Source organism: Sphingomonas sp. JUb134 (assembly GCF_004341505.2).
Lineage (GTDB): Bacteria > Pseudomonadota > Alphaproteobacteria > Sphingomonadales > Sphingomonadaceae > Sphingomonas.
Map to the genome: position 1 here is coordinate 2225871 of NZ_SLYP02000001.1, position 57106 is coordinate 2282976.

General features: G+C 66.8%; 51 protein-coding genes, 1 tRNA gene and 1 pseudogene (2 of these 53 only partly in view). 30 read left to right on the plus strand and 23 right to left on the minus strand.

Going from position 1 to position 57106, the window contains the following annotated elements:
* From istB to EDF69_RS10255, 4 genes are all read left to right on the plus strand, one after another.
* Positions 1-373: the final stretch of an IS21-like element helper ATPase IstB gene (istB, locus tag EDF69_RS10240; protein WP_204991410.1), read on the plus strand. 461 nt of this gene lie to the left of the window's left edge; only the last 373 of its 834 coding nucleotides appear in the window; its start codon lies off the left edge, out of view; it ends in the stop codon at positions 371-373.
* Positions 374-860: 487 nt separating this feature from the next.
* A complete protein-coding gene (locus tag EDF69_RS10245) occupies positions 861-1877 on the plus strand; it encodes an LLM class flavin-dependent oxidoreductase (RefSeq protein WP_132883879.1) in 1017 nt (338 codons plus the stop codon).
* 330 nt (positions 1878-2207) lie between these two features.
* Complete coding sequence (locus EDF69_RS10250) at positions 2208-4937, plus strand: TonB-dependent receptor (RefSeq protein ID WP_165890040.1); 2730 nt, start codon at positions 2208-2210, stop codon at positions 4935-4937.
* Positions 4938-4986: 49 nt separating this feature from the next.
* Entirely contained in the window at positions 4987-6549 is a 1563-nt protein-coding gene (locus EDF69_RS10255; RefSeq protein WP_132883877.1) for a sulfatase family protein, read from the plus strand.
* Positions 6550-6725: 176 nt separating this feature from the next.
* On the opposite strand, the gene EDF69_RS10260 is transcribed toward EDF69_RS10255, so the two are convergent.
* Positions 6726-6815: transfer RNA gene (locus EDF69_RS10260), tRNA-Ser, on the minus strand.
* A 114-nt stretch (positions 6816-6929) separates the two neighbouring features.
* On the opposite strand from EDF69_RS10260, the gene EDF69_RS10265 reads away from it, so the two are divergent.
* The 10 genes from EDF69_RS10265 to mazG are packed head-to-tail and all read left to right on the plus strand — an operon-like array spanning position 6930 to position 15775.
* Positions 6930-7952, plus strand: coding sequence for a lytic murein transglycosylase (locus EDF69_RS10265; protein ID WP_125959659.1), 1023 nt, complete (start codon positions 6930-6932; stop codon positions 7950-7952).
* A complete protein-coding gene (locus EDF69_RS10270; RefSeq protein WP_132883876.1) occupies positions 7936-8811 on the plus strand; it encodes an SPOR domain-containing protein in 876 nt (291 codons plus the stop codon). The genes EDF69_RS10265 and EDF69_RS10270 overlap by 17 nt, the downstream gene beginning before the upstream one ends.
* A gap of 21 nt (positions 8812-8832) precedes the next feature.
* Positions 8833-10002 (plus strand): D-alanyl-D-alanine carboxypeptidase family protein, encoded by a 1170-nt coding sequence (locus EDF69_RS10275; protein ID WP_132883875.1) that lies wholly within the window; start codon positions 8833-8835, stop codon positions 10000-10002.
* Entirely contained in the window at positions 9999-10622 is a 624-nt protein-coding gene (gene tmk, locus EDF69_RS10280) for a dTMP kinase (protein WP_132883874.1), read from the plus strand. Before EDF69_RS10275 ends, tmk begins: the two co-directional genes overlap by 4 nt.
* Entirely contained in the window at positions 10619-11629 is a 1011-nt protein-coding gene (locus tag EDF69_RS10285; protein ID WP_132883873.1) for an AAA family ATPase, read from the plus strand. Before tmk ends, EDF69_RS10285 begins: the two co-directional genes overlap by 4 nt.
* Before the next feature lie 9 nt (positions 11630-11638).
* On the plus strand, positions 11639-13195 hold the full coding sequence (metG, locus tag EDF69_RS10290) for a methionine--tRNA ligase (RefSeq protein ID WP_132883872.1): 1557 nt from the start codon (positions 11639-11641) through the stop codon (positions 13193-13195).
* Positions 13192-13971: a TatD family hydrolase gene (locus EDF69_RS10295; protein ID WP_132883871.1), complete on the plus strand. Its 780-nt coding sequence runs from the start codon at positions 13192-13194 to the stop codon at positions 13969-13971. The genes metG and EDF69_RS10295 overlap by 4 nt, the downstream gene beginning before the upstream one ends.
* Positions 13968-14732, plus strand: coding sequence for an MBL fold metallo-hydrolase (locus EDF69_RS10300; RefSeq protein ID WP_132883870.1), 765 nt, complete (start codon positions 13968-13970; stop codon positions 14730-14732). Before EDF69_RS10295 ends, EDF69_RS10300 begins: the two co-directional genes overlap by 4 nt.
* Entirely contained in the window at positions 14729-14977 is a 249-nt protein-coding gene (locus tag EDF69_RS10305; RefSeq protein ID WP_132883869.1) for a hypothetical protein, read from the plus strand. The genes EDF69_RS10300 and EDF69_RS10305 overlap by 4 nt, the downstream gene beginning before the upstream one ends.
* Before the next feature lie 51 nt (positions 14978-15028).
* Positions 15029-15775, plus strand: coding sequence for a nucleoside triphosphate pyrophosphohydrolase (mazG, locus tag EDF69_RS10310; protein ID WP_132883868.1), 747 nt, complete (start codon positions 15029-15031; stop codon positions 15773-15775).
* 17 nt (positions 15776-15792) lie between these two features.
* On the opposite strand, the gene hflX is transcribed toward mazG, so the two are convergent.
* The 7 genes and pseudogenes from hflX to dusB form a co-directional block, all read right to left on the minus strand.
* Positions 15793-17079, minus strand: a complete 1287-nt coding sequence (gene hflX, locus EDF69_RS10315; protein ID WP_132883867.1) for a GTPase HflX — start codon at positions 17077-17079, stop codon at positions 15793-15795.
* A pseudogene (gene hfq / locus EDF69_RS10320) lies at positions 17076-17627 on the minus strand (RNA chaperone Hfq); the annotation flags it as partial. The pseudogene hfq and the gene hflX, both read right to left, overlap by 4 nt.
* A 37-nt stretch (positions 17628-17664) precedes the next feature.
* Positions 17665-19047 carry a nitrogen assimilation response regulator NtrX gene (ntrX, locus tag EDF69_RS10325; protein ID WP_132883866.1) on the minus strand — a complete coding sequence of 461 codons (1383 nt, stop codon included), beginning with the start codon at positions 19045-19047 and terminating at the stop codon, positions 17665-17667.
* A complete protein-coding gene (locus EDF69_RS10330) occupies positions 19044-21275 on the minus strand; it encodes an ATP-binding protein (protein WP_239555425.1) in 2232 nt (743 codons plus the stop codon). Before EDF69_RS10330 ends, ntrX begins: the two co-directional genes overlap by 4 nt.
* Positions 21276-21364: 89 nt before the next feature.
* Positions 21365-22807, minus strand: coding sequence for a nitrogen regulation protein NR(I) (ntrC, locus tag EDF69_RS10335; protein WP_132883864.1), 1443 nt, complete (start codon positions 22805-22807; stop codon positions 21365-21367).
* Complete coding sequence (locus EDF69_RS10340; RefSeq protein ID WP_132883863.1) at positions 22804-23895, minus strand: two-component system sensor histidine kinase NtrB; 1092 nt, start codon at positions 23893-23895, stop codon at positions 22804-22806. Before EDF69_RS10340 ends, ntrC begins: the two co-directional genes overlap by 4 nt.
* Positions 23896-23906: 11 nt before the next feature.
* Positions 23907-24905 (minus strand): tRNA dihydrouridine synthase DusB, encoded by a 999-nt coding sequence (dusB, locus tag EDF69_RS10345; protein ID WP_132883862.1) that lies wholly within the window; start codon positions 24903-24905, stop codon positions 23907-23909.
* Positions 24906-24997: 92 nt separating this feature from the next.
* Here dusB and EDF69_RS10350 point away from each other — a divergent pair, with 92 nt between their 5' ends.
* Genes EDF69_RS10350 through EDF69_RS10360 form a run of 3 tightly spaced genes read left to right on the plus strand, consistent with a single transcriptional unit; the run spans position 24998 to position 27214 of the window.
* Complete coding sequence (locus tag EDF69_RS10350; protein ID WP_132883861.1) at positions 24998-26158, plus strand: bifunctional 2-C-methyl-D-erythritol 4-phosphate cytidylyltransferase/2-C-methyl-D-erythritol 2,4-cyclodiphosphate synthase; 1161 nt, start codon at positions 24998-25000, stop codon at positions 26156-26158.
* Positions 26155-26673, plus strand: coding sequence for a hypothetical protein (locus EDF69_RS10355; protein WP_132883860.1), 519 nt, complete (start codon positions 26155-26157; stop codon positions 26671-26673). The genes EDF69_RS10350 and EDF69_RS10355 overlap by 4 nt, the downstream gene beginning before the upstream one ends.
* Positions 26674-26677: 4 nt before the next feature.
* Complete coding sequence (locus EDF69_RS10360) at positions 26678-27214, plus strand: CinA family protein (RefSeq protein WP_132883859.1); 537 nt, start codon at positions 26678-26680, stop codon at positions 27212-27214.
* Here the strand turns inward: EDF69_RS10360 and EDF69_RS10365 are convergent.
* On the minus strand, positions 27139-27636 hold the full coding sequence (locus tag EDF69_RS10365) for a type II toxin-antitoxin system RatA family toxin (protein WP_132883858.1): 498 nt from the start codon (positions 27634-27636) through the stop codon (positions 27139-27141). The two genes, EDF69_RS10360 and EDF69_RS10365, sit on opposite strands and share 76 nt — an antisense overlap.
* A gap of 5 nt (positions 27637-27641) precedes the next feature.
* Positions 27642-28568, minus strand: a complete 927-nt coding sequence (gene lipA, locus EDF69_RS10370) for a lipoyl synthase (RefSeq protein ID WP_132883857.1) — start codon at positions 28566-28568, stop codon at positions 27642-27644.
* A gap of 140 nt (positions 28569-28708) precedes the next feature.
* On the opposite strand from lipA, the gene EDF69_RS10375 reads away from it, so the two are divergent.
* Positions 28709-29338: a carbonic anhydrase gene (locus EDF69_RS10375; protein ID WP_125959639.1), complete on the plus strand. Its 630-nt coding sequence runs from the start codon at positions 28709-28711 to the stop codon at positions 29336-29338.
* A 3-nt stretch (positions 29339-29341) separates the two neighbouring features.
* Here EDF69_RS10375 and EDF69_RS10380 read toward each other — a convergent pair whose 3' ends face one another.
* Together EDF69_RS10380 and aspS are read right to left on the minus strand one after the other, a co-directional pair.
* A complete protein-coding gene (locus tag EDF69_RS10380) occupies positions 29342-30115 on the minus strand; it encodes a polyphosphate kinase 2 family protein (protein ID WP_132883856.1) in 774 nt (257 codons plus the stop codon).
* 73 nt (positions 30116-30188) lie between these two features.
* Entirely contained in the window at positions 30189-32018 is a 1830-nt protein-coding gene (gene aspS / locus EDF69_RS10385) for an aspartate--tRNA ligase (RefSeq protein ID WP_132883855.1), read from the minus strand.
* 166 nt (positions 32019-32184) lie between these two features.
* On the opposite strand from aspS, the gene rnd reads away from it, so the two are divergent.
* Positions 32185-33360 carry a ribonuclease D gene (gene rnd, locus EDF69_RS10390; protein WP_132883854.1) on the plus strand — a complete coding sequence of 392 codons (1176 nt, stop codon included), beginning with the start codon at positions 32185-32187 and terminating at the stop codon, positions 33358-33360.
* Entirely contained in the window at positions 33357-33662 is a 306-nt protein-coding gene (locus EDF69_RS10395) for an I78 family peptidase inhibitor (protein WP_132883853.1), read from the plus strand. The genes rnd and EDF69_RS10395 overlap by 4 nt, the downstream gene beginning before the upstream one ends.
* On the opposite strand, the gene EDF69_RS10400 is transcribed toward EDF69_RS10395, so the two are convergent.
* From EDF69_RS10400 to EDF69_RS10415, 4 genes are read right to left on the minus strand one after another with little or no spacing between them, the layout of a single operon-like run.
* The gene (locus tag EDF69_RS10400) at positions 33640-35169 is read right to left on the minus strand and encodes a Ppx/GppA phosphatase family protein (protein WP_132883852.1); all 1530 of its coding nucleotides are present in this window, start codon (positions 35167-35169) and stop codon (positions 33640-33642) included. The genes EDF69_RS10395 and EDF69_RS10400 overlap by 23 nt on opposite strands.
* Before the next feature lie 3 nt (positions 35170-35172).
* On the minus strand, positions 35173-37296 hold the full coding sequence (locus EDF69_RS10405; protein WP_339538239.1) for an RNA degradosome polyphosphate kinase: 2124 nt from the start codon (positions 37294-37296) through the stop codon (positions 35173-35175).
* Positions 37297-37298: 2 nt separating this feature from the next.
* Positions 37299-37937, minus strand: coding sequence for a chromosomal replication initiator DnaA (locus tag EDF69_RS10410; RefSeq protein WP_339538241.1), 639 nt, complete (start codon positions 37935-37937; stop codon positions 37299-37301).
* Positions 37937-39157, minus strand: coding sequence for a heavy-metal-associated domain-containing protein (locus tag EDF69_RS10415; protein ID WP_339538243.1), 1221 nt, complete (start codon positions 39155-39157; stop codon positions 37937-37939). Before EDF69_RS10415 ends, EDF69_RS10410 begins: the two co-directional genes overlap by 1 nt.
* Positions 39158-39263: 106 nt before the next feature.
* On the opposite strand from EDF69_RS10415, the gene purM reads away from it, so the two are divergent.
* From purM to EDF69_RS10430, 3 genes are read left to right on the plus strand one after another with little or no spacing between them, the layout of a single operon-like run.
* Positions 39264-40370, plus strand: coding sequence for a phosphoribosylformylglycinamidine cyclo-ligase (gene purM, locus EDF69_RS10420; RefSeq protein ID WP_132883883.1), 1107 nt, complete (start codon positions 39264-39266; stop codon positions 40368-40370).
* The gene (purN, locus tag EDF69_RS10425) at positions 40363-41208 is read left to right on the plus strand and encodes a phosphoribosylglycinamide formyltransferase (protein ID WP_132883849.1); all 846 of its coding nucleotides are present in this window, start codon (positions 40363-40365) and stop codon (positions 41206-41208) included. The genes purM and purN overlap by 8 nt, the downstream gene beginning before the upstream one ends.
* A 10-nt stretch (positions 41209-41218) precedes the next feature.
* On the plus strand, positions 41219-41848 hold the full coding sequence (locus tag EDF69_RS10430) for a hypothetical protein (RefSeq protein ID WP_132883848.1): 630 nt from the start codon (positions 41219-41221) through the stop codon (positions 41846-41848).
* 68 nt (positions 41849-41916) lie between these two features.
* Here EDF69_RS10430 and ndk read toward each other — a convergent pair whose 3' ends face one another.
* The 3 genes from ndk to EDF69_RS10445 all read right to left on the minus strand — a co-directional run bounded on the left by ndk (position 41917) and on the right by EDF69_RS10445 (position 44370).
* On the minus strand, positions 41917-42339 hold the full coding sequence (gene ndk / locus EDF69_RS10435; RefSeq protein ID WP_125959627.1) for a nucleoside-diphosphate kinase: 423 nt from the start codon (positions 42337-42339) through the stop codon (positions 41917-41919).
* A 96-nt stretch (positions 42340-42435) separates the two neighbouring features.
* Positions 42436-42876: a DNA polymerase III subunit chi gene (locus EDF69_RS10440; RefSeq protein ID WP_132883847.1), complete on the minus strand. Its 441-nt coding sequence runs from the start codon at positions 42874-42876 to the stop codon at positions 42436-42438.
* Positions 42877-42894: 18 nt separating this feature from the next.
* Positions 42895-44370 (minus strand): leucyl aminopeptidase, encoded by a 1476-nt coding sequence (locus EDF69_RS10445; RefSeq protein ID WP_132883846.1) that lies wholly within the window; start codon positions 44368-44370, stop codon positions 42895-42897.
* A 175-nt stretch (positions 44371-44545) separates the two neighbouring features.
* Between EDF69_RS10445 and EDF69_RS10450 the strand changes: the two genes are divergently transcribed.
* From EDF69_RS10450 to rsmA, 4 genes are read left to right on the plus strand one after another with little or no spacing between them, the layout of a single operon-like run.
* Entirely contained in the window at positions 44546-46789 is a 2244-nt protein-coding gene (locus EDF69_RS10450) for an LPS-assembly protein LptD (RefSeq protein WP_132883845.1), read from the plus strand.
* A 59-nt stretch (positions 46790-46848) separates the two neighbouring features.
* Entirely contained in the window at positions 46849-48237 is a 1389-nt protein-coding gene (locus EDF69_RS10455; RefSeq protein WP_132883844.1) for a peptidylprolyl isomerase, read from the plus strand.
* A gap of 11 nt (positions 48238-48248) precedes the next feature.
* Entirely contained in the window at positions 48249-49271 is a 1023-nt protein-coding gene (gene pdxA / locus EDF69_RS10460; protein ID WP_132883843.1) for a 4-hydroxythreonine-4-phosphate dehydrogenase PdxA, read from the plus strand.
* Between the two features lie 5 nt (positions 49272-49276).
* Complete coding sequence (gene rsmA / locus EDF69_RS10465; RefSeq protein WP_132883842.1) at positions 49277-50104, plus strand: 16S rRNA (adenine(1518)-N(6)/adenine(1519)-N(6))-dimethyltransferase RsmA; 828 nt, start codon at positions 49277-49279, stop codon at positions 50102-50104.
* Between the two features lie 6 nt (positions 50105-50110).
* Here rsmA and EDF69_RS10470 read toward each other — a convergent pair whose 3' ends face one another.
* The 4 genes from EDF69_RS10470 to EDF69_RS10485 all read right to left on the minus strand — a co-directional run bounded on the left by EDF69_RS10470 (position 50111) and on the right by EDF69_RS10485 (position 54172).
* On the minus strand, positions 50111-50632 hold the full coding sequence (locus EDF69_RS10470) for a tetratricopeptide repeat protein (protein ID WP_125959620.1): 522 nt from the start codon (positions 50630-50632) through the stop codon (positions 50111-50113).
* Between the two features lie 34 nt (positions 50633-50666).
* On the minus strand, positions 50667-51848 hold the full coding sequence (locus EDF69_RS10475; protein ID WP_132883841.1) for an SAM-dependent methyltransferase: 1182 nt from the start codon (positions 51846-51848) through the stop codon (positions 50667-50669).
* 21 nt (positions 51849-51869) lie between these two features.
* The gene (guaB, locus tag EDF69_RS10480) at positions 51870-53327 is read right to left on the minus strand and encodes an IMP dehydrogenase (protein ID WP_132883840.1); all 1458 of its coding nucleotides are present in this window, start codon (positions 53325-53327) and stop codon (positions 51870-51872) included.
* Positions 53328-53392: 65 nt separating this feature from the next.
* Complete coding sequence (locus EDF69_RS10485; protein WP_132883839.1) at positions 53393-54172, minus strand: ATP-grasp domain-containing protein; 780 nt, start codon at positions 54170-54172, stop codon at positions 53393-53395.
* A 122-nt stretch (positions 54173-54294) separates the two neighbouring features.
* Between EDF69_RS10485 and EDF69_RS10490 the strand changes: the two genes are divergently transcribed.
* The 3 genes from EDF69_RS10490 to EDF69_RS10500 all read left to right on the plus strand — a co-directional run.
* Positions 54295-56112 carry a DUF885 domain-containing protein gene (locus EDF69_RS10490; protein ID WP_132883838.1) on the plus strand — a complete coding sequence of 606 codons (1818 nt, stop codon included), beginning with the start codon at positions 54295-54297 and terminating at the stop codon, positions 56110-56112.
* Between the two features lie 97 nt (positions 56113-56209).
* Positions 56210-56917, plus strand: a complete 708-nt coding sequence (locus EDF69_RS10495) for a response regulator transcription factor (RefSeq protein ID WP_125959615.1) — start codon at positions 56210-56212, stop codon at positions 56915-56917.
* Positions 56886-57106 carry the 5' portion of a sensor histidine kinase gene (locus EDF69_RS10500; RefSeq protein WP_132883837.1) on the plus strand. Its footprint extends 1351 nt past the window's final position, so 221 of the gene's 1572 nt are visible here — the first part of the coding sequence; its start codon is at positions 56886-56888; its stop codon lies beyond the right edge, outside the window. The genes EDF69_RS10495 and EDF69_RS10500 overlap by 32 nt, the downstream gene beginning before the upstream one ends.

Here is a 57106-nt window from a genome sequence, read left to right on the forward strand (position 1 = left end):
AGACGAGCGACGGCTGCTCAAGCTCCAACGCGAGATGGCGGCCGTGAAGCTGCTCGTCGTCGATGAACTCGGCTACGTCCCGTTGTCCCCGACCGGCGCCGAACTGCTCTTCGAGGTGCTGTCGCAGCGCTACGAGCGCGGCTCGACCATCATCACCTCCAACCTGCCGTTCGAGGACTGGACGCAGGTGCTCGCCTCCGAGCGGCTGACCGGCGCACTGCTCGACCGGCTCACCCACCATGCCACCATCCTGACCATGAACGGCGACAGCTATCGCCTCAAGCAGTCCACCGGACGCAAACGTCGCGGGGCGGAGCAAAACCAGGCCAGTGCCCTGTCCGACCCGGACACCGGTGAGATATTATCTTCCTGACCATCAGGCCGAGGACGGCAACGATATGAAAAGGGCCCCGATCGGGGCCCTTTTCATATCGTCAGCGCGCGCCTCAAGTGGCCTGCTTTTACTCCGCCCCGCTGGCCTGGTTTTGCTCCGCCGTTGACACGCCGAGTGCGAGTTTGATGACGAGCCCGGCACGAAGGCGTGCGGACACGATCAGAGACGCTACGCACAACAAGACAGAGACGAGCCAGGCAACGACATGCATGTGAAAACTCCGTGGGCCGCCTCTTCTTAGCCGCTCCCGCTTCCGGTTGAAAACGGCAGCAGCGATATGAACGAGCATCCGTTCGCGGGCAGTGGCTGAGAGGCTGCGTACGTGCGGCGCTGGGTCTTGGGCCGTGAGATGGCGGAAAAGATGCGTTTCCCTGTGCCGCCGCGAAGCCAAGCCAGACGCATCCTATGTAGGAAGTGGCGAGGCTGATTGCCGCGGCCGGCGGCATCCATCTAACGGGAGTGCATCATGAAAAAGATCGGGTTCCTTTCGTTCGGCCATTGGTCGGCATCTGCGCAGTCCGCAACCCGATCCGCCTCAGACGTGCTTCTGCAGTCGATCGATCTTGCTGTTGCCGCGGAAGAACTCGGCGCAGATGGTGCGTACTTCCGCGTTCACCATTTCGCGCAGCAGTTGGCATCGCCTTTCCCACTGCTGGCGGCCGTGGGCGCTAGAACCAGCCGGATCGAGATTGGCACGGGCGTCATCGATATGCGGTATGAAAACCCGTTCTACATGGCGGAGGATGCGGGATCCGCCGACCTGATCAGCCGCGGCCGGCTGCAACTCGGCATCAGTCGGGGCTCGCCCGAACAGGTGATCGAGGGATGGCGCCACTTTGGCTATGCGCCCAGGGAGGGGGAGAACGACGCCGACATGGGCCGGAGGCATGCGGAGGTTCTGCTCGATTTGCTGCGAGGTGAGGGGTTCGCGAAGCCGAGCCCCAACCCGATGTTTCCCAATCCACCGGGCTTGTTGCGGGTGGAACCGCATGCGCCGGGCCTGCGTCGGCGCATTTGGTGGGGATCGGCGTCGAACGCCACCGCGATCTGGGCTGCGCAGCGCGGCATGCACCTGCAAAGCTCAACCCTGAAGGCGGACGAGAGTGGTGAGCCACTTCACGTACAGCAGGCCAAGCAGATCCGGATCTACCGTCAGGCATGGAAGGAAGCAGGGCACGATTGGGAGCCGCGTGTTTCCGTCTCGCGCTCGATCTTCCCGCTCATGAACGACCGCGACCGTGCCTATTTCGGGCGGGGCAGTAGCAGCGACCAGATCGGAGTGATCGACAATATGCGCGCGGTGTTCGGCCGTTCCTACGCCGCCGAACCCGAACAGTTGATCGCCCAACTGCGGGCGGACGAGGGCATCGCCGAAGCCGATACGCTGCTGCTCACGATTCCGAACCAGCTTGGCGTGGACTATAACGCCCATGTGCTTGATGCCATCCTCACGCACGTCGCACCCGCGCTCGGCTGGCGCTGAGGCGCCACCGCCGATCCTCGCGGGTGCGCTGCCACCGTTGATCGGAAACCGAGCCTCTGCGCGATCTTACCTGTCCTTCCTGAGGACAGCGATTGCTGATGCACCGGTTCAGCTCGCCGACGAGGGACGTCCCACCCGCCCGCTGCGCCTGAATGCCTAGCGCAGGGACCTTGGCCGCCCTGACAACCGCAGGTGTTCTCGACGCAAGCAAAGCTATCTCGTTATTCCCACTCGATTGATAGGAGAATAGAAGAAGACGAACTGCAGGGAGCGATGATGACTGCTGAATGGACGCGGGTTTCCGGTGCTGTCGCATCGTTGCTTCTGGGAATGCCTGTTGCAGCCGTCGCGCAGACGGCGACCGTCGACACGTCACTGACGCCAGATGCAGAGCAGCCGCTCGCCGATACCGAGGGCGGGGATGGGCAGGATATCGTGGTGACCGGTATCCGCAGCGGCATCGAGCAGGCCGTGCGGATTAAGCGTGACGCCGACAGCATCGTCGACGTGATCAGTGCCGAGGACATCGGCCGCTTCCCCGACGTCAACGTGGCGGAGTCGGTGCAGCGGATCAGCGGCGTGCAGATCAACCGAACCCGCGGCGAGGGGCGCAGCGTCAACATTCGCGGGCTTCCCGACACCTTTACGCTGGTGACGCTCAATGGCCGTGCCGTGCCCAACGCGCTCAACGACCTGTTTGCGGGCGTCTCGCGCTCGTTCGACTTCTCCGCACTGGCGCCGGAGTTCGTGCGCACGCTGGAGGTGTACAAGTCGCCCACCGCGGACCTTGAGGACGGGGGCCTGGCGGGAACCGTCAACATCCGGACGCCACGCGCGCTGGATCTGGGGAAACGCGTGCTGGCGCTGTCCGCGCAAGGTGAGCATGAGAGCAACTCCGGGAAGCTCTCGCCGCGTCTATCGGGCTTGTTCGCCGACACCTTCCTCGATGGAAGGCTGGGCCTGACTCTCGGCGCCTCTTACACCCAGCGCCGCCCCCAGACGCAGCAGATCGAGACTGGCTGGAACACCGTCACCGAGGCGCAGGGCGTGCCGCTCGGCGGCGGGAGCGACGACCTCAATGGCAACGGCGTCATCGAGCCGAACCGCCTCGTGCGCATCCCCGGGTTGATCATCCACGACATGTTCACCGAGAACAACCGCCGGTTGAGCGGCATCGCCTCCGTTCAGTTCCGACCCAGCGACGCGGTGGAGCTCTATGTCGACGGTTTCTACACACGCGTCGACGTTGAGGCGGTGCGGCAGGAGAATTGGCAGAACTTCGCCGGCGCGAGCGGGGTCCTCGCCTCGCGCACGGAAATGCTCGACGGCGTCGAGACCGCAACCGACTTCACGGTTAGCAACATCGACCTGCGTAACGGCGGCCGTTTCCAGGATCGCCGGGGCTACATCCGTTCGCTCGTGGGCGGCGGCAGGTTCGAGGCGGGCGGCTGGACCGTGGTGCTGGAGGGTTCGGACCAGCGTTCGCGCCAAACCCGCGACACGCTCAACATCGCCGACAGCATCAACGGAACGGCGCGAGTGGTGGCGAGGCCGGGCGATGCTATCCCGAGCATCACCTATCTCGATGGCTTCGACACCAGGAAGCTCGACCCCGACAATTTTCGACTGCTCAGCCTCAACGGCGAGCTCGATCGCCTGACCACGGACCGGCTGCGCGACATCAAGCTCGACATGCGCCGGGATCTTGGTGAGCGGGGGCTGACCGCGCTGCGCGCCGGGGTCAAATACACCGATCGTGCCGTGTATTCGGACAACAAGACGCTGACGATCTCCGCTGCGGGCGTCTCGCAGCTCTATGGTGGATTGCCGCCCGGGCCGATCGCCGGATCGTTCAGTGCCGCCCCGTTCATGATTCCCATCCGATCTGGTGCCGGAGCATTCCTTGGCAGCTACGACGGCGGCGGCGCCTTCCCGACCCAGTGGTTAGGCTCTGACGCGCGCTCCTTCGTGGCGGGGTTGAGCGACGCCGAACTGATCGCGGCGGGGACCTACACCAACGATGCGACCGGCATCCTGGACGTGCACGAGAAGATCCTGGCCTTTTATGGCCGCGGTGATCTCTCCTTCGGCAGGCTCAACGGCAACCTCGGCCTGCGCGTCGTCCGCACCGACCAGACCACGGCTGGTGTAGCCCCCGACCTCAACGGCATCACCGTCGAGGTCGAGACCGGCAACACGACGCGTGTCCCAGCCGCCGAGCCGCTTCGGGTCGAGCGCAGCTATTGGGACTGGCTGCCGAGCCTCAACCTCAAGTTCGAAGCGACCGACCAGCTTCAGCTCCGCTTTGCGGCGTCGCGGACGATCTCCCGGCCCAATCTCGGCGACATCTCCCCAACAACCACCGCAAACGGCAATGCGCTGACGGTGACGCGCAACAACCCGTATCTGGATCCGTTCCGGTCAAACAACCTCGATGCAACGATCGAGTACTACTTCGGACAGGACGCCCTCGTCGGGGCCTCGCTCTTCTACAAGAACCTGGAAAGCCTGATCCGGCGTGAGACCAGCATCGTCTCGTTGCCAGTCTCGTACATTCGCACGACGGGCACGACCACGATCCAGACCGACTTCACGGTAAGCGAGTTGGTCAACGGTTCGGGCGTCGATCTCAAAGGCATCGAACTCTATTTCCAGCAGGCGTTCACCTGGCTCCCCGCTCCGTTGGACGGCTTGGGCACCATCTTAAACTACACCTATATCGACAACAGCGATCCCACGCAGCTCACCGCTGCATCGAAGCACAACTACAATCTGATCGGCTATTACGAGAAAGGGCTGATCGGCGCGCGCGTGTCCTATTCATGGCGCAGCAGCTATCTGGCGTCGGCCGCCACCGCCCCTGCAATGGGGCGCGTGAATCGGGCTTTCGGTACGCTCGATGCCAGCATCAGCCTCCAGGTCACGCCGCAAGCCTCTGTGGTGCTCGAGGCGGTGAACCTGCTCGATCGCGACGAGATCGTCGAATACACAACGGGCTTGCCGGCCAATTATCTCGACGCCGGACGCCGTGTGTTCGGGGGCGTGCGCCTCAACTTCTAACGACCAGCCTCGGCCGGCCAGAGCGCCGGCCCATCTGACGGAGACATGCATGGCTGACACAGTCGATCGGCGCGGCGTCCTGCTGGCCGGCAGCGGCGGCGCCTTCGGGCTCTATTCCTGGGCAGCGGGAGCTCAGGCCGCGAAGGGCACCGCCCCGCAAGACCTTCGGCTGGCGCGCCGCCCCGGCACCAAGCCCAAGAACATCCTGTTCGTGCTCACCGATGACCATCGGTTCGATGCCATGGGATTCATGAAGGCGCAGGCTTTCGGCGACACGCCGACGCTCGACCGGCTGGCGCGCGAGGGTGCGCATTTTCGCAACGCGTTCGTCACCACCGCGCTGTGCTCGCCTTCGCGGGCGTCGATCCTCACGGGCCTTTATGCGCACCAGCACAAGGTGGTGGACAACAACCACCCCATCCCACCCGGGCTGATCTTCTATCCGCAATATCTGCAGCGCGCCGGCTATGACACCGCCTTCATCGGCAAATGGCACATGGGGGACGAGGGCGATGCGCCGCAGCCCGGTTTCGACCATTGGGTGAGCTTCAAGGGCCAGGGCACCTATCTGCCCAGCGCCGACGGTCTCAACGTCGACGGCCGTAAGGTGCCGCAGAAAGGGTATATCACCGACGAGCTGACCGACTATGCGCTCGACTGGATCGGCAAGCGCGACCGCAACAAGCCCTGGATGATGCACCTCGCGCACAAGGCGGTGCATTCCGAGTTCATCCCTGCCGAGCGACACAAGGGGCGCTATGACAAGGAGACGTTCCGCTACCCCGAGAACATGAAGCCCGGCATGCCCGGGCGCCCGATCTGGGTCGAGAACCAGCGCAACAGCTGGCACGGGGTCGACTATGCCTATCACGGCACGCTCGACATCGCGGAGTATTACAAGCGCTACATGGAGACGCTGCTCGCGGTCGACGAGGGCATCGCCCGGATCATGGACCTTCTTGAGCAACGCGGCGAACTCGACGACACGCTGATCGTCTACATGGGCGACAATGGCTTCATGTTCGGCGAGCATGGCCTCATCGACAAGCGGGCAGCCTATGAGGAGTCGATGCGGGTGCCGTTGCTGATGCGCTGCCCCTCGCTGTTCGCGCCCGGCAGCACCATCGAGCAGGTGGTGGCGAACATCGACATCGCACCGACGCTGCTGGCAGCGGCAGGATTGCAGGCGCCCTCCTATATGGCGGGATCCGACATGCAGCCGCTGGCGCGCGACCCTGCCGCTCCTTGGCGTGCTGAGCTGCTCTACGAATACTACTGGGAGCGCAACTTCCCCCAGACGCCGACCGTCCACGCCCTGCGTGAGGACCGGTACAAGTACATGCACTTCCACGGCATCTGGGATCTGGACGAACTCTACGATTTGGCCTCCGACCCGCACGAGAACAACAATCTCTTAGCGCAGCCGGGTCACGAGGATCTGGCGGAGCGGCTCAGCGGCAAGCTGTTCGACATCCTGGAGAAGACGCAAGGGATGCAGATACCCTTGAGTGCCGACGCCGGCTTCCGTGCCGACCTGCGAAGTTCGCCTGGAAGTAAGCAAGGAGTCTTCCCAGCGACGTTCTATCGGCCGCCAGTTAGACGCTCAACATAATCCCGCTGGTGTAAGGGCCGCTACCTCAAGGCCGGCGGCTCCTGAGGAAGAATGTCGCTGTTATTGCGCAGGCTTCCGTGAGGCGGGCCACAGAGGCAAGCAAACTGCGCATCGGCCCAGGCCTACGAGATTGATCGAGCGCACGAGCGTGCAGCGGCAAGGTGACGGTGAGGTGATGGCGGAGAGGGTGGGATTCGAACCCACGGTGAGCGTGAACCCACGGCGGTTTTCAAGACCGCTGCCTTAAACCACTCGGCCACCTCTCCGCACACAGCGCGCTTACGGCGGCTGGTCGGGTTTGTGCAAGCCTCTCGACGCTTAGGGGTTTCGCGCGGGCTCTCCGCTGTGGCACAGAGCCGCTTCACGTGCGGGAGCCGAGTATGCGTAGATGGGGCAAGGGGCTGCTCGCCCTTGCGGCGATGATGTCGATCAGCGGTTCGGCGGCAGCCCAGGACGAGGCGGGGTTCCAGGCCTATCTCCAGGGAGTGGCAGCAAAGGCACGGTCCCAGGGTGTGAGCGAGCGCGCGATCAGCGCCGTGCTGAACGGGCTCACCTACAATCCGCGGGTGGTGGAACTGGACCGCGGTCAACCCGGCGGGACCAGCAACAGCGTTCCCGCCTTTGCTCCGTACAAGGCCCGTCATGTCGACGCCGCCCGCATCAACCGCGGGCGCGAGGCGTATCGCGCACAGCGCCCGAAGCTGATGCGGATCGAGCAGGAGACCGGCGTACCCGAATCGATCATGGTCGCGATCTGGGGCCATGAGACCAACTACGGCGGCTACACCGGCAACTTCGACCTGCCGCGCTCGCTCGCGACCCTCGCCTATGAGGGGCGTCGTCGCGCGCTGTTCGAGCCGGAATTGATCGCGACCATGAAGATGGTCGACCGCGGGGTTCCGCGCGACAGCCTGAAGGGCAGCTGGGCAGGCGCGACCGGCTATCCGCAGTTCCTGCCGTCGATCTACCTTCGCCTCGCACGCGACGGCGACGGCGACGGCCGGGCGAACATCTGGACCAGCGCAGCCGATGCCTTGGCCTCGATCGGCAACTACTTCGTCAATGCCGGCTGGCGTCCCGGACAGCCCTGGGGTGTCGCGGTGAACGTCCCCGCCAACCTGAACCGCGGTTCGCTCACCTCGCCGACGCGGTCGCCGCGGTGCCCCCGCGTGCATGAGCGGCACACGCGCTGGCGGAGCATGGCCGAGTGGCGGCGCCTGGGCGTCGTCCCGCAATCCGGCCGCTGGCCGGACGACACCATTCAGGCGACGCTTCTCGAGCCGGACGGGCCGGGGAACACCGCCTATCTCCTGACCGGGAACTACCGGGTGATCCTGGATTACAACTGCTCGAACTTCTACGCGCTGTCGGTGGGGCTGCTGGCCGATGAAGTCGCACGCTAGCGCGTTGGGAGTGCTGCTGCTGACGGGGTGTGCGGCGAGCGGGCTGCCGCCCGCGCCGCAGCAGCCCCCAAGCGTCCCTACGCTCCCTGCCGCGCCACCGACGTCCGAGGCTCGCTACGATGCCGTCGGCTGGGCGAATACGGCGGCCGCGCCGGACGCCGACGGCGCCGTGTTCGTCGTCCATCCGACGCTCGCTGCGGGCAGCTTTGTCGAGCTCACGCTGCTCGACGGCGGCCGCACGACGGTGATGCAGGTGGGCCGGAACGCCCCCGTGGCTCCAGGCTATGTTCTGGCCCTCTCGCCGGTTGCTGCACAAGCGCTCGGCGTCGGATCGGCGCCGGTGGCCGTGCGGGTGAGGGAGGTGGTGCCGCCGGCCCACGAGCGTGCCGCAGCCGAAGGAGGGAGCCTGACGCGGATGGATGCGCCACAGGTGCTGCTGGCGGCGTTGCGCAAGCGTCTTCCGCCGGTGCCGGCCGCGGGATCCACGCCGGCGATCGGCGCGGTGGCTCAGGCGCCGGCATCGCCACAACCGCCATCGCCTCCTGGGCCCAAGCCGATCGAGACCGTCGAACTGCCGCCGAGCCAGGTTTCGCCGCTGCCCGCGGCGCCGGTTGCTCCGCCACCTACACCCGCCTCCAGCGTGCCCGCGACCGGCGCCTGGGCCGTTCAGGTGGCTGCGCTGTCGAACGCGGCCCGCGCCGAGGCGCTGGCGCGGGAGCTGGGCGGCTTCACGCGACGTACGGGGGCGCTGGTCCGCGTACGCATGGGGCCGTATCCCACGACCGCCGCTGCCGAACGCGGGCGTGCGCAAGCCGCAGCGCGCGGCTATGGTGACGCAAAAGTTATTCGCAACGACTGACCTAAGGCCCTGGACCCTACGATGAAGAAGCTGCTTACCGCCGTCCTGCTTTCCGCCGTCGCCGTCACGCCGTCGGTAGCCGCTGCGCCCCCGTTCGAGACTCCGGCGCCCGTCGCCTATCTCCAGGACCTGTCCTCGGGCGCCATCCTGTATGCCAAGGATGCGGACCGCCGCATGCCGCCGGCATCCATGGCCAAGATGATGACCGCCTATGTGGCGTTCGACCTCATCAAGAAGGGCGAGCTGAAGCTCGACCAGAAGTTCCAGGTGCGCCCCGAAACCTGGCAGCGCTGGCACGGTCCGGCCGCCGGCTCGACCATGTTCCTGTCCGTCAACGAGCAGGTGAGCGTCGACGATTTGCTGAAGGGGATTATCACCCTGTCCGGCAACGACGCATGCGTCGTCCTGGCCGAAGGTGTCGCGGGCACCGAAGAGGCGTTCACGAGCCTGATGAACCAGCGCGCCAAGGAGCTTGGGCTGACCAACAGCCACTTCGGCACGTCCAACGGCTGGCCGGATGAAGGCCGCACCTATGTCAGCGCGCGAGACCTGGCGACGCTTGCTTCCGCGACGATCCAGAAATTCCCCGATCTCTACAAGCGCTTCTATTCGCTGGAGAGCTTCACCTGGGGCAAGACGCTGGGTGCGGGCAGCGACATCACCCAGGCAAACCGTGACCCGCTGCTCGGGCGCGTCGCCGGCGCCGACGGCCTGAAGACCGGCCACACCGAGGAAGCCGGCTATGGTTTCACCGGTTCGGCCGAACAGAACGGCCGGCGCCTGGTGATGGTGCTGGCGGGGCTGACGAGCTTCAACCAGCGCATTTCCGAATCGGTCCGATTCATGGAGTGGGGCTTCCGTGCGTGGCGTGCCCGGCCCATCGCGAAGAAGGGCAAGCTGGTCGAAACCGCCGATGTCCAGCTGGGTGACAGCAGCACCGTCGGCCTCGTCGCTCCGCGCGACCTGACCGTCACGGTTCCGGCGGGCGCCGCCACCGAGCTCACGGGCACGGTCGTATATCAGGGCCCGATCAAGGCGCCGATCAAGGCCGGCCAGCATATCGCCGATCTCGTCATCTCCTCGCCCGGCATGGAGCCGCAGCGCCTGCCGCTGGTGGCCGAGAAGGACGTGGACGAGGCCGGCTTCTTCGGTCGCGCCTGGGCGGGCCTGATGGCGCTGTTCGGCGCTTGAGCGGCCTGTTCATCTCGTTGGAGGGCGGCGAGGGCGTCGGCAAGTCGACCCAGACCGCCCGCCTGGCTGCCGCGCTGGAAGCGCGGGGCCTGCACGTCGTGGTTACGCGCGAGCCGGGCGGCAGCGAAGGCGCGGAAGCGATCCGCGGCCTGCTGATGCAGGGCGAGGTGACGCGCTGGAGCCCGCATGCCGAGGCGCTCTTGTTCGCAGCGGCGCGGGCGGATCACGTCGAGAAGCGCATCCGTCCCGCGCTCGAGGCGGGGCAATGGGTGTTGTGCGATCGATATATCGACAGCACCCGCGCGTATCAGGGCGGGCAGGGGATCGACGACGCGGCGATTCTCGCGCTGCATGCCTTTGGCTCGAAGGGGCTGCTCCCGGATCGGACCCTGCTGCTGTCCCTTCCCGAAGGGGCGGGGGAGGAGCGTGCGCTCGTCCGCGATCGTGGCGTCGCGGATCGGTTCGGTGCCAGGGGACCCGAGTTCCACGCCCAAGTCGCGGCGACCTTCGAGCGGATCGCCGACGGCGAAGCCGCGCGGGTCCGCCGTGTCGATGCGGCGGGAACGCCCGAAGCCGTGACGGCCCGCCTGATGGATGCGCTCGCTGACCTCCTGCCATGATTAAACTCGTCGGGAATCGGGCCGCGCACGACGCCTTCTTCACGGCGGCAGAGCGGGGTGGGCTGCACCACGCCTGGCTCCTGGCGGGGCCGGAGGGCGTGGGGAAGGCGAGCTTCGCCCGCGTGGCGGCGAGCCGCCTGCTTGCGCACGCGGTCGATCCACGGGTGCCGGTTCGCGGAGGCGCGCTTCCCGAGGAGGACCGAACCGCGGCGCTGATCGCGGCGGGGTCTCACCCGGACTATCGTGAAATGGCTCGCCAGCCAAAGGACCCGGCGAAGCCCGACGAGAACCTCGCCCGCAGTATCCCGATCGCGCAGGTGCGTGCACTCCAGCCGATGTTCGCGACCAAGCCGTCGCTGTCCGAACGGCGCGTGGTGCTGATCGACGCGATCGACGACTTGGAGACCGCAGCTGCCAACGCGCTTCTGAAGAACCTCGAGGAGCCGCCCGCCGGCACGATCTTCCTGCTGATCAGCCATGCGCCCGGCCGTCTGCTCCCGACGATCCGCTCGCGCTGCCGGATGCTGCGCTTCGAGCGGCTTTCGGATGCGGAGGTGGGGACCGTCGTCCGGGAAGCGATGCCAGACGTGAGCGATGTCGAATGCGATGCGCTGGTCCGCGGGGGCGAAGGATCGCCCGGTCGCGCGCTCGCCTTCGCTGGCCTCGACGTCGCGGCCCTAGAGCGCGCTATGGCGGCGATCGCCCGCGACGGCGATCCAAGCAACGCGCTGCGCGGCAAGCTCGCCAAGGCACTCGGCGGCAAGGCCGCGCAGCACCGGTATGAAGCGTTCCTGGAGCGCGCACCGAGCTTCATCGCTGCCAGAGCGCGTGAGCGCAGTGGCGTCGCCTTGCACACGGCGCTGGGCGCCTATGAGGCGGCACGCGCCCTCGCGGCGGCAGCACCGGGCCTCTCGCTGGACGCGCAGGCGACGGTGTTCGAGATGGGCGGCATTCTTGCGCGTCTCGCAGAGCAGGACGGGCTTCAATCGCGCGGAGCGATGCACTAGGGACACGGCATGGCCGAGCCCTATTACATCACCACCGCGATCCATTATCCCAACGGCAAGCCGCACATCGGCCACGCCTATGAGATGATCGCCGCCGACGCGATCGCGCGTTTTCACCGCCAGGCGGGCCGCGACGTCCGCTTCCAGACCGGGACCGACGAGCACGGCCTCAAGATGATGCAGACCGCACGCAAGCGGGGCATGGAAGTGCGCGCGCTTGCCGACGAAATGTCGAGCTATTTCCATGAGATGGCGGACAGGCTTGACATCTCCTATGATCGCTTCATCCGTACCGTGGAGCCTGCGCACTATGCGGCCAGCCAGGCGATCTGGCAGGCAATGGCCGATGCCGGCGACCTGTATCTGTCGCGCTACGAGGGCTGGTATTCCGTTCGCGACGAGGCGTTCTACGAAGAGAAGGAACTGACCGACGGGGAAGGGGGCGTTCGCCTTTCGCCGCAGGGGACCCCTGTCGAGTGGACCGCCGAGGAGACCTGGTTCTTCCGGCTTTCCAAGTACCAGCAGCCGCTGCTCGATTTCTATGCGGCGCATCCGGAGTTCATCCAGCCCGAGAGCCGGCGCAACGAAGTGCTGCGCTTCGTCGAGGGAGGGCTCGCCGACTTGTCGGTGTCGCGTACCAGCTTCGACTGGGGCGTGCCGGTGCCGGGGAGCCCCGGCCACGTCATGTACGTCTGGGTCGACGCACTGACCAATTACCTCACGGGCGCCGGCTATCCGGATGGTGGGGACATGGCGCGCTTCTGGCCCGCCGATTTGCACCTGATCGGAAAGGACATCGTCCGCTTCCATGCGGTTTATTGGCCCGCCTTCCTGATGTCCGCTAAGCTTGCACTGCCGCGGCAGGTATTCGGCCATGGCTTCCTCCTCAACCGCGGGGAGAAAATGTCCAAGTCGACCGGCAACGTCATCGACCCGATGGCCCTTGCAGGCTTGTACGGTGTCGATGCCCTGCGATACTTCCTGCTGCGCGACATCAGCTTCGGCCAGGACGGAACCTTCTCGGACGAGGCGATCGTCACGCGTGCCAACGCCGATCTCGCGAACAGCTTCGGGAATCTCGCCCAGCGCACCTTGTCGTTCATCGCCAAGAACCTGGACGGCGTGCTGCCGTTGCCCGGTCGGAGTGACCCCGCCGACGACGCTTTGCTCGCGCAGGTGGCGGAGGCAGGCGCCGCATTTCGCGAAGAGTTCGCCGCCCTTTCCCTGGGCCAGGCACTGGAAAGCTGGATGCGGGGGGTGTTCGCCTGCAACCAGTATATCGACGCACAAGCGCCTTGGTCGCTGCGCAAGACCGACCCGGAGCGGATGCATGCCGTGCTTGGAACGCTGGTGCGGGCCATCCGCAATCTTGCAATCCTGGTATGGCCGGTGATCCCCACCTCGGCCGGTCGTGTGCTCGACCAGTTGGGCCAAGATGCGCGCGATCATGGCGCGCTCGCTGACTCCGACTGGTACATCCGTGCGGCGGACGTGGACTTCCGCATTGCTCCGCCCGCACCGATCTTCCCGCGGCTCGCGCTGGAAGAGGCTGCGGTATCCGCATGAAGCTCGCCGACAGCCACTGCCACCTGAACTACAAGGGTGTGTTCGAGCAGCAGCCGGAGGTGCTGGCACGTGCTCGGAGCGCCGGCGTGGTGGCGATGCTCAACATTTCGACGCGTGAGAACGAGTGGGACGCGGTGATCGGCACCGCAGAGCGTGAGCCGGACGTCTGGGCGACCATCGGCATCCACCCGAACGAAGCGGACAGCTACCCGGAGGTAGATACTGAGCGGCTTGTTGCCCGTGCCGCCCATCCTCGCGTCGTAGGCATCGGGGAGACCGGACTGGATTACTACTACGAGCATTCCGATCGCGCCCGGCAGCAAGCGAGCTTCCGCAGCCATCTTGCCGCCTGCCGGCAAACCGGCCTCCCGGTGGTAGTGCACACACGGGATGCCGAAGCGGATACCGCCGCCATCCTGAAGGAAGAGCTGGGGAAGGGGAGCTTCCTCGGCGTGATCCATTGCTTCACCGGCACTGCCGAGTTCGCGCGCCAGGCGCTCGATATCGGCTTCTACATCTCCATTTCCGGCATCGTGACGTTCAAGAACGCGCGCGAACTCCAGGAGACGGCACGATGGCTGCCGCGCGAGCGCCTGCTGGTGGAGACCGATGCGCCTTTCCTCGCGCCGGTGCCGCATCGCGGACGTCCGGGCGAGCCCGCCTATGTCGCGGACACCTGCCGCTTCCTTGCGGACCTGCGCGGGGAGGATGTCGAAGAGCTGGCGGATGCCACCCGCGCGAACTTCCACGCGCTGTTTGCGAAAACGATCGCGTGAAGATCCGCATCCTGGGCTCCGGCACTTCGTCGGGCGTGCCGCGGCTCGGCGGCGACTGGGGAGCATGCGATCCGACCGATCCTCGCAACCGGCGTACGCGGGTGTCGGCACTGGTTGAGACGGACACTACACGCATCCTGATCGATACCGGTCCCGACATGCGGCAGCAGCTGCTCGATGCCGAGGTGGCAGACGTGGATGCGGTGCTCTGGACCCACGACCATGCCGATCACTGCCACGGCATCGACGACCTGCGGCAGCTATTCCATCTGCGCGGACAGCCGGTACGCGGCTATGCCCGTCCTGAGACACTGGCAGTGCTGCAGGAGCGCTTCGGCTACGTCTTCTTCGGCCGCAATGGCTACCGGGCAACCGTCGACGCGCAGGAGCTCCCCGACCGGCTGCGGATCGGCGACATCGACATTTCCGTGACCGATCAGCCGCATGGAGCGATCCGGTCCGCGGGCCTTCGCTTCGAAAGCGGTGGTCGTTCCGTCGTTTACGCGACGGACTTCAATGAAGTGACAGACGCGATGCTTGCGCTTTACCGAGGGTGCGACCTGATGGTCGTCGATGCGCTCCGCGATGCACCGCATCCGACGCACCCGACGGTGGACGAGGCGCTGGCGCTGATAAAGGCGTGCGGCGATCCGCGAGCGGTGTTGATCCACATGGACCACAGCCTGGATTACCGAGCGCTTCGATCCCGGCTGCCTGCGCACGTCGAGCCCGGCTTCGACGGCTTGGAACTGGCCGCGTGAGCCTGGAGAGCAGCGCCGAGCTGCTCTGGGGCATCGGAGCGCTCGTGCTTGCTGGATCCGCGCTGATCGCCCGCCGTCCGAGCAGAGGTACGATCCTGCGCTCGTTGCTGGCGTGGCTGCTCATCGGCGCAGTGATCGTTCTGGCTATGGTAAGCGTGCACTATCTCAGTGGTACGGCTGAGGAGAACGAGGGCAGCACAGGCTCGGGTAGCACGGCACTCGTTCTATATCCGACCGCGCGTTAACATAATGCAGATTACCGGTCTGATGTATTCTTTGGAAGTGGGGTCATTTTGATGATCGAGCGGTTGGTCGGGATCATGGCGCGCCTTCGGGATCCTGAGCATGGCTGCGAATGGGATCGCGCTCAGACCTTCGCCACGATTTCGCCGTACACGATCGAAGAAGCCTATGAAGTTGCCGACGCAATCGCCCGCGGCGACATCCCGGACCTAAAGGAAGAACTCGGCGATCTGCTGCTGCAGGTGGTGTTCCACAGCCGCATTGCCGAGGAAGCCGGCCAGTTCGCCTTGCCGGACGTGGTTGCGGCGATCAGCGACAAGATGGAGCGCCGTCATCCGCATATCTTCGGCGACGCCACGGCGAGCCCCGGCTGGGAAGCGATCAAGGCGGCGGAGCGCGGCGCAAAGACGACGAACGAAAGTGGCGGCGCGTTGGGCGGCGTCGCGCTCGGCCTGCCGGCGCTCAGCCGCGCCGAAAAGCTCCAGAAGCGGGCCGCACGCGTGGGCTTCGACTGGCCGGATGCGAGCGGTCCCCGTGTAAAGATCGACGAGGAACTGCTTGAAATTGAAGGTGCTTCGCCGACGGAATTGGAAGAGGAAGTCGGCGACCTGCTCTTCGCGGTCGTGAACTGGGCTCGGCACCTCGGCGTTGATCCTGAGGCAGCGCTACGGAGCGCCAATGCCAAGTTCGAGCGCCGCTTCGCTGCGATGGAGGCACATGCGGGACCGTTGTTTCCCGAACTGACCTTGGACGAAAAGGAAGCGCTCTGGGCCGCGGCCAAGACCGCTGAGCGCTCGTAAGTGAGACGGGTCCTCACTCAGCGTGTGAGGAACCGCTCATAGTCCGCCGGAGCCATGCGGACATCGTACAAGGCGCTTGAACCCTCCATCCAATGGTCGATGACCTCGCCATGGGCGTGCAGCCACGCCGCGCTGGCGCCGTCTTCCGGGGCCAGGGCGATGCGATAGCGCCGATGTCCTTGGGTCAGGCGATCGGCGATGGTGCGAAGGAGCGTGTCCACCCCCTCCCCGGTCAGTGCTGAGATTGCGACGACATCGTCGCGACGCGACGCCTCGCCTTCAAGCTCGGTTCGGTCGTCGGGCTCCAGAAGGTCCAGCTTGTTCCAGGCTTCGATCCTGGGCGTGGATTCGTCCACGCCGATCTCGGAGAGCACCGCCTCGACATCATCCGCCTGAGCCTGGGTGTCCGGATGCGCGATGTCGCGGACGTGGACGAGCAAGTCGGCCGAAACGACCTCTTCCAAGGTCGCCTTGAACGCCGCAACGAGTTGGGTCGGAAGCTCCGAGACAAAGCCCACCGTGTCCGACAGGATCACCTTGTCCACGCCCGGCAGCGAGATTTGCCGAAGCGTTGGATCGAGCGTCGCGAACAGCAGGTTCTCTGCCATCACCTCCGCCCCGGTCAGCCGGTTGAACAGCGTAGACTTGCCGGCGTTCGTATAGCCGACCAGCGCGACGACAGGCCAAGGCGCCCGCTGCCGGCGATCCCGGTGCAGCCCGCGGGTGCGCGACACGCTCTCGAGTTCGCGCCGCAGCCGCGCCATGCGGTCGCGGATCAGGCGGCGGTCGGCCTCGATCTGCGTCTCACCGGGGCCGCCCAGGAAGCCGAAGCCGCCCCGCTGCCGTTCGAGGTGGGTCCAGCTGCGGACCAGGCGGCCGGCCTGATAATCCAGGTGCGCAAGCTCCACCTGCAGGCGCCCCTCGGCGGTGCGCGCACGTTCGCCGAAGATCTCCAGGATCAGGCCGGTGCGATCGATGACCTTGCAGCCAAGGCCCTTCTCCAGGTTCCGCTGCTGGATCGGCGTGAGGGCGGCATCAAATACCGCAAGCTGCAGGTCCTGGTCGCGGACCGTCTCGGCAAGCGCGTCGACCTGTCCGCTGCCGATCAGCGTCGCGGCGCGCGGTTGTCGTACGCGCAGCGCCACGCGCTCCTGCACTTCGACCCCGATCGCCAGCGCGAGCCCCGCCGTCTCCGCGAGACGAGCGTCGGCATCGCGCGCCGATCCACCCATGTCCGGGAGCACGATCAGCGCACGCGCGCCGCGCGAAAACTCCTCGACGTCGCGTTCGAACCCGCCGCTCAATCTGCGTCCGATCCGGCCTGTTCCTCGGCCAAGTTCAGCGGATGCGCCGGCTGGATCGTCGACACGGCATGCTTGTAGACCAGCTGCGAAACACCGTCGCGCTGCAGCAGCATGCAGAAGAGGTCGAAAGCGGCGATCTGCCCCTGCAGCATCACGCCGTTGACCAGGAACATGGTGACGCTCTCGTGGTTCTTCCGAACCGCGTTCAGAAAGATCTCCTGAAGCAGCGCGTTGCGCGAGCTTTGCTCCGCAGCGGCAGCCACGATCGGGTCAAGATCGACCTGCCCTGCGGGCATGATGGTGGAGATGGCGTGCTTGTAGATCAGCTGCGACTGTCCGTCGCGCCGCAGCAGCACCGAAAAATTATCGAACCACGTGACGATGCCCTGCAGCTTCACGCCCTTCACGAGGAACATCGTTACTGGTGTCTTGGAGCGCCGAAGCGCGTTGAGGAAGAGATCCTGGAGCGAGCTCTGCTTCTCGGCCATGTCCTGCCCTTTGTTTTTGGCGGGTTCCCCCGCATTGCCCCGTCCCCGCGACGGTGCGGGGCTGACTTAGGACGCGGAAGCGGCCGCGTCCACCATGCTACTCGTCGCCCCGGGTTTCGGTGATGCCGAGCAACTTCAGTTTCCGATGAAGCGCCGAACGCTCCATGCCGATGAAGCTCGCAGTGCGCGAGATGTTCCCTGAGAAGCGCCGGATCTGCACGCGCAGGTATTCCCGCTCGAACGACTCCCGCGCCTCGCGGAGGGGCGCTCCCATGATGGCGTTGGCGCCCAGCCCGCCGCTCCCCTCGCCCGGCGTGCCGAGCACTTCCGGAGGAAGCAGGTCCACGTCGATCCGGCCAATGCGGTTGCCCGGCGCGAGGATCACGGTGCGCTCGACGACATTGCGCAGCTGGCGGACGTTGCCCGGCCACTCATAGGATTGCAGCGCCACCATCGCATCGGGAGCGACCTCCGGCGTCGGCACCCGCCGCTCGGAGGCGTAATGCGCGACGAAATGCTCCACCAGTGCCGGTATGTCCTCGCGGCGCTCGGTTAGCGCCGGGATCACCACCGGAACGACGTTGAGGCGGTAGTAGAGATCTTCGCGGAAACGGCCCTCCGCAATCTCGTCCTGCAGGTTCCGCGCGGTAGCGGAGACGACCCGCACGTCCACCTTGACGACGCGCTGGCCCCCGACGCGTGTGAAGCTCTGATCGGTCAGCACCCGCAGGATGCGCGCCTGGGTCGCAATCGGCATGTCGGCGATCTCGTCCAGGAACAAGGTGCCGCCATGCGCCTGCTCGAGCAGACCCGGGCGGACGAGCTCACCGCCCTCCTCCACCCCGAACAACTCTTCTTCCACGCGCTCGGGCGTCATCCGCGCGGCGCTTACGATCACAAAGGGCGCAGCGGTGCGCTGGCTCCAGCCATGAAGCAGGCGGGCCGCGACTTCCTTGCCGATGCCGGGGCCGCCGGTGATGAGCACGCGGCTGCCGGTGGAGGCCACGCGCTTGAGCGTTGCGCGAACGGTATTGATCGCCGCCGAACTACCGGTGAGGTCGTCCTCACGACCTGCCGAAGCGCGCAGCGAGGCGACCTCGCGGCGCAGCCGCTCGGTTTCGGTCGCACGTTCTACCAGGAACAGCAGGCGCTCTGCCTCGAACGGCTTCTCGATGAAGTCGACCGCACCGCGACGGATCGCCGCCACCGCAGTGTCGATGTTGCCGTGGCCGGAGATCACCAGCACGGGAAGCGTGGGATCCCGCTCTTTGATGACGTCGAGCAGTTCGAGCCCGTCCAGCCGCGAACCCTGCAGCCAGACGTCGAGCAGCACCAGTGACGGGCGCCTTGCGGCGATCGCCTCCAGCGCTGCATCGCTGTCGGCAGCGCCCCGCGTTTCGTAGCCCTCGTCTTCCAGCACACCGGAGACGAGATCGCGGATGTCGGTTTCGTCATCGACGACAAGGATATCGAGCTTCATGAGCGGAGTGTTCCGTTACGGGTAAGCATTGCCTGGCGCTGAGACTCTTCGGGGCCGGTATAAGCGGAAGCTGCCCCCTCTCCCTCCAGTGCTGCAAGGACGTTCAGGTCGAGTGTGATGGTGACGACGGTGCCGCCCCCGAGTCGATCGCCGAAGCTGATGTTGCCAAAATGCTCCTCGACGATCTTCTTGACGATGGCCAGGCCAAGGCCCGTGCCCCGTGCACGCGTGGTCATGTACGGCTCGACGATCCGATCCCGCTCCACCGGAAGGCCGATCCCGTTGTCGCTGACCGTCAGCTGCAACTGACCAGCGCCGATTTCCTGGAGGCTGACGCAGATCTCCCCCTTGGGCGCGTTTTCCGGCCGCCCCTCAACCGCTTCGACGGCATTTTTGACGATGTTGGTGAGCGCCTGGCCGAACTGGCGGCGATCGCAGACGACGGGCGGGAGTCCATCCTCCGCGACCAGGGTGAAGGTGATGTCGGGATGGGCAACTTCGTGCAGGAACACGGCCTGGCGCGCGATGTCGAGCATCGACTCTTCGTGGAAGACGGGCTTGGGCATGCGGGCAAAAGACGAGAACTCGTCGACCATCCGGCGCAGGTCGCCCACCTGCCGCACGATCGTATCGGTCAGCTTTGCGAAGGTACCGTCGTCATTCTCGATCTGCCGGCCATACCGCCGCTTGAGCCGCTCGGCGGCGAGCTGGATCGGAGTGAGCGGGTTCTTGATCTCATGCGCGATGCGGCGCGCCACGTCCGACCAGGCGGCGCGACGCTGGTCCAGCAACTGCTGGGTGATGTCGTCGAAGGTCAGGATGAAGCTGCCGTCGTCCCGCGTGATCTTGACGGCCAGCGTCTTCGCCTCTCCCCGCGCCTGCAGCTGGACGATCGCCTCTCGAGCATCCCCTGCGAGCGTCGCGTCGAGTTCGGCAGCCACGGCAGCAAGCGGTTTTCCGACTGCCGCTGCCGCATCAATGCCCAGCAGATTGGCAGCAGAGGCGTTGATCACACGGATGGCGCGATCGGGCCCGACCGAGATGACGCCGGCGCTGACGCCGGACATCACCGCCTCGATAAGGGCGCGTCGGCTGTCGATCTGTTCGTTCGCCTTCACCAGGGCGCTGGTCTGCTCGTTCAGCCGCTGGGTCATCAGGTTGAAGGCGGTTGCGAGGGTGCCGATCTCGTCCATCCGCCGTGGAATGGCGACGCGCGCGGTCAGGTCGCCCCCGGCAACCCGGTCTGCGGCTTGCACCAGTTCCCCCACGGGGCGCACGAGGCGATCCGCCACGACCAGCGCCACCCAGACCGCGAGCCCCACGATCATCAGGGAGATGACGAACAGCGAGATGTTGAACCGCAACTGGATCGAGCCGGATCTGCCGAGAAATGCCTGGTAACTCTTCAGCATCGTCTCCGCGCGGCCGGACAAGGCCAGGTATTTGGTCATGTCCCACTCGCGCCCGCCGTACAGGTACAGGTTGTCGACGCCGGGAATCCGAGTGACCGACCGCGATCGCCCGTTCTTGATGTCCGTTATGGCGTCGCTATTCGACAGCGCGCGGACCCGGCCCATGTCGAACTCCGTCGAGAGATCGCGATCCGTGGGGTTGTAGAAGAGCTGTGTCTGAAGTTCTCCCTTGGGAGAGATGGAGAAGATGACCGCTTCCGACAGGTTCCGGTAGTAGGCCTGCTGTGCAAAGAACTGCTGCACCTCCAACTGGTCCGTCGGATACTCCCGGAGGACCGGGCCGAGGTCGCCCGCCATGGTCACGACTTCGTTGCGGACGTAGCTGAGGATCTGCCGGTAGCTTTCCTGCGTCAGCGCGCGGGCATCGACCAGCATGCTGCGCGCCTGGTCGGAGAACCAGAACTCCACGCCCGTCTGGAACAGCAGCGATGCGAAGATGGTGACCAGCAGCATGGGGACGCTCGCCAGCAGCGAGAACATCGCGACGAGGCGCACGTGCAGCGCGCCGCCTCCGCCGATCGACGCTGCGCGCTTCTTGGCCGCGCGGCGCCCCAGCAACACCAGCAGCGCCATGCAAGGCAGCAGGTTGGAGACGAGGAGCAGCGCCATCACCGGAGGGGTGAGCAGATGCTGCCGCTCTCCTCCGGACAGGACGAAGTAGCTGCCGACCCCCACCGCGATGGCGATTGCCAGAACGCCGAACTCTATGGCTGGAACGAAGCGGGTCGGGAGCGTGAAGCTCCGCCTGTTCTCCATCCTCGCGCCATTGACCATCCGTCATGGCGTACAACGTTACTGTTGCCGAGAAAACACATAATCGTCCGCGTCGGACGGATGGTGGCTGCTCAGCGGGGAGGCGTTCGCGCCATTCCCGGCTCGATTGCCAGGTCATCCAGGCGCTTGCGCAGCGTGTTGCGGTTGATCCCCAGCGCCCGCGCAGCCCGCAACTGGTTGTTGCCGTGCCGCTCCAGCATCGCCTCGATCAACGGACGCTCGACCTCTGCGATCACCCGGTCGTAGAGGGTACCGTCGTCGAGTGCCTGCGGGCTATCGTTGGCGAGGCGCCGGAGAAAGGCGCGGACCGCCCCGTCGATCGCCCCTTCCCCATCGGCAGGCGCAAGGCTGCGCGTAGCGTCGCCGAAGGAACCGCGGAGTTCGTCGGCGCTGATCCGCTCGTCGCGGCCCAAGACCGCGCAGCGCCGCATCAGGTTCTCGAGCTCGCGAACGTTGCCCGGCCAGTCATGCCCCTCCAGCGCCGCTACGGCGTCTGCGGAGAGAGATCGGCGCGGAAGCCCTTCCTCGGCTGCGCGGTTCAGGAAATGCCGAGCAAGCAGCGCTATGTCCTGCCGCCGCTCCCGCAGCGCCGGCAGGGCAACCGGCACCACGTTCAGACGATAGAACAAGTCTTCGCGGAACGCATTCGCCTGCACCAGGGACGCAAGGTCCCGGTTGGTGGCCGCCACGATGCGAACGTCCGCGCGGATGGTTCGGGCGCCGCCGACGGTCGTGAACTCACCCGATTGCAGCACGCGCAGGAGGCGCGTCTGTGCCTCCATCGGCATGTCGCCGATCTCGTCGAGAAACAGCGTACCGCCCGCGGCCCGCTCGAACTTGCCGGCGACGCGCTGGGCAGCGCCGGTGAAGGCGCCGCGCTCGTGCCCGAACAGCTCCGCTTCGATGAGCTCGCGCGGGATCGCCGCCATGTTGAGCGCGATGAAGGGAGCGCGGCGTCGCGGGCCGAGGTCGTGCAGGGCGCGGGCGACGAGTTCCTTGCCCGTTCCGGACTCGCCGGAGATCAGCACCGTCAGATCGCTGGACACCACCCGGGCGATCACGCGATATACGTCCTGCATCGCGGGCGAACGCCCGATCAGCGGAAGATTGGCGTCGATCGCCTCGCCCGGGTCCGCGGGTGCGCTGGTACGCCGAGCGAGCGCCGCCTTCACCGCCATTCCGAGAACGTCCAGGTCGAAGGGCTTGGGAAGATAGTCGAACGCGCCGGCCTCGTTCGCCCGCACCGCCGTCGTCAGTGTGTTTTGCGCAGAGAGCACGATGATCGGCAGGCCGGGGTGCTCGGCCCGCAGCTTGGTCGCCATCTCCAGCCCGTCTCCATCCGGCAGGACGACATCGGTGATCAGCACGTCCGGTAGCGCAGCCCCGATCTCCGCTCGAAGCTGCGTAAGGGAGGCAGCGGCGGAGACCCGATAGCCGTCGCGCCGCAGCGCCTGCGCGATGACGGTGCGAATGCTCGCGTCATCGTCCACGACCAGAACGGAGGCGTCGATCATGCGTCGGGTGCTCTCGGCAAGAGGATACGGAAGACGGTCGAGGGCGGCTCCCCTTCGCGGGCGTAGCGGATCACGCCTCCAAGCTCGCCGACCAGCTTCTCCACCAGCGGCAGCCCGAGTCCACGTCCCTCCCGCTTTCCGGAGACAAAGGGTTCGAACAGATGCTCCGCCAGATCGGGAGGCGCGCCAGGACCGTTATCGATCACGCACAACTCGATCGGCAGCGGCCGGCTTGGTTTGCCGCGCCCCCCGCTCACGGAGACGCCATGCCGATAGGCCGTCGCCAGCGTGATCCGGGGCGCCGCCGTTTCGCCCAGTGCCTCAGCGGCGTTCTTGAGGAGGTTGAGCAACAACTGCACAAAGGCGTCGCTCTCGAGCAGCACATCAGGCAGCGAGGGATCGAACCGCTCCTCGATGAGGATCCTGCTCGCGAAGCCCGCAGCAGCGATCTGCCGCGCATGCGCGATCAACGGATAAATGTTGCGCGCTTCGAGTGTCCGGGGCCGCTGATCGGTGAAGTCCTCCATCCGGTCGATCAGCGCGGCGACTCGGTCGACCTCGGCGGTGATCAGGCTGGTGAGCTCCCGCCGCTCCTCCTCCTGTCCCACCTGCGCGAGCAACTGCGCCGCGCCCCGGATCCCCGAAAGCGGATTCTTGATCTCGTGCGCGAGCATCGCGGCAGCGCCGATCGCGGCTCGGGCCCCGCCCCGTTCGCCCGCACTGGCAAAGCGGCGCGACGCCCCCTCCGGATGGATGGTGACGATGCGCCAACCCGGCTGCTCCGGCAGTGCCCCCTCGACATAGTCGGCGCGCACCGGCCCTGTGCGATCGAGCACGAGTTCAACGTCATATGCGGCGAATCCGTGCCCGTCCCGCCGTGCCGCGGGCCCGGCCGGGAGCCGGACAAGCAGATCGACCGGCTGGCCCTGCATCGCGCGTTCCGAATGGTTCAGCAGGCTTTCGCACGCGCTGTTCGCGTGGGCGACGGTTCCATCCGGTCGCACCACCAGCGCGGCGACCGGCAGCGCCGCGAACCAGTCCGCCGGCCCTGGCTCTCCAATGGACGGTGCGGCAGTGCCGCTTGTCATGTCGATACGGCTCAAGCAGCCGCGCGGGAGCGCCAGGGGGCGTAGAACTCGGCCAGCATCCGCCGGACGACGGCCGGATCCGCCTCTTGGTTCACCTTGTTGCGGAACTCGGCGGACCCATGCAGGCCGCGCGTGTACCAACCGATGTGCTTGCGCATCATGTTCACACCCACTTCGGTGCCATAATGCTCCAGCATCATCTCGTAATGCTCTGCAATCAGGAGACATTGCTCGTCGAGAGTCGGGTCCGCCCGCTCGGTTCCGTCCGTCAGCGCGTCCATCACCTGCCGCAGGAGCCAGGGGCGTCCATAGGCGCCGCGACCGATCATCACGCCATCGGCGCCGGACTGATCGAGCGCCTTGCGCGCATCCTCGACCGAGCAGATGTCGCCGTTCGCGATCACCGGGATCGACACGGCGTCCTTCACGCCGCGGATGAACGCCCAGTCCGCCTCGCCCTTGTACATCTGGTTGCGGGTGCGGCCGTGGACCGTCACCATCCGCGCGCCGAGATCCTGGGCGATCCGGGCGAGTTCGGGCGCGTTGAGGCTGCTGTGGTCCCAGCCCATCCGCATCTTGACCGTGACGGGCAGCTTCACGGCCTTCACCGTCGCGTCGATCAAGGCCGCGGCAAGTTTCAGATCGCGCATCAACGCCGACCCGGCATCCCCGTTCGTCACCTTGCGAACCGGGCAGCCCATGTTGATGTCGATGATCGCCGCGCCACGCTCCTCGCTGAGCTTCGCGGCTTCGGCCATCTCCGCCGGCGTGCAGCCGACCAGCTGCATCGACACCGGCTCTTCGGCCGGATCCCACGCTGCCTTCTGGATCGACTGGCGCGTCTCGCGAATGGCCGCCTGGCTGGCGATCATCTCGGTGACGTTGAGGCCGGAGCCGTATCGGCGCACGATGCGTCGGAACGGCAGATCGGTTACGCCCGTCATGGGCGCGAGGATCACCGGCGCGGAGACGGTCACGGGACCGATCTGGATGGGAGCGAGGGTCTGCATCGGATGTGCCTGAAAAACGGGCAGCCTGTACGCGACTGGGCCGCACTAGGCAAGGCTGGCGGCGCGCAGCCGCTTGCGCTAACCGGCGCCGCATGAACGGCCATCGCACGGTCGCGCTGATCGTCGCCGCAGGTCGTGGCGAACGGTCGGGCAGCGCGCTTCCCAAGCAATTCGCAACGGTCGCCGGTCGGCCGATGGTGGCGCACAGCCATGCCGCCCTCGCCGGCCACCCTGCGATCGATCACGTTCTGGTGGTGACGGGTGCCGATCAGGTGGAGGCGCTGGAAGCCGCTCTCGGCCCCGTGCCCCACGTCGCAGGCGGCGCCACGCGCCGTCTGTCGGTGCTCGCAGGTTTGGAGGCGATCGCGGCGACGGGTGGCGCCGACCGGGTGCTGATCCACGATGCGGCGCGTCCGTTCCTGAACGCCGACGTCATAGACCGGCTGCTGAGCGCGCTGGATGCTGCGCCGGGCGCAGTGCCGGTGCTGTCGGTGCCGGACACCGTCGCACGGGCCGTCGGCTATGCGCTTGGCGAGGTCGTGCCGCGCGAAGAACTGGTGCGTGTCCAGACACCGCAGGCATTCGCCTTTTCCGCTATTCTCGCGGCGCACCGCGGCTGGGCTGCGGAGATCGAGCCGACAGATGACGCACAACTGCTGCGCGCCGCCGGAGGCAAGGTCGTGCCGGTGATGGGAGATATCATGCTCGAGAAAGTCACCTATCCCGGCGACTTTGCCGCGGCCGAAGTGCGCGCTGCGGCGCGCTTCCGCGTCCGCAGCGCCACCGGCTATGACGTCCACCGACTCGAGGCGGGCGAGGAACTGTGGCTCGGCGGCATCCGGATCCCGCATGACCGCGGCCTCTCCGGCCACAGCGACGCAGACGTGGGGCTCCATGCCCTCACCGACGCATTGCTGGGGACGATCGGCGCCGGTGACATCGGCACGCACTTCCCCCCCAGCGACCCGCAGTGGAAGGGGGCTGCGTCCGACCGTTTTCTGGTTCACGCCGCCGATCTGATCCGCGCGAAGGGCGGGATCATCGACTTCGTCGACCTGACACTGATCTGCGAGGCTCCGAAGATCGGACCGCATCGCGAGGCGATCCGCACCCGGATCGCAGACCTGCTGGTGCTTTCCGAGGAGCAGGTGAGCATCAAGGCAACCACCACGGAGCGGCTGGGTTTCACCGGCCGCGCCGAAGGCATCGCCGCCCAGGCGATCGCCACCGTTCGGATCCCGGAGGTAGGATGAAGCCCTTTTTCTCAGCGGCGCTGGCTGCGCTACTCGCGACGGCAGGAACTGCGCAGGCGCAGACCAACGCCTGTGTCACCCGTACCGAAGCGGAGGCGCTGGTGTTGTTCGTCGCCCCTGACCTGATCCGGCAGACGGGGCAGCGTTGCGCGGCCACGTTGCCGGCGACAGCCCTGCTGCGGCAGACGAGCGGTGCGCTCCTCTCGAAATATGAGGCGGAGTCCGAGCGTGCGTGGCCGGAGGCTCGCAAAGCGCTGCTCAAGATCGCTGGTCCGGACGTGAGCCAGATGCTCGACTCCGCCTTTGCCAAGCCGATGATCGGAGCGCTGGTCGCGCCCCTCGTCACGGGCGACCTGAAGGCGAAGGACTGCCCCACCGTGGAACGGGCGGTGACGCTGGTGCAGCCGCTCCCGGCTCGGAACACCGCCGCACTGCTCGTGCTGTTCGCGCAGGCCGACGCTGCAAGCCCGCGCCCGATGATGCGCCTGCCGGTCTGCCCGGCTGGCAAGGAATAAGAAGATGGATACCATTCTCCCCTCCCCGCTCGTTGAGGCCGCCCGCCGCGTGGTCGAGGAAAACCGTGCTGCCGGCCGCCGCATTGCCGTTGCGGAAAGCTGCACCGGCGGCCTCGTCTCGGCGGCGATCACCGCCATTCCCGGCTCCTCCGAAGTGTTCGAAGGCGGGCTCGTCACCTATTCCAATGAACTGAAGGCGAAGGTGCTGAACGTCAGCACCGACGTTCTGGAGACGTTCGGCGCCGTGTCGATCGCGACCGCCTGGAGCATGGCACAGGGGCTGATCGAAGTGACCGATGCCGATGTCGGCGTAGCGATCACCGGTGTCGCCGGCCCCGGCGGCGGAACGGAGAAGAAGCCGGTGGGAACGGTGGTGTTCGCACGCGCCGAACGCGGCGGTGATCCCCAGCACGTGATGGCCGACTCGCGCCATTTCCCCGCGGCAGACCGCGGGGATGTGCGGCTTCAGGCAGCGCTGTGGGCGCTCGAACTGCTGCTGCCGGGCGTCGGGCTCGAGGAGGAACTACCCCCCGCGCCGTAAAGCACGGCGGCGCGTTCCTCGAATGCGCCGATCATCTTGCGAAGCGCACGATCGAACACCTGCCCGGCGAGAAGTTCGAACATGCGGTTCTTGAACGCAAAATCGACGCAGAAGTCGACCAGCGTGCCGCCCTGCCCGTCCGACCGGAACTTCCAGTCGTTGTTCAGATACTTCAAGGGTCCGTCGAGATAGTCGACGCGGATGTGGCCCGGCCGCTCCTTGGAAACCTTCGAGGTGAAGGTCTCACGCAGGCCCTTGAAGCCGACGACCATGTCGGCAACCATCTCGCTTTCGCTGTTCGAGCGGACACGCGTCGCGCTCACCCAAGGCAGGAACTCGCCGTAGCGACCGACGTCCGCGACGAGCTCGAACATCTGTTCCGGCGTGTAGGGGAGATAGCGCGTTTCGGAATGGCGCGGCATTGCGTTCAGCCCCGCGCCACGCCGAGCTTGGCCTCACGTGCGGCGCGCATTTTCTCGAAGTCGTCGCCCGCGTGATAGCTCGACCGCGTGAGCGGCGAGGAAGCGACCAGCAGGAATCCCTTGGCGCGTGCAATCGCGGCATAGGCATCGAACGCCTTTGGCGTCACGAACTCAGCCACCTTCGCATGCCGCGGCGTGGGCTGCAGATACTGGCCCATCGTCAGGAAGTCGATGTCGGCCGAACGCATGTCGTCCATCACCTGGTGGATCTCAAGCCGCTCCTCGCCCAGGCCCAGCATCACGCCGGACTTGGTGAAGATCGACGGATCGAGCTTCTTCACGCTCTCCAGCAGCCGCAGCGACGCGTAGTAGCGCGCGCCCGGGCGGATCGTCGGATAAAGCCGCGGCACCGTCTCCAGATTGTGGTTATAGACGTCCGGCCGCGCGGCAACGATCGCCTCGACCGCCGCCTCATGCTTGTTGCGGAAGTCCGGCGTCAGGATCTCGATGGTCGTCGTGGGGTTGGCGTTGCGGATCGCCTCGATCACCTTCACGAACTGCTTCGCACCGCCGTCCGGCAGGTCGTCACGATCGACCGAGGTGATGACGATGTGGTTCAGCCCCATCTGCGCGGCGGCATCGGCAACGTTCTGCGGTTCCATCGGGTCGACGGCGCGCGGCATGCCGGTCTTCACGTTGCAGAAGGCGCAGGCCCGGGTGCAGGTGTCGCCCAGGATCATCACCGTCGCGTGCTTCTTCGACCAGCATTCGCCGATGTTCGGGCACGCCGCTTCCTCGCAGACGGTCGTCAGGCTCTTGGACCGCATCAGCGCGCGCGTCGCGGCGAAACCGGCCGAAGTCGGCGCCTTGACGCGGATCCAGTCGGGCTTGCGTTCGCGGGGCGGGCGGGCGAGCGGCGTCATCTCGTTCATGGGCGCCAGATAGCGCTCGCGGGGCGCTCCCACAACCGCCGAGCGCCGCAAGCGGGCTTGCCCTGGGCGCACGCGAAAGGCCGCGCGCAGAAATCGTTTGTTACTCGCCTCTCTCCGCGCGCTTTGATAGTCCGACCCCTATGACACGCATGACCGACCTCATCGAAGGCTATTACCGCTTCCGCGGCGGTGAATGGCAGGAAGAACGCGAGCGCTGGGCGGAGCTCAAGACGGGCCAGTCCCCGCGGGTGATGATCATCGCCTGCTCGGACAGCCGAGTCGATCCGGCGACCGTGTTCGGCACCCGCCCAGGCGAAGTGTTCGTGGTTCGCAACGTAGCGAACCTGGTGCCGCCGTTCGAAGTCGGCGGGGGCCGCCACGGCGTTTCCGCGGCACTCGAATTCGCCGTGACCAAGCTCGAAGTCGAAGAAATCCTCGTCATGGGCCACGGTGCCTGCGGCGGCGTCAACGCAGCGCTTACCCGCAGCCTGGAGCACGCGGCGCCCGGCGAAGGCGGCTTTGTCGCCCACTGGATCGACCTGCTCGACGAAGCTCGCGACCGCGTTCTCGCGCAATATGGTGACGGCCCCGAGGGCCAGGCCGCGCTGGAGCAGGAAGGCGTCCGCGTTTCCATGGCCAATCTGATGACCTTCCCGTTCGTCAAGGAACGGGTCGAAGACGGCCGCCTGAGCATTCATGGCGCAGTGTTCGCGATCGCCGACGGCAAGCTGCGCGTCCGCGACGAGAATGACGTCTTCTCGGCAGCCTGATCGTTAACCGCCGGCGAGTTGGTCCCTGAGGGTGGCCAACTCGCCGGTCAGCGGCGGCGGATCCATCGGAACCGCCCTTTCCAGTCGCTCGGCGATCGCGGTGAGTGCCGCGATCCGGGCCGCTTTTTTGTTGTTTCCGTCGATCGCGATCCATGGCGCCTGCGGCGCGTTGGTGCGGGCGAACATTTCCGCCATTGCCTCCAGATAGTCCGCCCGCCGGCTGCGGTTGTGGAAATCGTCTGGCCCCGTCTTCCAACGTTTCCAGGGATCCTCGATCCGCGCGCGCAGCCGCTCGTCCTGCTCCTCCTGCGTCACATGTACGAACAGCTTCACCAGCGTGGTGCCGGACTCGACCTGCTGCGCCTCGAACGCGTTGATCTCGCCATAGGCGCGCTGCCATGCGTGGCAGGTAGCGAGCCTCTCCACCCGCTCCACCAGCACGCGTCCATACCAGCTGCGATCGAACAGCGCGATCGAGCCCGCCGGCGGAAGATCCCGCCAGAACCGCCAGAGGAAATGGCGGGCGCGCTCTTCGTCCGTTGGAGCCGCGACGGGATGGACCTGAAAGTGCCGAGGGTCCCAGCGGGCGGTCAGCCGCTGGATGATCCCACCCTTGCCCGCAGCATCCCAACCTTCAAACATGACGATAGCGGAGCGGCCATGCACGATGTGCGCGACCTGGATGTGCTGGAGCCGCTTCTGAAGCGCCTTCAAATCCTCGTCATAGTCGCCATGGTATTTGGCGCCGGTCTCGTGATCGGAAAGGCAGAGGGTCATGCCGCTACAAGCGCGCGAGCCCCCGTGCCGTTCCGGACCCGCCAGCGCGCCTGACGCGCCGGCGGGCTCGAAATCAGCCTGCCGCGCTCGGCGCCACGGCTTCGGCGGTGTCCTTCTTCGCCGTGTCCGCGGTCACCCGGATGTTGAGCTCGCGCAGCTGCTTGTTCGAGACGAAGCTCGGCGCGCCCATCATCAGGTCCTCGGCCTTCTGCGTCATCGGGAAGGTGATGACCTCGCGGATGTTCGGCTCGTCGGCCAGCAGCATGACGATGCGATCCACGCCCGGTGCCGAGCCGCCGTGCGGCGGGGCGCCATACTTGAACGCGTTGATCATGCCCGCGAAGTTCGCGTCGACGTCCGCCTGCGAATAGCCGGCGATCTCGAACGCCTTGTACATGATCTCCGGACGGTGGTTCCGGATCGCGCCCGATGACAGCTCGATGCCGTTGCAGACGATGTCGTACTGATAGGCCAGGATGTCGAGCGGGTCCTTGCTCTCCAGCGCCTCCAGCTCGCCCTGCGGCATCGAGAAGGGGTTGTGGCTGAAGTCGACCTTCTTCGCGTCCTCGTCATACTCGAACATCGGGAAGTCGACGATCCAGCAGAATTCGAAGCGGCTGTCGTCGATCAGGCCGAGCTGGTCGGCCACGCGGGTGCGGGCGAGGCCCGCTAGCTTGGCGGCCTGCGTCTCCTTGCCGGCCGCAAAGAACAGGCCGTCGTCCGGGCCGAGACCCAGCGCCTCGGCGATCTTGGCCATGCCTTCCTCGCCATGGTTCTTGGCGATTGGACCGCCCCACTCGCCGCCCTTGCGCGTGGCATAGCCGAGGCCGGCGAAGCCCTCGGACTGGGCCCAGCTGTTCATGTCGTCGAAGAACTTGCGGCTCTTTTCGGCCGTGCCCGGTGCTGGCACCGCGCGCACCACGTCGCCCGCTTCCACGATCGACGCAAAACGGCCGAAGCCCGAGCCCTTGAAGAGCTCCGACACGTCGGTGATGATCAGCGGGTTGCGAAGGTCGGGCTTGTCGTTGCCGTACTTCAGCATCGATTCGCGGTACGGGATACGCTTGAACGGCAGCGCGCTGACGGTGCGGCCCTTGCCCTGCCAGTCTGCGAATTCCTCGAACACGCCGTGCAGCACCGGCTCGATCGCGGCGAACACGTCGTCCTGCGTGACGTAGCTCATCTCGAAGTCGAGCTGGTAGAACTCACCCGGCGAACGGTCGGCGCGGGCATCCTCGTCGCGGAAGCAGGGGGCGATCTGGAAATAGCGGTCGAAGCCGGCAACCATCAGCAGCTGCTTGAACATCTGCGGCGCCTGCGGAAGCGCGTAGAACTTGCCCGGGTGGACGCGGCTCGGCACCAGATAGTCGCGGGCGCCTTCCGGTGACGAAGCGGTCAGGATCGGCGTCTGGAACTCGGTGAAGCCCTGGTCGATCATGCGACGGCGAAGCGACGCGATCACCTGCGCGCGCAGCATGATGTTGGCGTGCACCTTCTCGCGACGCAGGTCGAGGAAGCGATAGCGCAGGCGGATGTCCTCGGGATATTCCGCGTCGCCCGCCACCGGCATCGGCAGTTCCTGGGCCATCGACTGGACGGTCACGGCGCGCGCGAACACCTCGATCTCGCCGGTGGCGAGGTTCGGGTTGACCGTCGCCTCGCTGCGGCGCTTCACCATGCCGTCGATGGTCACGACCGATTCCGCGCGCAGCGACTCGAGCGTCGGCAGCGCCGGCGAATCGCTGTCCGCGACGATCTGGGTGATGCCGTAATGGTCGCGCAGGTCGATGAAGAGCACGCCGCCGTGGTCGCGCTTCCTGTGCACCCAACCCGACAGGCGGACTTCCTGGCCGTCGTTGTCGGCGTCCAGCTGGCTGCAGTTGTGCGTACGATAGGCGTGCATAGTGCAATCTCTAGATTGCGCCGCCCAGCGGGAGCCGGGATTTCGCAAGCACGACGCTCTGAACGCGAAATCCCCGGCCCATGCTGAACCGGCGAGGAAAGGCAGGCCCGCCGCTTCCCTCCCCATCCCCCTTTTGTCAACCCGCAGCACCGCCTATGGGCATGCGATGCACATCCATCCGTTGATCACCGACAGCACCGCCCTTGCCGATCTCTGTGCGCGCCTAGCCACCGCGGACTATGTCTGCGTCGACACCGAGTTCATGCGCGAGAACAGCTATTACCCAGAGCTGTGCCTGATCCAGATCGCCGACGACAAGGAAGCCGCCGCGATCGACCCGATGGCGCCGGGCATCGACCTCAAGCCCCTGCTCGACCTGCTGGTCGAGAACGAGGACGTGCTGAAGGTCTTCCATGCCGGCGGGCAGGATCTGGAGATCGTCTATAACCTGACCGGCAAGACGCCCCACCCGCTGTTCGACACGCAGGTCGCGGCCATGGCGCTCGGTCAGGGCGAGCAGGTCGGCTACTCCAATCTCGTCGACGCCTATTTGGGCATCAGCGTCGACAAGGGCGCGCGCTTCACCGACTGGAGCCGTCGTCCGCTCGACAGCCGGCAGCTGGATTACGCCATCGCCGACGTGACGCACCTGTCCAAGATCTTTCCCAAGATGCTCAACCGCCTCCGCAAGACCGGGCGCGGCGACTGGCTCGACGAGGAGATGGAGCGGATCGGGAACCCCTCCAACTATTTCAACGATCCCGATCTCGCCTGGCAGCGCATCCGCATCAACAGCCGCAAGCCCGAGGTGCTCGGCCGCCTGAAGGCGCTGGCCCGCTGGCGCGAACTGGAAGCGCAGGGCAAGGACCTGCCCCGCGGCCGCATCGTAAAGGACGAGACCATCGCCGACCTGGCCGGCAACCCGCCGAAGAAGCAGGCGGACCTTGCCAAGGTGCGCGGGCTCTCGGCGACGTGGGCGGGGAACGACATCGGGGGCCGCCTGATGGCGGCGTTGGCGGATGCGACGCCGCTTCCCGCGTCCGAGATGCCTGCTCGCGACGAACGCGGGCCCTCGTTGGGCAAAGAAGGGGCGCTCGTCGCCGACCTCCTCAAGCTGCTCCTGAAGATCCGTGCCCGCGACATCAACGTCGCCGCCCGCCTGCTCGCCCGTTCGGACGAGCTCGAAGCACTGGCGGCGGGGCAGCGGGACAAGCTGCCCATTCTACAGGGATGGCGCTATGAGGAGTTTGGGCGCGACGCCCTCGCGCTGGTGGAGGGCCGCATGGCGTTCTCGGTCGGAGGCGGCAAGCTCAAGATGACGTTGACGGAGACTGCAGAATGATCCGGTATCTCTTTCCGCTGGTGGCGCTTGCCGGCTGCACGCCTACCGTCGCGACGCAGGAGCCGTCGGCCCCGCCCGAGGCGGGTACCCTCGGCGAGGGTTTGTGCAAGATCGAGCCGCTCGCCGACCTGGTCGGCTCGGCCGCAAGCTCCGACCTGGCAGCGGAAGCGCTGCGCCGTTCCGGAGCGCGCGCGATGCGGTGGATCGCTCCCGACAGTGCAGTAACCATGGACTTTAGGCCCGACCGCCTCAACGTCGACATCGACGCAGGCGGCAAGGTTACCCGCTTCCGCTGCGGCTGACGGCGCTCCCTGCCGCGGCTTCCAGTCCGAAGGCCGCGGCAAGGGCTCGGTGGCGCTTTTCGACGGCCTCACCGTACAAGGCAGCATCCACCGGCGCGTAGCGCAGGAGAATGGCGCGGCCGGCGCGCTCCAGGCGCGTTCGATTGAGCGGCGCTCCCAGGCCGCCGCTCAACCGTTGGCCCAGCCGGATTGCGAGCCCCCACCGCCGCGCCGTGTCCAGCATCTCGGACCGGGCGAGCGTCGGGAGCGGTGCCGGCGAATCGCTTCCGCCCCCCAGCGCGGTGTGCAGCGCTTGCGCCACCAGCGCGCGGCCAGCCGGATCGATCGCCACCCATTGGCCATGCAGCGCGATTTCCACGCCGCGTTCAGCGCGAAAGTCCGGGTTGGCATGCCAACCGACATCGGCAAGGAGGCATGCGGCGTGACGGAGCCGTGCCAGATCCGCGGGCTCGTCGGCGAACAGCGGTGCGATCCACTGGTTCAGCAGGTCGCCATGTTCTTCGAACCGCGAGAGCCGGCGACCTTCCTCACGTGCAGCCGCCAGCAGCGGATCCTCTCGTCGCGCTTCCGGATCGAGCGCCTGGTAGAGCAACCCCTCGCGAAGACCGAAGGAGGACGTCACCGTGCATTCGCAGCCTAGGCCCGACAGCACCTCTGAGAGCAGCGCGGCTGCGTCCCCCAGTGTGGGGATCCGGCCCGAGGACAGGTTCGGGACGGCCTTCAGGTCCTGCTTGCTGGCGGTCGTCAGCATCGCCCCCAGCGTGCGGATGCGCGCCGCAGACATGGCATAGCCGTTGACGATCGGCAGCGGATATCGCGTCAGGTGCATGTCCCATTGAGTGAGCCCGCGCCAAGATCCTCCGACGAGGTAGAAGGGCAGTCCCGATCCCCGCCCCGCCCAGCCGCTGTTCTTCAGCACCCCGGCGATGTGGCGCGCCAAGGCGTCCTTTCCCTTCTCACGGATAGCGGCGATCCGCAGGACGCCGAGGGGAAAGGATGCCCGCTCACGCACCTCTCCGCCGGAGACCCGGACCAGTTCGAGGCTGCCGCCGCCCAGATCTCCCACGATGCCGTCCGCGTCGGGAAACGCGGACAGCACGCCGTACCCCGATCCGATTGCCTCCGCTTCGCCCGGCAGGATCTCGACCTCGAGTCCCTCCGCCGCGGCAAGCGCGATCAGGTCGGACCCGTTGCTCGCGTCGCGGACCGCGGCGGTGGCGACGGTGCGGACTTCCGGCACCGCCATCTCCCGTGTCAGCCACGCAAAGCGGGCGAGGGCCGTTGCCGCCATCGCCATCGCCTTTCGATCGATGCTCCCGGTGCGGCTGAGGGAGCCGCCCAGGCCGGCCAGCACCTTCTCGTTGAACAGCACGGAGGGCAATCGCGGCGGCCCGTTGTAGACGACCAGGCGAACGGAGTTCGAGCCGATGTCGATGATCGCGTTCCGCGCGGTCACGGGCGCGGCAGGCAACGCCGCAGGCGCGCGAAGGAGAGAAAGCAGCGCCATGGGTCAACCGTCCTGTTCGGTGAGATGCTGTCGCAGCGAAAGCTCCTGGGGCATGGTGTCGTCGAGCGCCGCCCCACGCCCGGACAACGAGGGATTGGTCATGAAATAGCGGTGCAGGTTGAAGCCTGGGCCATCCACTTCCACCCGCTTGTAGCTGCCGTCCGGCCCAAGTTCCCAGCTCTGCTCCTCGTCGATCAGGTTGGCGAGCAGCACCTGGTCGAGCACCTGCTCGTGCACGGTGGGGTTGGTGATCGGCAGCAGATACTCCACCCGCCGATCAAAATTGCGCGGCATCCAGTCGGCCGACGAGATGAACAGCAGCGCCTCGTCGTTCGGCAGGGCGCTGCCGTTGCCGAAGGCCCAGATGCGGCTGTGCTCCAGAAAGCGGCCCACGATCGACTTGACGCGGATATTCTCCGACATGCCGGGAACCCGCGGCCGCAGGCAGCAGATGCCGCGGATCACCAACTCGATCTGCACCCCGGCGCAACTCGCCTCGTACAGTTTGTCGATCACCCTCGGATCGACCAGCGAGTTCATCTTCGCCCAGATCGCCCCCTCCCGACCCGCCTTCGCGTGGCAGATCTCTTCCTCGATCAGCTCGATGAGGCGATCGCGCAGGTTACGCGGGGAGATCGCGAGCCGCTCCAGATGCGCAGGCTCCACATAGCCGGTGATATAGTTGAACACCTGCACGGCATCGCGCCCGATCACCGGATCCGCCGTGAAGAAGCTCAGATCCGTGTAGATGCGCGCGGTGACCGGATGATAGTTGCCGGTGCCGAAATGGCAGTAGGTCCGCACCCCGCCGTCCTCGCGCCGCACGACCATCGAGATCTTCGCGTGTGTCTTCCAGTCGATGAAGCCGTAGACGACCTGGACGCCAGCGCGCTCGAGCGCCGATGCCCAATAGAGATTCTGCTCCTCGTCGAACCGCGCCTTGAGTTCCACCACCGCGGTCACGGACTTACCCGCCTCCGCCGCCGCAATCAGGGCGCTGACGACGGCAGATTGCTTGCCCGCCCGATAGAGCGTTTGCTTGATCGCGAGGACGTCCGGGTCGGCAGCCGCCTGCTTCAGAAAGGCGAGAACCACATCGAAGGTCTCGTAAGGGTGATGGACGACGATGTCCTTCGCCCGGATCGCCGCGAAACAGTCTCCACCGAATTCCCGGATACGCTCAGGAAACCGCGGACTGAACGGCGGAAACTTGAGCTCCGGGCGATCTTCCTCGACCAGGAGCGAGAGATCGCCGAGACCCAGGAAGCCACTCTTCTCGATGAGCAGCGCATCGCTGCCGCCGAGTTCCTCCTTCAGGACGCTGAGCAGGCCGTCGCTAATCCCGCTTTCGACCTCCAGCCGGATGACACGTCCGCGCCGGCGCCGCTTGATCGCGGAGCGGAAGTAGAGAACCAGATCCTCCGCCTCTTCCTCCAGCTCGATATCGCTGTCGCGCAGCACGCGGAAATCGGCGGAAGCGCGAACTTCGTACCCAGGAAAAAGCAGCGAAGAGAAGCGCTTGATCAGCGTTTCTATCGCGACGTATCGGGCGGGCGTGCCGGGCAGACGGACGAAGCGCGGAGCCGCCGCCGGCAGAAGAACCAGTTCCCGCACCCGCACGCCATCGGCAATGCGGACGAGGTCGAAGATCACGCTCAAACCCTGGTTCGGGATGAACGGGAACGGGTGGGCCGGATCCAACGCCTGGGGCGTGATCATCGGAAACAGCTGTTCCTGGAAATGGCGGCGGAGCCAGGCCTCCGCCTCGCCTGCGATCGAGTCGCTTTCGAGGACGAAGATGCCGGCCTCCCCAAGCGCTTCCGCGAGGTCATCCCAGATCCGCTGCTGGCTCGCCACCAGTGCTGCCGCATCCTCGACGATCGCGGCAAGCTGTTGCGCGGGCGTGAGGCCGTCGATGGACTTGAGTTCGACGCCCTGCATCACCTGGCCCTTCAGGCCGGCAACGCGCACCATGAAGAACTCGTCCAGGTTGCTCGCGGAGATCGATAGGAACCGCAGCCGTTCGAGCAGCGGATGCGCCGGGTTGCAGGCCTCCTCCAGCACCCGCCGATTGAACGCCAGCCAGGAGAGTTCGCGATTGAAATATCCTTGGCCGGTTTCCGTCACCTTCAAGCTCCCTCTTGTTCCACGCCTGCTGGCGGCGCGTTCGGCACCAATCCCGCATTCGTCAGGACTGGCCGCGCCGTCGTGATGGAAAGGCGACGGTTCTGTCGCACCATCGCATCTTCCTCCAGCGCTTCGACAACGCCGAGGATGCTGATGTAGCTCCGCTCCACCCGGCGCGTGATCCAGTCGATCAATCCCGGTCCCGCGACGAGCTCCCGTCGCTCGAACAGATAGTCGAGCAGCGAGGCCACGAGCCGCGCGTCGGGAAGCCCCAGCGTCAACACCGGTGTCGCGCCGATCCGCGACCGGAGATCCGGGAGGCGAACGTCCCAGGCGGGGGGTGGCGCGTCCGCGACCACCAGCAACGGTCGTCGTTCGGCCTGCGCACGGTTCCACGCATGGAAGATGTCGACCTCGCTCTGGCGTTCGGCATCATCGATGACGGTCCCACCGGTGCGCAGTGCGAAGAGCCGAGACAGCAAGGAGCGACCGGACTTGCGGGGGCCGACCAACAGCGCGGCCATCACGGGCCAGGTGCCCCAATGTTCCAGGTGCTGGACGGCGTGCGCGTTGATGTCGCTCACCAGAAACTCGTCCGCCCGCGCGCCCACCGGCTGACCCAGCGGCAGGTCGAGCTGCATCATCCGCCGGTCGGTGCCGCCGGTGCGGCCGAGGGATTGGGCGAAGGGGTGCCGGCGGCTCGGCGAATGCGCAGCACGCCCCCGCCCTGCGTCACCTGCCAGCCGCGCGCCTGCAAGGCTGCAGAAAGCACGGCGGGATCGCCATCAAAGACGACTCGCATCACGGACACGCCACCCAGCGCGAGACTGGTGGTGACTGCGGAACGGACGCCGGCGATCGCGCGGACCGAAGCTTCCGACGATGCGAGCGCAGCAACGCCGGGCGTATCGAACTGGATCGAAAGCGTCGTGCGACCCTCCGGCGTGGTCGTGGCGACCTCCGGTCCCAGGTCCGCCGCCCCAGGCGCGGGTACGTTCACGGTCGGAAGTGGTTGGCCCGGCGGCGGTGCACTGAGCGCTGCATCGGTGCGCAAGGCGCCTTGGCGGAGCGCCTGCTGATAGGCCGCATCGATCCGGCGGACGCCCTCATCCAGCAGCGCGGGCAGCGCGTCGGTCCGCTCGACCCGCAGGGTGAACCGGGTGAGCACATGATGGTCGGGACCATAGCCTGCGGAGAAGTCGGCGATCACCGGACCGCCCGGCCATTGGCGCCGCAGCTTCACCTGCGGGATCAGGACGTCGGCTGCGCCATATTGATCGAGGATGGTGCGCCACCACCCACGGCCGCGGCGGCTTACCTGGCCGCCGTTCACCAGCAGCGCGTCAGGGCCGGTGCCGGTCAGCCGGACATAGTCGATGACGCTGTTGCCGGTGCGAAAGCGCGCCCAGGCCTCCTGCCAGGGCGTCGCGCGCTCGAACACCGTCGCCGCGCCCCCGGATTCCTGGAGCGGCACGACCAGCAACGCGGGCGAGCGGAGCGTCTCCCCGGCAACGCCCAGGATCGAGCCCGCGCGCCCACGATTGAACAGCACGCCCAGCTTTGCAACGTAGCGGTTCGGTCCGATCTGCTCATTCTCGATGACGATCCCGCTCACGAGCGAGTCGAGCGCCGAATCGGGAAGCGAGCCCGGACGACCCGTCAGGCGTCGCGACAGCATGTCCCAGCCCTTGCGCTGCGCCAGCCGCCAGCCTGCGGTTCTCGCGGCTTCGGCATTGGGGCCCGCTACATCGACGGAGACGCCGGAAACCTCGAAACTCCCGGAACTTGCGATGGGCGCGACGCCGCGGCCGCTGTCCTCGATCTGCGCGATCACGGTACCGCCGGTAGCAAGCAGCGCCACCAACAGGCCGGCACGCAGAGTTCGGGAAAAGCGCAAGCAAGGCATCGGCCGCCTTTTGACGAAGCGGGCGTGGAAATCCAAGCAGGATATGGCTAGTCGGTCGCCCATGAGCACCGAAGATGCGGGCGCGACGCCCTATACCTACGCCGGAGCCGGCGTTTCGATCGCCGCGGGCAATGCCCTGGTACGGGCCATCGCGCCGCTGGCGCGCTCGACCCGCCGCAGCGGGGCCGACGCCGATCTGGGCGGGTTCGGCGGCATCTTCGATCCCAAGGCGGCCGGGTTCAAGGATCCGCTCCTCGTGGCAGCGAACGATGGTGTCGGCACGAAGCTGAAGCTGGCGATCGAGCACAACGCCCATGATGGCGTCGGGATCGACCTAGTGGCGATGTGCGCCAACGACCTGATCGTCCAGGGCGCCGAGCCGCTGTTCTTCCTCGACTACTACGCCAGCGGCAAGCTGGAGCCCGAGGTCGCCGAGCGCGTCATTGCCTCGATCGCAGAAGGCTGTCGCCAGGCAGGATGCGCGCTGATCGGTGGCGAGACGGCGGAGATGCCGGGCATGTATGCCGCGGGCGACTATGACCTCGCGGGCTTCTGTGTCGGCGCGGTCGAGCGCGAGCAGTTGCTCACCAAGGGCCGTGTTCAGGTCGGCGACGTGATCCTGGGGCTCGCCTCCTCCGGCGTTCACTCGAACGGCTTCTCACTGGTTCGCCGTTTGGCTGCGGACAAGGGCTGGAAGCTCGATCGGCCCGCTCTCTTCGACCAGGATCGCCTCTTGATCGACGCATTGATGGCGCCGACCAAAATTTACGTGAAGAGCCTGCTGCCGCTGCTGCGTGAAGAGCGCATCCACGGCCTGGCCCACATCACCGGCGGCGGCCTGCTCGAGAACATTCCGCGCGTGCTGCCCGAAGGCTGCCACGCGCGCGTCGACGCCGATTCCTGGGAACAGCCCCGCCTGATGGCATTCCTTCAGGCGCAGGGCGCGATCGAGCCGGAAGAGATGGCGCGGACCTTCAACTGCGGCATCGGCATGGCGGTGCTCGTCGCAGCGCAAGAGGCAGACGGTGTCGGAGCCGCGCTGAAAGAAGCGGGCGAGCAGGTTTTCCGTATCGGCACGGTCGAAGCGGGTGACTGTGGTTGCACCGTGGTCGGAAGCGCCGGCACCTGGAGCGGGCGCAGTGCGTGGACGGCGACCCACCTTGGCTGAGAACGTCCGCCGCAAGCTCGGCATCCTCATCTCGGGCCGCGGCTCGAACATGGCGGCGCTGGTTGAGGCGGCCCGTGCCCCGGACTGCCCGTTCGAAGTCGCGCTGGTGGCGAGCGACAAACCCGAAGCGGCCGGCCTCGCCTGGGCGGCCGAACAGGGCGTGGCGACCTTCGCGCAGAGCCCGAAGGGGATGCCGAAGGCCGAATACGAAGCCCGCATCGACGCCGCACTTCGGAATGCCGGCGTCGAGTTGATCGCGCTGGCCGGCTATATGCGCCTCCTGTCCCCGGCGTTCGTGGAACGTTGGGCGGGACGCATCCTCAACATCCACCCCTCGCTGCTGCCGAAGTACAAGGGGCTCGACACCCATGCCCGGGCGATCGAGGCGCGCGACGCGGTCGCCGGCTGCTCGGTGCACCTGGTCACCGAGGAGCTCGATGCCGGCACCGTGCTTGGTCAGGCCGAAGTACCCGTCCACCTCGGCGATACTGCCGAGGCACTTGCCGCACGGGTGCTGGTAGAGGAACATCGACTGTACCCACGGATCCTGGCGGAGTTCGTACGCAGCATGGCCGACACCCCCCTTGCCCGCGTCCGCAGCGTCGCGCTCGCCCTTCCCGAAGCGGAGGAGGAAAACGAAGGCGACACGAGCTTCTCTGTCGATGGGACTGTCTTTGCGCGGATTACCGGCGACGGCGCGCTGACGACCCGCAGCGAGAGCGGCTGGCGCACGCTCACGCTCAGCGAGGATGCCGATTGGACGGTGATCGGCGACGCGATTGCTCGGGGCTGGGAGCTGTCTGCGCCCCAGGCATTGCTGGAGGCCGGCGGACGATGAGCGACCTGGGATGAGCGAGAAGCCACGCAAGCGCTGGCGCTGGTTGACGTTGGCGGAGATCGTCGGCGTCGTGGCTCTGGTCATTTCGGCGCTGACGCTCTGGAACAACGTCTCGCTGCGCAAGGACAGCCAGATCGAGCGCGAGGAAGAGATGGCACGCCAGCGGGCGGCCGCGGATGCCAAGGCGCATGTCGCCCGGCTCGTGACGCTTGTCGGAACCCCGGGGAGCGACGGAAGCAGCCTGGAACTGAGCGATGCGAACCACAGGATCGAGCGGATCGAGGTTCAATTTCCGCCTTCGCTCAAAGTGCCGTCGAAGGACGGCGTGCTGGATACCCGGATAGACGCGGACTGGATCGCGGAGCCGGTGCTCAAGCTCACCGATGGCGGCGCCGATACCATCCAGGGGCGCCTGCCCATCCGCATCGACAGCCACTATTGGGACGCAGACGTCCAGCGCGAGGACAGCGCCATCTATGAGCTGGTTTTCGCGACGGAGGGGCGCCTGCTGGGTGGCAGGACGCTGAAGCTGCAGGGGGTGGCGCTGAAGCAGCGGCATCCTGGGAGCAACTCGGCTGCGCTGCTCGACCGGCTTTGGACGGCGGAACGGCGCCGCCTGGCCATTCCCACAAAGAAATAGGGCGCAGCTCCGTTCGGAGCCGCGCCCTCAATTCCGCTGGATCGCCGCCCATGCGGGCGGCGTCCCGATCAGCCGACGATTTCTTCCGGCTTGAAGAAGTAGGCGATCTCGATCGCGGCGTTCTCTTCCGAATCCGAACCATGGACCGAGTTCGCTTCGATCGACTCGGCCAGCTCCTTGCGGATCGTGCCCGGCTCGGCGTTCGCAGGGTTGGTCGCGCCCATGATGTCGCGGTTGCGCTTCACGGCGTCCTCACCTTCGAGCACCTGCACGACCACCGGGCCGGAGATCATGAAGGAGACCAGGTCGTTGAAGAACGGGCGCTCGCTGTGCACCGCGTAGAAGCCCTCGGCCTGTTCCTTGGTCATCTGAATGCGCTTGGACGCGACGACGCGCAGGCCGGCTTCCTCCAGCATCTTGGTGACGGCGCCCGTCAGGTTGCGGCGGGTTGCGTCGGGCTTGATGATCGAAAACGTGCGGGTCGCGGCCATGGCCGTACGGCTCCTTGAGATGATGGCTTGTTGGAAAGTCGCGGCTCCCTAGTCTCCATGCCGCTTTGATGCAAGCCGGAGCACCCCCGGCGCGGGTCAGGCCGCCTGTTCCCAGCGGCCGTTCTCGCCCTGCTTCCAGTATCGGCGCGACACGTCGCCCCGGTCGCCAAGCGTACGCCATGCCTGGCGAGCCTCCACGATCCGTTCGTCGTCGAAGAAGTGAAAGGCTCGCTCGAACGCCAGCGCGCCGTCGCGCCACAGGCCGTCCGCAAGCGCGATGTTGCGGGCGCCGTTCGTGGGCTGGATGTCGCCCGCAATCAGCACAGGCTGGCGAGCGTCGCCCGGGCCACCCGCCTGTGCGTGCGGCAAGAAGCTTTCCGGCGCATAGGCCCACAGGCATCGGTCCAGCGCCTGCCGCGCCTCTTCATGCTCGGCCACCACCAGCAGGCGACCGCCACCCGCCACCACCCGCTCGGCGATGCGCGGCAGGGCACGCTCGAGCGGAAGCTGGGTCAGGTGGTAGAAGTCGACCTGCATGGCGGTGGCGCGTCGCGATCAGCCTTCGAACTGGTCGCGCACGAAGCGGTCGAGCACGCGGACGCCAAATCCGGTCGCACCCTTGTCCCAGGCCACGCCGGGCTTGTCGGCCCAGACCATGCCCGCGATGTCGAGGTGTGCCCAGCGGACCTCCGGCTCGACGAAGCGGCCAATGAATTGCGCCGCCGTGATCGAGCCCGCGCCGCGCCCGCCGATGTTCTTCATGTCGGCGATCGGCGAGTCGATCAACTTGTCATAGGCCGGCGACAGCGGGAACCGCCACAGCTTGTCGCCCGTCGCCTTGCCGGCCGCCAGCAGCTCGTCGGCGAGCGAGTCGTCGTTGGCGAACAGGCCGCCATGCTCGTTGCCCAGCGCGATGATCATCGCCCCGGTCAGCGTCGCCAGGTCGACGATCGTCTTCGGCTTGTGCGTGCGCTGGACCCAGGTGATGGCGTCGCACAGCACCAGGCGGCCTTCCGCGTCCGTGTTGAGAACCTCGATCGTCTGGCCGGACATGGAGGTGACGATGTCGCCGGGGCGCTGGGCGTTGCCGTCGGGCATGTTCTCGACCAGGCCGCACACGCCGATGACGTTGGCCTTCGCCTTGCGCAGCGCCAGCGCCTTCATGGCGCCTGCCACGGCGCCCGCGCCGCCCATGTCCCACTTCATGTCTTCCATGCCGGCGCCCGGCTTCAGCGAAATGCCGCCGGTGTCGAAGGTCACGCCCTTGCCGACGAACGCGACATCGACGTCGCCCTCGCCCTTTCCGTTCCAGCGCATGGCCAGCAACTGCGCCTCGCGCACGGAGCCCTGGCTCACGCCGAGCAGCGCGCCCATGCCGAGCTCCCGCATCGCTGCCTCATCGAGCACGGTGATCTCGACGCCGAGCTCCTCGAGATGACGGCAGCGCTCGACGAAGCTCTCCGGGTACAGCACGTTCGGCGGCTCGCTCACCAGGGTGCGTGTGAGCGCCAGGCCATCCGTCAGCGCCTTGGCATCGGTCCAGGCAGCGTCGATCCCTTCCGGGGCGCCCACCACCTCGATCCGCTCCAGCGTCGGGCGGGCGCTTGCCGGCATGCGGGTCCGATAGACGTCATGGCGCCAGCTCCGCTGCTCCGCTGCGGCGAGCAGCCGCGCAACGGCCGTGGCGCCGGACGTCGCCGAGAGCGTCGAGAGGTCGATCACCAGCGCAGGGACTCCCGCGGTCAGGAAGCGCGCGGTCAAGGCGCCGCCGGCGCGCTCCAGGTCCTGTTCGCTACCGCTGCCGGTGCCGAGCAGGATCACGCGCGCCGCCCCGTTCCCCTGCGGCACGAAGATCTCGGCGATCGTGCCGGGTTCGCCGTCGAACCGGGCGCCCTCGGCCGCTCCCCGCACCAGTGCAGCCGTGGCGCTTTCCAGGCCCGCGTCGCCGAGCGAAGCAATGCCTGCTTTCCCGACCGGCAGCACCAGCGCCGCAGCATCTGCGGGCCGCGAGGAGATGAAACGGATCTGCATCGATAATGTCCCTGTGGTGGAATCGGGCGCCGGACGGCGAGCCGCACCCTTAGGCCAGGCGCGGCACGCACGCAAAGCGACTGGAGGGCGATTGCGGTTCCCGAAAGCGGATGCGATAGGGCCGGTTCATGGATCGCCCCGCGAGCCGCGGCCGCCGCATGGAGAGTAGTTCTAGGTGAAGCGTAGCGTCCTCCTCCTGTCCGGCGCGGTGCAGTTCTGGCTGGCGTTCGGCGGCGCCTCCGCCATGGCGCAGGATCTTCAGGACCGGCCGGTGCCACCGCCGCCGCCCGAAGCCGCAGCAGCGCCAGCCTCCGAGGATGAAATCCGCTTCACCGCGGACCGGCTCGACTATGACACCGAGGCCGATGTGGTCACGGCGACCGGCGACGTGCGGATGTTCCGCGAAGGCGACCGGCTGCGCGCCGACCGTGTCAGCTGGAACCGCAAGTCGGGCCAGGTCGTGGCCGAGGGGAACATTGCGGTCACCAACCCGGAGGGTGACACGGCTTATGGCGATCGTATCGAGCTGACCGACTCGTTGAAGGACGGCCTGATCCAGAACATGCTGGTCGTGCTGGACGAGGGCGGCCGGATCGCCGCCCAGCGCGGCAGCCGCGACGCCGGCGGCGTGATCCAGGTCGAGCAGGCTGCCTACAGCCCGTGTGCCGTGACGGATTCCGAAGGCTGCCCCAAGCAACCGTCGTGGCAGATCACTGCCGTTCGGGTAACCTACAATCCGACGGATCATCGTATTCGCTACTCCGGCGCGCAGCTGAAGCTGTTCAATCTGCCGGGCATTCCCCTCCCCGCGTTCAGCCATTCGGTAGGTGGCGGCAGCGCGGGCGGCGTGCTCACCCCATCGTTCCGGATCGACCGGGTGAACGGGGTCGAGGTGGCGGTCCCCTATTACTTCGCACTCGCGCCGAACCGCGACCTGACCATCACGCCACACATCTTCACCTCGGTTCTGCCGATGCTGGAGGCGGAATACCGGCAGCTCACCGAAACCGGCGCGCTGCGGGTGATCGGTTACGGAACCTATAGTCGCCGGAGCGACGAGGTTCTGGACAGCGGGGAGACGGTGAACAGCGAGCGCTCCTTTCGCGGCTATATCGACGCGGTGGGCAGGTTCCAGCTCGATCCCAACTGGAGCGTGAGCGGGTCTCTGCGCCTTCAGACCGACGACACCTTCCTGCGTCGGTACGACATCTCCCGCGAAGATCGGCTCCGCAACAACCTGAAGGTCGAGCGGATCGACGAGAATAGCTATCTCTCGATCGATGGCTGGGCGGTGCAGACGATGCGCACCGGGGACAACCAGAAGATGCAGCCGATCGCCCTTCCCGCGATCGACTATCGGCGGCGGATCGAAGGGGTCGCCGGGGGCGTCCTGCAGCTTCAGGCGAACTCACTGGCGCTGTTCCGTCAGGAGGGCCAGGATACGCAGCGCGCCTTTGCATCCGCGCAGTGGGATCTGCGGCGCATCACGAACTGGGGGCAGCAGGTAACGTTGACTGCCTATGCCCGCGGAGACATCTACAACGCGAACGATACGCTGGAGACGATCGTCGCCAGCTACCGCGGCAATGAGGGCGTCAGCACGCGCGCGATCGGCGCCGTCGCCATCGACGTGCAATGGCCCTTCGTCGGAGAGGTCTTCGGCGGCACCCAGCGGATCACGCCGCGACTGCAGGCGGTCGTGTCGCCGCATGTCGCCAACCTCTCGGTACCGAACGAAGACGCGCGGGCGGTCGATCTCGAGGACTCCAATCTTTTCGCGCTCAATCGCTTCCCCGGCTACGACCGGTTCGAGGACTCGACGCGCTTTACCTACGGCATCGACTACGCGCTGAACCTGCCGGGCGTGGAGATCAACGCGACCGTGGGGCAAAGCTATCGCCTCTCGAACCGTGAGACGATCCTTCCGGATGGCACCGGGCTGGATGATCGCCTGTCCGATATCGTCGGGCGCACCGAGGTCCGTTTCCGCGACTTCGTGCAGTTCACGCACCGCTATCGTCTCGACAAGGACGGGCTGGCCGTGCGCCGCAATGAAGTCGACGCGACGATCGGATCGCGCAAGACGTACCTCCTGCTGGGCTATCTCCGGCTGAACCGCGATATCGATGCGGTCGAGGACCTGCTGGACCGCGAGGAGGCCCGCGTGGGCGCCCGGGTGCAGTTTGCACCCTTCTGGTCCGTGTTCGGCTCCGCGACCGTCGATCTTACCGACCGCAGCGAGGACGTCCTCTCCGCCGCGGACGGCTTCGATCCGATCCGGCACCGGATCGGCGTCACCTATGAAGACGATTGCCTGCGGCTGGGCGCCACCTGGAAGCGGGACTATCAGGACAACGGCGATGCGCGCGGCGGCAACAGCTACTTGCTGACGCTGGCATTCAAGAACCTGGGCCGCTAAGCCCCTGTTCAGGGACGTGCGGGCAAGGTGAGCGCTGGATTGTGCCCCTGTCGCGCCGGATGGTTGATGAGGTTGAACACCAGGTGATCAAGAATTTCGTGAACGGGCGCCGCTTCCGGAATGCCGCCACGCTGCTGCTGCTCGCCGGTGCGGCGACCGCATCGACCCTGTCGGCGCAGGTCGTGCCCGACGACCAGGCAAGCCCCGCGGCGAACCTCAATCTCCCACAGAATCCGACCATCTTCGGCAAGCAGGATCCGAACGTTCGCAAGGCCACGGCGATCGTCAACAACGCGGTGCTGACCGGGACCGACGTCGACCAGCGCATTGCGCTCGTCGTGGCGCTCAACAACATCAAGCTGAGCCCGGAGGATCGCGACCAGCTGCGCCTGCAGATCGTCCGCCAGCTGATCGACGAGACGCTGCAGATCCAGGAAGCCAAGAGCAACGACATCACCGTCACGACGACGGAGATCGACCAGGGCTTTGCCCGCGTCTCGCGCAACTTCAAGCGGACGCCGGACCAGATGCGCGCCTACCTGCGCCAGGTCGGTTCGTCCGAAAAGTCGATGAAGCGCCAGATCGAGGGGGAGCTTGCCTGGAGCCGGCTCCTGCGCAGCCGCGTGGAGCCCTTCATCAACGTCGGCGACGAAGAGGTGAAGGCGATCCTGGACCGCCTGGAAGCGGCTAAGGGCACGGACGAGTATCACCTGAAGGAAATCTATCTCTCGGCCACGCCGGATCGAGAGGCCGAGGTGATCGACGCGAGCCGCAAGATCATCGAGCAGATCCGCAAGGGTGCACCGTTCGAGTATTTCGCCTCGAACTTCTCCGAAGCGTCGACGCGTGCGGTGCAGGGAGACCTGGGCTGGATCCGCCTTGCCACCCTGCCGGCGCCGCTCGCGCAGGCAGCGCAGGGGATGGAAGTGGGCCAGATCGCAGGCCCGATCCAGACGCCGGGCGGCTTCTCGATCCTGTATCTAACCGACAAGCGTCAGGTGCTGATGGCCGATCCGCGCGATGCGCGGCTCAGCCTGCGCCAGCTCACCAAGAACTTTCCCGCGGGCACGAGCCAGGCACAGGCGACGAAGCTCGCCGCGCAGTTCGCAGAGGCGACCAGCAAGATCCGCGGCTGCGGCGAAGTCGCTAAGGTGGCAAGCGACCTCGGCGTGGAAGTCGTGGACAATGACTCGGTTCGTGTCCGGGACCTGCCGCCGGCGCTCCAGGACCTGATGGTGAAGCTGCAGGTGGGCGAGGCCACCCAACCGTTCGGTAGCCCCACCGAAGGCATCCGCGTGCTCGTGCTCTGCGGCCGCGATGACAGTCGCACCGCCAGCCTGCCGTCCGCCGAGGCGGTGCAGCAGCAGGTCGAGCAGGAGCGCGTGAACCTGCGTGCCCAGCGCATGCTGCGCGACCTGCGTCGCGACGCCATCGTGGAGTATCGCTGATCCCTAGCCCGATGCCTTCCAGCCAGCGGCCGCCCGAGCTTCCGCCGCTGGCCGTCTCGATGGGCGATCCGGCTGGGATCGGGCCGGAGATCATTGCCAAGGCATGGAGCGCGCGGGCGCCGCATATGCTCCCGCCGTTCTTCGCGGTCGGCGATCCGCGCGCGGTGTCGCAGGTCTGGGATGGTCCCGTCGTCGCCATCAGCGATCCGCATGAGGCGACAGCCGCGTTCGGCAACGGGCTTCCGGTGATCGCGGCGGCGGATGCTGGCGAGGTCGTTCCCGGGGCGCCCGACATCGACGGTGCACGCTGCGCGCTTCAATCGCTGGAGCTGGCGGCCGGCCTCGCCCGATCGGGAGCCGCCAGCGCGGTGATCACCGGGCCGGTTTCCAAAAAGCAGCTGTACGACATCGGGTTCACCTATCCCGGCCAGACAGAGTTCGTGGCGGAGCGGTGCGGCGTCGCGCATGAGAATGCAGTGATGATGCTCGCTGGCCCTACCCTCCGGGTCGTTCCGATCACCACGCACATTCCGCTGCGGAGTGTTGCGAGCACGATCAGCATCGAGTTGATCGTCGCCAAGGCGCGCGCCACGGCTCGTGGCCTCCAGCGGAACTTCGGCATCCTGAAGCCGCGCCTGGCCTTCGCCGGGTTCAATCCGCATGCCGGTGAAGGTGGCGCGATCGGGAGTGAGGAGATCGACTTCCTGATCCCCGCCATTGAACAGCTTCAGGCAGAAGGCATCGACGCGGTCGGGCCTTATGCAGCGGATACGATGTTCCACCCGCGTGCGCGCGCACTCTACGACGTGGCGCTGTGCCTCTATCACGACCAAGCGCTGATCCCGATCAAGACCCTCCACTTCGACGAGGGCGTGAACATGACCCTCGGCCTCCCCATCGTACGCACGTCGCCGGACCACGGCACCGCGTTCGGGATCGCCGGACGCAACGAGGCGGAACCCGGAGCGATGATCGCCGCGATCCGCATGGCTGCACAGGCCGCAGCCGTGCGGCGCACCAGCGCCTGCCAGTAGCATCCATGGACACGCTGCCCCCGCTCCGGGAGGTTATCCGCCGCCATGGTCTTCGCGCAAGCAAGGCGCTCGGCCAGAACTTCCTTTTCGACGGGCAGCTTCTCGCCCGGATTGCTCGTGTGCCGGGTGATCTTGCCGGGCAGGAAGTGCTCGAAGTCGGCCCTGGGCCAGGCGGGCTGACGCGCGCTCTGCTCGCCGCCGGAGCAAAGGTGACGGCGATCGAGCGCGACCATCGCTGCATCCCCGCCCTGCAGGAACTGTCCGAAGCCTATCCGGGCAAGCTCCGGCTCATCGAGGGGGACGCGCTGGAGATCGACGCGCCCGCCCTGTTCGAGGGCCGGCCGCATATCGTTTCCAACCTGCCGTACAATGTCGGCACGGCGCTGCTGATCGGCTGGCTCTCCTCCGACTGGTGTCCTTGGTGGCAGAGTCTGACGCTGATGTTCCAGAAGGAAGTCGCCGAGCGGATCGTCTCGCACGCAGGTGAGGAAGCCTATGGCCGACTGGCGGTCCTCGCGCAGTGGCGATCGACGGCGCGTATCGCGATGCCGGTGCATCGCTCCGCCTTCACCCCGCCCCCCAAGGTGATGTCCGCCGTGGTGCACATCCTTCCTGCCGAGATGCCGGAGAGTGTGCGAATGGCGACGCTGGAGCGGATCACCGCTGCCGCATTCGGCCAGCGTCGCAAGATGCTTCGGCAGAGCCTGAAGCCGGTCGCCGGCGCACTCGACGCGGCCGAGCGCATCGGGATCGACGTCACCCGGCGTGCGGAGACGGTCCGGGTGGAGGAGTTCGTTGCCCTGGCGCGGGCGCTCGACGGGCCAGCGAGCTGATCGGTCTTACGGCTTGGCGGGTGTCGCGGCCGGTGCCTGGGCGGGCGTGACCGACTGCTGCGCGGTGGCGGTGGCCGGCGGCCCCTTGCTGATCGCAGCGGCGAGGGCCGTCGCGTCCGTGCAGTCGTTGCCGCACAGCTTCCGGATCTTCGCCAGATTCTCCTGCGCCTTCACCATGGCACCCTTCGCGACCAGGGCCTCACCCTGCCCCCGCAGCGCCCGCAGGTCGGTCGGCTCCAGTGCCAATGCCTCGCGGTAGAGCCGGATCGATTGCCCGGGCAGCCCGCGCGCCCGCGCGATCTCCGCCAGCACGTTGAAGGCCTGTCGGTTGCGCGGGTCGACCGCCAGCGCGGTTTCGATCAGACCGGCTGCCCGATCCAACTGTCCGGCCGCGCGCGCGGCCTCCCCCTGTTGCAGCAACGCCATCGACCGCGGGTTGATCTGGTCGTCCGGACGCTGGCCGCTCAGCGACGTGGAGATGCTGACGAGCGCCAGTGCAGCTGCCGCCGTCAGAGTGGTGAGGCGCATGATCTTCTCCGTTAGCGTCACGAGTGCACGGCTATCATGCGCGCACCAGCCTCGCGACAAAAAAGCCGTCCGTGCCATCGTGCGCGGGCGTCAGGCGGCGCCCGTCGCCATGCGGTCGCCCGACGGCGGCTTCGATCGGTGCAACCGACCAGCCAAGGTGCCGGTTCAGGAAGGCCGCGACCTGGTCCCGTCCCTCTGCGTCCAACAGAGAACACACGACATAGGTGAGGGCTCCGCCGGGGCGCACCAACTCCGCGGCGACGTCGAGCAGCCGCGACTGCACCTCCGCGAAGCGGGTGAGCCGCTCAGGGGTCAGCCGCCATCGCGCCTCGGGATTGCGTCGCCAGGTCCCGGTGGCCGAGCAAGGCGCGTCGACCAGCACGACATCGGCCCTTCCGTGAAGGTCTGCCAGCCCTTCGGCTTCGCGCTTGGGGTCGAGCAGCCGGGTTTCCGCGACGGTGACACCCGCTCGCGCGGCGCGTTCGGGAAGTCGGGAAAGCCGCGCGCGATCGGTATCGCTCGCCACGATCCAACCGCGGTTCTCCATGGCGGCGGCCAGGGAGAGGGTCTTGCCGCCCCCTCCTGCGCAAAGATCCACGACGCGCATGCCGGGCTCCGCACCTGCGAGGCTGCCGACGATCTGGCTGCCCGCATCCTGCACTTCGATGCGGCCTTCCCGCCATGCGAGCAACGGCTCGACCGGGGCGTCTGTCGCCAGCCTCAGCGCGTCCGTTGCAAACGCCAACGGCTCGCCGCCGATCTCCGCCTGTACCGCGGCGCGATCCGCCTTCAGCCGGTTGACCCGTACGTCGACGGGCGCCCGCTCCAGGAGCGCAGCGAGCTCGTTCGTGTCGAGTTCGGAAGTCGCGAACGCGTCGATCAGCCACGCAGGCGCGAGCGCCGCCTCCGCTTCGGGTTCATCCGCCTGGATCGGAGCCGGTCCGTAGCCAGAACCGTCAAAGCAATCCGCCAATTCCGGACGGCCACGCGCCAACGCGACCATCGCCGCACGGCCGCTCGCCGGCCGCTCTCCGAAGCTGCGGATCGCTTCGTAGACAAGCCCGCGGATCGCCCGCCGATCCTTCGATCCGGCATAGCGCCGGGCTGCAAAGAAGCGCTGGGCGACCGTGTCGGCGGCCGCACCCCCGCTACGGGCCGCCTCGATGACGGCGTCCAGCAGGTCTATCGCGGCCTGCGTCCGCGCAGCCGGTGTCACGGCAGCACCCTCGTCGCGCGGTCAGCGGGTCGGATAGTTGGGCGCTTCACGCGTGATCGTCACATCATGCACATGGCTCTCGCGAAGCCCGGCGCCCGTGATACGGACGAAGCGCGCTCGCTCCTGAAGCTCCGGGATCGTGTGCGAGCCCGTGTAGCCCATCGCCGCCTTCACGCCGCCGACCAACTGGTGGATCACGTCGCGCGCCGGACCCTTGTAGGGCACCTGGCCCTCGATGCCCTCCGGCACCAGCTTCAGCTGATCCTTGATGTCCTGCTGGAAATAGCGGTCCGCCGATCCCTTCGCCATCGCGCCGACCGAGCCCATGCCGCGGTACGACTTGTAGGCGCGGCCCTGGTACAGGAACGTCTCGCCCGGCGCCTCTTCGGTGCCCGCGAGCAGCGATCCGATCATCACCGCGGATGCGCCGGCAGCCAGCGCCTTGGCCACGTCGCCCGACGTGCGGATGCCGCCGTCCGCGATCACGGGCACGCCCGACTTGCGAGCTTCCTTGGCCGATTCCATCACCGCGGTCAGCTGCGGCACACCGATGCCCGCGACCACGCGGGTGGTGCAGATCGAGCCGGGCCCGATGCCCACCTTGATGCCGTCGGCGCCCGCATCGATCAGCGCACGGGTCGCCTCGGCGGTCGCGACATTGCCTGCGATCACCTGAACGGAGTTCGACAGCTTCTTCACGCGTTCGACGGCGCGCGCGACCTCGCGGTTGTGGCCGTGCGCCGTATCGATGACGATAAGGTCGCACTCTGCGTCCACCAGGGCGGCGGTACGCTCATAGCCCTTGTCGCCAACGGTGGTCGCGGCTGCCACGCACAGCCGGCCGGCGGCGTCCTTGGTGGCCGAAGGATAGGTGACCGCCTTTTCAATGTCCTTGACGGTGATGAGGCCGACGCAGCGGTACGCCTCGTCCACCACAAGCAGCTTCTCGATGCGACGCTGGTGGAGCAGGCGGCGCGCTTCTTCCTGGCTGACGCCGGCCGGGACCGTCGCGAGGTTGTCGCGCGTCATCAACTCGGAGATCGGCTGCGCCGGGTTCTCGGCGAAGCGGACGTCGCGATGGGTGAGGATGCCGACCAGCTTGCCCGACGGGTCCGTCACCGGGATGCCGCTGATCCGATGGCGCTCCATCAGGAGCCGCGCTTCCGCGAGCGGCGCGTCTGCCAGGATGGTGATCGGGTTGACCACCATGCCCGATTCGAAGCGCTTGACCGCGCGCACCGCGGCGACCTGCTGTTCGAGGTCGAGGTTGCGATGGAGGACGCCGATGCCGCCGAGCTGGGCCATCACGATCGCCATGTCCGCCTCGGTCACGGTATCCATAGCCGAGGACAGGAAGGGGATGTTGAGCGCGAGGCTGCGGGTCACCTGCGTCCGCGTGTCCGCCTGGCTGGGCAGAACGTCTGATTCCGCCGGGTACAGGAGAACGTCGTCGAAGGTGAGACCGAGAGGGATGTCCATGGGGGCGCCAGATCCTGCGGGAGTCGAAGGTTGGCGGCCCATGTAACCAAGGTCATGCCGCCGCGCTAGGGGGCGATTGGCGCCAGCGCATCGACGTGCGCCTGGAGATAAGCGCTGACTTCGCCGACCAGGGAGCCGCCGAAGCGCGGGTTGATCTCCAGGATCTGCGGTCGTCCGTCCTCCAGCTTGTAGTTGAAGCAGCAGGTGCCCTCGTACTCCATCGCGTCCAGGACGGCACAGCAGAGCGAAAGCGCGTCACCAGGCTCGGCAGGCACGACCGCCTTGGCTCCCTGGGCTCCGCCTCGCACCGCCAGGGGCGTTCCCATGTCGTACCGGTAGCAAAGCTGGAAACGGACATGCCCGTCGATGCGCAGCAGGTGCAGGACATATTCGTCGGCGCCGGGCACGGCCCGTTGGTGGAACGAGTCTTCCGGGATGGCGCCGATCGCCGCCGCCTCCGCGGCATCGCGCACCATCACGCAACCTGCCCCGAAGTTCCCGTGACGGGACTTGCGGATATAGGGGAAACAATCCGGCTCGTCGTCCAGCAGCGCCGGGACGTTCTCTCCGAAGCCGTGCTCGATCAGCCACTCGTTGCATGCGAGCTTGTCGTCGCACAGCGCCACGAGCTCCGGACTCGGCAGCACCGCGCGGCGGGCGCCGTCGAAGTTTGCTGGGCGTGCCTGCGCAATCTGCGCGACGCTAAGCGGCACGACCAGGTCGAACCTTGCGAACTCCGCAGAAGCGAGGTCCGCGAAGCTCGGCTGGAACCGCGCACGGTCGATGAACTGGGCGATTGCCGGCGCTTGCGTGGAATGCTCGCCGAACAGCACGCGGCGGATCATGGGTGCGCCGCCAGGCGGCGAGCGAGATGGGCTGTCCTCATGGCGCCGTCATGCTAGCAAAGCCGCTCAATTCCAAGCCGGGGCAGATGTCGCTGCCCCGGAGCTGTCCTTGAGGAGCCCGCATGACCCTGACCCGCCGCGAACTTCTGGCTGCCGGCGCGGCCGCCGCTGCGACCCAGGCTCTGCCGGCGACCGCTTTTGCCGCCACTGGAGCCGACGCCGCGGCGGAAGCGCTGTTGTCGCAGATCGCGGAATCGCTGCTGGCGGATATGCCCGAAACGGCATCGGGACTGGGGATCGACACGGGCAAGCGGGCAGCGCTCAAGGCCCGTCTCGGCGACCGCTCCCCTGCGGGTCAGGCGAAGCTGCGCCAGCACCTTATGGATCATGTGCGTCGCCTGAAGGCGATCGACACGGCGCAGCTCTCGACGGCCACGCGCACCGATGTCGACGTCGTCCGCACCGCGTTCGAGACTGCGCTTGAAGGCCTCGCCCAACCCTATGGCGACGTCGCCGTCGGGGGCTGGCGCAACACGCCCTACGTGGTCGTGCAGAACGTCGGGGCCTATCTCGACACGCCTCGCTTCCTGGACAGCGATCACAAGATCGAGACCCGGGCGGATGCAGAGGCGTTCGTCGCCCGGGTTAACGCTTATGCCGATCAGCTCGACGGCGAGACCGAGCGCCTGCGCGCTGCGACGGCGTTGGGCGTGATCCCGCCCGACTTCCTGCTCGACAAGACGCTGGCACAGATCGGCAAGAGCCATGCGGGGGCGGTAACCGACTGGGACCTCTACAAAAGCTACACCAGCCGCACCGCCAAGATCGCGGGTGCGGACGCGAAGGCTGTTGCGCAGGTGTTGGAGCAGAAGGTCCGACCCGCGCTGCTTCGCCAGGAGGCGGCGCTGAAGGATCAGCGGGCAAAGGCGACCAGCGACGCCGGCGCCTGGAAGCTTCCTAACGGCGATGCCTATTACGCCTGGGCGCTCCGGGCCTCGACGACGACCAACATGACGCCCGACGAGGTCCACGCCATGGGCCGCGAGGAACTCGCGCGGCTTCAGGCGGAGATGGATACGATCCTGAAGCCGCTCGGCTACACCAAGGGCACCGTCGGCGAGCGGATGACGGCGCTTGGCAAGGACCCGCGCTTCCTGTTCCCGAACGACGACAAGGGTCGCGAGCAGATCATCGCGCTGCTGACCGACCGCATCCAGGACATGCGCGCCCGCATGCCACGCGCCTTCCACACGCTGGTTCCCGGTCGCGCCGAGGTGCGCCGTATCCCGCTGGTGGAGGAAGCGGGCGCGCCGGGTGCCTATGGCGGACCGGGCTCGATCGACGGCAGCGTTCCGGGCAAGCTGTGGATCAACCTGCGCACCACGGAGATCTGGCCCCGCTATGCGCTTCCCACCCTTTCCTATCACGAAGCCATCCCCGGCCATGTCTGGCAGGGCGAATATACGTTCCGCTTGCCGCTCATTCGATCGCTGCTCGGCTTCAACGCCTTCTCCGAAGGCTGGGCGCTCTACGGGGAGCAGCTTGGCGACGAGCTCGGTGTCTACGAGAAGGATCCCGTGGGGCGGCTCGGCTATCTTCAGTCGATCGCCTTCCGCGCCTGTCGTCTGGTGGTCGACAGCGGCCTCCACGCGAAGCGGTGGACGCGCGAGCAGGCGATCCAGTGGTTCGCCACCACCAACGGTTCGACCGTGGAGGAGGTAAGCGGTGAAGTGGACCGCTATTGCTCCTGGCCCGGCCAGGCCTGCGGCTACAAGGTCGGGCATTCGGAAATCAACCGGCTGCGGCGTAAGGCGCAGCAGGCGCTTGGCGACCGCTTCGACTCCCGCGGGTTCAACGACGCGGTGATCATCGGCGGCGGCGTGCCCATGACCGTGCTCGAGCGAAACATCGACGGCTTCGTCGCCAAGGCACGGGGGTGACCCCGCGCACGCTCCGGCGTCACGATGCCGCCGAGGTTGAGCCTCCCCACTCTTTGGGATACCGCCGGAGCATGGCAGCGAAACCAGGGGATCAGCGATGACGGCGACGATCGCGCTCGTCGATGACGATCGCAACATCCTGACCTCGGTCTCGATCGCCCTTCAAGCGGACGGATTTTCGACACGCGTCTATTCGGACGGCGAAGCAGCGCTGAAGGCGTTGATCGACAACCCGCCGGACCTCGCCGTGCTGGACATCAAGATGCCCAAGATGGACGGGCTCGAGCTGCTGCGGCGCCTGCGCGAGAAGAGCCAGATCCCGGTGATCTTCCTGACCTCCAAGGACGACGAGCTCGACGAGGCCCTCGGCCTCGCCATGGGAGCCGACGATTACATCGCCAAGCCGTTTTCCCAGCGGCTGTTGATTGCTCGCATCCGCGCGATCCTCCGCCGTGCCGAAGCGCCCGCGGTCGCTCTCGGCGCGGGCGAGGAGCCCCCGCAGCCGGTTCTCGTCCGCGGACGTCTGTCGATGGATCCGGCGCGCCACCGGGTTACCTGGAACGGCGGCCCGGTGACGCTCACGGTGACGGAGTTCCTGATCCTCGAGACGCTGGCACAGCGTCCCGGTATCGTGAAGACGCGCAACCAGCTGATGGACGCGGCCTACCAAGACGACATCTATGTCGACGACCGGACGATCGACAGCCACATCAAGCGCATTCGGCGCAAGTTCCGGCAGGTAGACTCCGAGTTTGACGCCATCGAGACGCTCTATGGCGCCGGCTACCGCTTCTCGGAGGAATAGGGAGCAGGCGCTGGGCTCCCGCCGCTCGGGACGGGTTTCGCTCACGCCGCGCATCCTGTTCGTCAACATCTTCGCCCTGGCGCTTGTCGCCGGCGGCTTCTTCTACCTGGACAGCTTTCGCGCGCGCATCCTCGATGAGCGGGTGAGCCAGGCCGAGCGAGAGATTGCGCTCACCGGTGAGGCGCTGCG

Coding starts and splice junctions, on each gene's coding strand:
- EDF69_RS10245 (WP_132883879.1), top strand. CDS start 861: ATGAAAAAGATCGGGTTCCTTTCGTTCGGCCATTGGTCGGCATCTGCG.
- EDF69_RS10250 (WP_165890040.1), top strand. CDS start 2,208: ATGCCTGTTGCAGCCGTCGCGCAGACGGCGACCGTCGACACGTCACTG.
- EDF69_RS10255 (WP_132883877.1), top strand. CDS start 4,987: ATGGCTGACACAGTCGATCGGCGCGGCGTCCTGCTGGCCGGCAGCGGC.
- EDF69_RS10265 (WP_125959659.1), top strand. CDS start 6,930: ATGCGTAGATGGGGCAAGGGGCTGCTCGCCCTTGCGGCGATGATGTCG.
- EDF69_RS10270 (WP_132883876.1), top strand. CDS start 7,936: ATGAAGTCGCACGCTAGCGCGTTGGGAGTGCTGCTGCTGACGGGGTGT.
- EDF69_RS10275 (WP_132883875.1), top strand. CDS start 8,833: ATGAAGAAGCTGCTTACCGCCGTCCTGCTTTCCGCCGTCGCCGTCACG.
- EDF69_RS10285 (WP_132883873.1), top strand. CDS start 10,619: ATGATTAAACTCGTCGGGAATCGGGCCGCGCACGACGCCTTCTTCACG.
- metG (WP_132883872.1), top strand. CDS start 11,639: ATGGCCGAGCCCTATTACATCACCACCGCGATCCATTATCCCAACGGC.
- EDF69_RS10295 (WP_132883871.1), top strand. CDS start 13,192: ATGAAGCTCGCCGACAGCCACTGCCACCTGAACTACAAGGGTGTGTTC.
- mazG (WP_132883868.1), top strand. CDS start 15,029: ATGATCGAGCGGTTGGTCGGGATCATGGCGCGCCTTCGGGATCCTGAG.
- ntrX (WP_132883866.1), bottom strand. CDS start 19,047: ATGAAGCTCGATATCCTTGTCGTCGATGACGAAACCGACATCCGCGAT.
- EDF69_RS10330 (WP_239555425.1), bottom strand. CDS start 21,275: ATGGAGAACAGGCGGAGCTTCACGCTCCCGACCCGCTTCGTTCCAGCC.
- ntrC (WP_132883864.1), bottom strand. CDS start 22,807: ATGATCGACGCCTCCGTTCTGGTCGTGGACGATGACGCGAGCATTCGC.
- EDF69_RS10340 (WP_132883863.1), bottom strand. CDS start 23,895: ATGACAAGCGGCACTGCCGCACCGTCCATTGGAGAGCCAGGGCCGGCG.
- dusB (WP_132883862.1), bottom strand. CDS start 24,905: ATGCAGACCCTCGCTCCCATCCAGATCGGTCCCGTGACCGTCTCCGCG.
- EDF69_RS10350 (WP_132883861.1), top strand. CDS start 24,998: ATGAACGGCCATCGCACGGTCGCGCTGATCGTCGCCGCAGGTCGTGGC.
- EDF69_RS10355 (WP_132883860.1), top strand. CDS start 26,155: ATGAAGCCCTTTTTCTCAGCGGCGCTGGCTGCGCTACTCGCGACGGCA.
- EDF69_RS10360 (WP_132883859.1), top strand. CDS start 26,678: ATGGATACCATTCTCCCCTCCCCGCTCGTTGAGGCCGCCCGCCGCGTG.
- EDF69_RS10365 (WP_132883858.1), bottom strand. CDS start 27,636: ATGCCGCGCCATTCCGAAACGCGCTATCTCCCCTACACGCCGGAACAG.
- lipA (WP_132883857.1), bottom strand. CDS start 28,568: ATGAACGAGATGACGCCGCTCGCCCGCCCGCCCCGCGAACGCAAGCCC.
- EDF69_RS10375 (WP_125959639.1), top strand. CDS start 28,709: ATGACACGCATGACCGACCTCATCGAAGGCTATTACCGCTTCCGCGGC.
- EDF69_RS10380 (WP_132883856.1), bottom strand. CDS start 30,115: ATGACCCTCTGCCTTTCCGATCACGAGACCGGCGCCAAATACCATGGC.
- aspS (WP_132883855.1), bottom strand. CDS start 32,018: ATGCACGCCTATCGTACGCACAACTGCAGCCAGCTGGACGCCGACAAC.
- rnd (WP_132883854.1), top strand. CDS start 32,185: ATGCACATCCATCCGTTGATCACCGACAGCACCGCCCTTGCCGATCTC.
- EDF69_RS10395 (WP_132883853.1), top strand. CDS start 33,357: ATGATCCGGTATCTCTTTCCGCTGGTGGCGCTTGCCGGCTGCACGCCT.
- EDF69_RS10400 (WP_132883852.1), bottom strand. CDS start 35,169: ATGGCGCTGCTTTCTCTCCTTCGCGCGCCTGCGGCGTTGCCTGCCGCG.
- EDF69_RS10410 (WP_339538241.1), bottom strand. CDS start 37,937: ATGCAGCTCGACCTGCCGCTGGGTCAGCCGGTGGGCGCGCGGGCGGAC.
- purM (WP_132883883.1), top strand. CDS start 39,264: ATGAGCACCGAAGATGCGGGCGCGACGCCCTATACCTACGCCGGAGCC.
- EDF69_RS10430 (WP_132883848.1), top strand. CDS start 41,219: ATGAGCGAGAAGCCACGCAAGCGCTGGCGCTGGTTGACGTTGGCGGAG.
- ndk (WP_125959627.1), bottom strand. CDS start 42,339: ATGGCCGCGACCCGCACGTTTTCGATCATCAAGCCCGACGCAACCCGC.
- EDF69_RS10440 (WP_132883847.1), bottom strand. CDS start 42,876: ATGCAGGTCGACTTCTACCACCTGACCCAGCTTCCGCTCGAGCGTGCC.
- EDF69_RS10445 (WP_132883846.1), bottom strand. CDS start 44,370: ATGCAGATCCGTTTCATCTCCTCGCGGCCCGCAGATGCTGCGGCGCTG.
- EDF69_RS10455 (WP_132883844.1), top strand. CDS start 46,849: ATGGTTGATGAGGTTGAACACCAGGTGATCAAGAATTTCGTGAACGGG.
- pdxA (WP_132883843.1), top strand. CDS start 48,249: ATGCCTTCCAGCCAGCGGCCGCCCGAGCTTCCGCCGCTGGCCGTCTCG.
- rsmA (WP_132883842.1), top strand. CDS start 49,277: ATGGACACGCTGCCCCCGCTCCGGGAGGTTATCCGCCGCCATGGTCTT.
- EDF69_RS10470 (WP_125959620.1), bottom strand. CDS start 50,632: ATGCGCCTCACCACTCTGACGGCGGCAGCTGCACTGGCGCTCGTCAGC.
- guaB (WP_132883840.1), bottom strand. CDS start 53,327: ATGGACATCCCTCTCGGTCTCACCTTCGACGACGTTCTCCTGTACCCG.
- EDF69_RS10485 (WP_132883839.1), bottom strand. CDS start 54,172: ATGATCCGCCGCGTGCTGTTCGGCGAGCATTCCACGCAAGCGCCGGCA.
- EDF69_RS10490 (WP_132883838.1), top strand. CDS start 54,295: ATGACCCTGACCCGCCGCGAACTTCTGGCTGCCGGCGCGGCCGCCGCT.
- EDF69_RS10495 (WP_125959615.1), top strand. CDS start 56,210: ATGACGGCGACGATCGCGCTCGTCGATGACGATCGCAACATCCTGACC.